The organism is Promicromonospora sp. NPDC019610 (assembly GCF_044389365.1).
Lineage (GTDB): Bacteria > Actinomycetota > Actinomycetes > Actinomycetales > Cellulomonadaceae > Promicromonospora.
In genome coordinates this window covers 1590025-1645415 of record NZ_JBIRXX010000002.1, presented here as the reverse complement: position 1 = coordinate 1645415, position 55391 = coordinate 1590025, and the positions used below count along the sequence as shown (strand labels likewise).

The 55391-nt window shown below is 72.8% G+C and carries 54 protein-coding genes and 7 tRNA genes (2 of these 61 only partly in view); 29 read left to right on the top strand and 32 right to left on the bottom strand.

The genetic code is table 11. The features are described from left to right. The 4 genes from ACH45N_RS19050 to ACH45N_RS19035 all read right to left on the bottom strand — a co-directional run. Positions 1–674, bottom strand: partial view of a thiolase family protein gene (locus ACH45N_RS19050; protein WP_397396659.1) — the 5' portion only. 577 nt of this gene lie to the left of the window's left edge; only the first 674 of its 1251 coding nucleotides appear in the window; its start codon is at positions 672–674; the stop codon falls past the left edge of the window. A 309-nt stretch (positions 675–983) separates the two neighbouring features. Then, positions 984–2036, bottom strand: coding sequence for a lipid II:glycine glycyltransferase FemX (locus tag ACH45N_RS19045; RefSeq protein WP_397396657.1), 1053 nt, complete (start codon positions 2034–2036; stop codon positions 984–986). 33 nt (positions 2037–2069) lie between these two features. Then, positions 2070–3335 carry an HRDC domain-containing protein gene (locus ACH45N_RS19040; RefSeq protein WP_397396655.1) on the bottom strand — a complete coding sequence of 422 codons (1266 nt, stop codon included), beginning with the start codon at positions 3333–3335 and terminating at the stop codon, positions 2070–2072. Continuing rightward, the gene (locus ACH45N_RS19035) at positions 3332–4000 is read right to left on the bottom strand and encodes a DUF3000 domain-containing protein (protein WP_397396653.1); all 669 of its coding nucleotides are present in this window, start codon (positions 3998–4000) and stop codon (positions 3332–3334) included. Before ACH45N_RS19035 ends, ACH45N_RS19040 begins: the two co-directional genes overlap by 4 nt. Positions 4001–4167: 167 nt before the next feature. Between ACH45N_RS19035 and gndA the strand changes: the two genes are divergently transcribed. The 6 genes from gndA to zapE all read left to right on the top strand — a co-directional run bounded on the left by gndA (position 4168) and on the right by zapE (position 9789). Beyond that, positions 4168–5616, top strand: coding sequence for an NADP-dependent phosphogluconate dehydrogenase (gene gndA / locus ACH45N_RS19030; RefSeq protein ID WP_397396651.1), 1449 nt, complete (start codon positions 4168–4170; stop codon positions 5614–5616). Then, on the top strand, positions 5613–6914 hold the full coding sequence (locus ACH45N_RS19025; protein WP_397396649.1) for a carboxylate--amine ligase: 1302 nt from the start codon (positions 5613–5615) through the stop codon (positions 6912–6914). Before gndA ends, ACH45N_RS19025 begins: the two co-directional genes overlap by 4 nt. 197 nt (positions 6915–7111) lie before the next feature. Further along, positions 7112–7567: a DUF805 domain-containing protein gene (locus ACH45N_RS19020; RefSeq protein WP_397396647.1), complete on the top strand. Its 456-nt coding sequence runs from the start codon at positions 7112–7114 to the stop codon at positions 7565–7567. A 5-nt stretch (positions 7568–7572) separates the two neighbouring features. Next, positions 7573–7995: a DUF805 domain-containing protein gene (locus ACH45N_RS19015; RefSeq protein WP_397396645.1), complete on the top strand. Its 423-nt coding sequence runs from the start codon at positions 7573–7575 to the stop codon at positions 7993–7995. Between the two features lie 15 nt (positions 7996–8010). Beyond that, positions 8011–8658 carry a hypothetical protein gene (locus tag ACH45N_RS19010; protein WP_397396643.1) on the top strand — a complete coding sequence of 216 codons (648 nt, stop codon included), beginning with the start codon at positions 8011–8013 and terminating at the stop codon, positions 8656–8658. 78 nt (positions 8659–8736) lie between these two features. Beyond that, entirely contained in the window at positions 8737–9789 is a 1053-nt protein-coding gene (gene zapE / locus ACH45N_RS19005; RefSeq protein WP_397396641.1) for a cell division protein ZapE, read from the top strand. Between the two features lie 85 nt (positions 9790–9874). Here the strand turns inward: zapE and ACH45N_RS19000 are convergent, their stop codons facing one another. The 3 genes from ACH45N_RS19000 to glgX form a co-directional block, all read right to left on the bottom strand. Then, on the bottom strand, positions 9875–10870 hold the full coding sequence (locus ACH45N_RS19000) for a PPK2 family polyphosphate kinase (RefSeq protein ID WP_397396639.1): 996 nt from the start codon (positions 10868–10870) through the stop codon (positions 9875–9877). A gap of 56 nt (positions 10871–10926) precedes the next feature. Further along, the gene (locus ACH45N_RS18995; RefSeq protein WP_397396637.1) at positions 10927–12687 is read right to left on the bottom strand and encodes a hypothetical protein; all 1761 of its coding nucleotides are present in this window, start codon (positions 12685–12687) and stop codon (positions 10927–10929) included. A 70-nt stretch (positions 12688–12757) separates the two neighbouring features. Then, positions 12758–14908 (bottom strand): glycogen debranching protein GlgX, encoded by a 2151-nt coding sequence (glgX, locus tag ACH45N_RS18990; protein WP_397396636.1) that lies wholly within the window; start codon positions 14906–14908, stop codon positions 12758–12760. Between the two features lie 140 nt (positions 14909–15048). Here glgX and ACH45N_RS18985 point away from each other — a divergent pair, with 140 nt between their 5' ends. Then, on the top strand, positions 15049–15294 hold the full coding sequence (locus ACH45N_RS18985) for a hypothetical protein (protein ID WP_397396634.1): 246 nt from the start codon (positions 15049–15051) through the stop codon (positions 15292–15294). A 25-nt stretch (positions 15295–15319) separates the two neighbouring features. Here the strand turns inward: ACH45N_RS18985 and ACH45N_RS18980 are convergent, their stop codons facing one another. From ACH45N_RS18980 to ACH45N_RS18960, 5 genes are all read right to left on the bottom strand, one after another. After that, entirely contained in the window at positions 15320–15577 is a 258-nt protein-coding gene (locus ACH45N_RS18980) for a hypothetical protein (RefSeq protein ID WP_397397520.1), read from the bottom strand. A gap of 123 nt (positions 15578–15700) precedes the next feature. Further along, positions 15701–16864, bottom strand: a complete 1164-nt coding sequence (locus ACH45N_RS18975; protein ID WP_397396632.1) for a cystathionine gamma-synthase — start codon at positions 16862–16864, stop codon at positions 15701–15703. Between the two features lie 36 nt (positions 16865–16900). Beyond that, positions 16901–18268, bottom strand: a complete 1368-nt coding sequence (locus ACH45N_RS18970) for a cystathionine beta-synthase (protein ID WP_397396630.1) — start codon at positions 18266–18268, stop codon at positions 16901–16903. 125 nt (positions 18269–18393) lie between these two features. Beyond that, positions 18394–18717: a DUF2277 domain-containing protein gene (locus tag ACH45N_RS18965; RefSeq protein WP_253837102.1), complete on the bottom strand. Its 324-nt coding sequence runs from the start codon at positions 18715–18717 to the stop codon at positions 18394–18396. A gap of 87 nt (positions 18718–18804) precedes the next feature. Continuing rightward, the gene (locus ACH45N_RS18960; protein WP_397396627.1) at positions 18805–20325 is read right to left on the bottom strand and encodes an MFS transporter; all 1521 of its coding nucleotides are present in this window, start codon (positions 20323–20325) and stop codon (positions 18805–18807) included. Positions 20326–20495: 170 nt separating this feature from the next. Between ACH45N_RS18960 and ACH45N_RS18955 the strand changes: the two genes are divergently transcribed. The 3 genes from ACH45N_RS18955 to ACH45N_RS18945 all read left to right on the top strand — a co-directional run bounded on the left by ACH45N_RS18955 (position 20496) and on the right by ACH45N_RS18945 (position 22531). Beyond that, positions 20496–20963 (top strand): MarR family winged helix-turn-helix transcriptional regulator, encoded by a 468-nt coding sequence (locus tag ACH45N_RS18955; RefSeq protein ID WP_397396625.1) that lies wholly within the window; start codon positions 20496–20498, stop codon positions 20961–20963. A gap of 126 nt (positions 20964–21089) precedes the next feature. Beyond that, the gene (locus ACH45N_RS18950; RefSeq protein WP_397396623.1) at positions 21090–21677 is read left to right on the top strand and encodes a GNAT family N-acetyltransferase; all 588 of its coding nucleotides are present in this window, start codon (positions 21090–21092) and stop codon (positions 21675–21677) included. Further along, on the top strand, positions 21677–22531 hold the full coding sequence (locus ACH45N_RS18945; protein ID WP_397396621.1) for an LLM class flavin-dependent oxidoreductase: 855 nt from the start codon (positions 21677–21679) through the stop codon (positions 22529–22531). Before ACH45N_RS18950 ends, ACH45N_RS18945 begins: the two co-directional genes overlap by 1 nt. A 244-nt stretch (positions 22532–22775) precedes the next feature. Here the strand turns inward: ACH45N_RS18945 and ACH45N_RS18940 are convergent, their stop codons facing one another. From ACH45N_RS18940 to ACH45N_RS18930, 3 genes are all read right to left on the bottom strand, one after another. After that, the gene (locus tag ACH45N_RS18940) at positions 22776–23243 is read right to left on the bottom strand and encodes a VOC family protein (protein ID WP_397396619.1); all 468 of its coding nucleotides are present in this window, start codon (positions 23241–23243) and stop codon (positions 22776–22778) included. Between the two features lie 65 nt (positions 23244–23308). After that, positions 23309–23698, bottom strand: coding sequence for a helix-turn-helix domain-containing protein (locus ACH45N_RS18935; RefSeq protein ID WP_397396617.1), 390 nt, complete (start codon positions 23696–23698; stop codon positions 23309–23311). Continuing rightward, positions 23698–24636 (bottom strand): GntR family transcriptional regulator, encoded by a 939-nt coding sequence (locus ACH45N_RS18930; protein ID WP_397396615.1) that lies wholly within the window; start codon positions 24634–24636, stop codon positions 23698–23700. The genes ACH45N_RS18935 and ACH45N_RS18930 overlap by 1 nt, the downstream gene beginning before the upstream one ends. Before the next feature lie 189 nt (positions 24637–24825). Here ACH45N_RS18930 and ACH45N_RS18925 point away from each other — a divergent pair, with 189 nt between their 5' ends. The 6 genes from ACH45N_RS18925 to ACH45N_RS18900 all read left to right on the top strand — a co-directional run bounded on the left by ACH45N_RS18925 (position 24826) and on the right by ACH45N_RS18900 (position 31038). Continuing rightward, positions 24826–26049: an FAD-dependent monooxygenase gene (locus ACH45N_RS18925; protein WP_397396613.1), complete on the top strand. Its 1224-nt coding sequence runs from the start codon at positions 24826–24828 to the stop codon at positions 26047–26049. Positions 26050–26061: 12 nt separating this feature from the next. Next, complete coding sequence (locus ACH45N_RS18920; protein ID WP_397396611.1) at positions 26062–26751, top strand: FadR/GntR family transcriptional regulator; 690 nt, start codon at positions 26062–26064, stop codon at positions 26749–26751. Continuing rightward, entirely contained in the window at positions 26748–27515 is a 768-nt protein-coding gene (locus tag ACH45N_RS18915; RefSeq protein WP_397396609.1) for a creatininase family protein, read from the top strand. The genes ACH45N_RS18920 and ACH45N_RS18915 overlap by 4 nt, the downstream gene beginning before the upstream one ends. 112 nt (positions 27516–27627) lie before the next feature. Next, entirely contained in the window at positions 27628–28680 is a 1053-nt protein-coding gene (locus ACH45N_RS18910; protein WP_397396607.1) for an alpha/beta hydrolase family esterase, read from the top strand. Next, positions 28677–30242 carry an AbgT family transporter gene (locus ACH45N_RS18905; protein WP_397396605.1) on the top strand — a complete coding sequence of 522 codons (1566 nt, stop codon included), beginning with the start codon at positions 28677–28679 and terminating at the stop codon, positions 30240–30242. The genes ACH45N_RS18910 and ACH45N_RS18905 overlap by 4 nt, the downstream gene beginning before the upstream one ends. 79 nt (positions 30243–30321) lie before the next feature. Further along, on the top strand, positions 30322–31038 hold the full coding sequence (locus ACH45N_RS18900; RefSeq protein ID WP_397396603.1) for a DUF1361 domain-containing protein: 717 nt from the start codon (positions 30322–30324) through the stop codon (positions 31036–31038). A gap of 30 nt (positions 31039–31068) precedes the next feature. Here the strand turns inward: ACH45N_RS18900 and ACH45N_RS18895 are convergent, their stop codons facing one another. Together ACH45N_RS18895 and ACH45N_RS18890 are read right to left on the bottom strand one after the other, a co-directional pair. Continuing rightward, positions 31069–32259, bottom strand: a complete 1191-nt coding sequence (locus ACH45N_RS18895; protein WP_397396601.1) for a sialidase family protein — start codon at positions 32257–32259, stop codon at positions 31069–31071. A 97-nt stretch (positions 32260–32356) separates the two neighbouring features. Then, positions 32357–32812 (bottom strand): GNAT family N-acetyltransferase, encoded by a 456-nt coding sequence (locus ACH45N_RS18890; RefSeq protein ID WP_397396599.1) that lies wholly within the window; start codon positions 32810–32812, stop codon positions 32357–32359. Between the two features lie 252 nt (positions 32813–33064). On the opposite strand from ACH45N_RS18890, the gene ACH45N_RS18885 reads away from it, so the two are divergent. Continuing rightward, the gene (locus ACH45N_RS18885) at positions 33065–34039 is read left to right on the top strand and encodes a GlxA family transcriptional regulator (RefSeq protein WP_397396597.1); all 975 of its coding nucleotides are present in this window, start codon (positions 33065–33067) and stop codon (positions 34037–34039) included. 342 nt (positions 34040–34381) lie between these two features. Here ACH45N_RS18885 and gap read toward each other — a convergent pair whose 3' ends face one another. Together gap and ACH45N_RS18875 are read right to left on the bottom strand one after the other, a co-directional pair. Further along, entirely contained in the window at positions 34382–35380 is a 999-nt protein-coding gene (gene gap, locus ACH45N_RS18880; protein ID WP_397396595.1) for a type I glyceraldehyde-3-phosphate dehydrogenase, read from the bottom strand. Positions 35381–35525: 145 nt separating this feature from the next. Further along, the gene (locus tag ACH45N_RS18875; protein WP_397396593.1) at positions 35526–35984 is read right to left on the bottom strand and encodes a protein-tyrosine phosphatase family protein; all 459 of its coding nucleotides are present in this window, start codon (positions 35982–35984) and stop codon (positions 35526–35528) included. Positions 35985–36067: 83 nt separating this feature from the next. Between ACH45N_RS18875 and ACH45N_RS18870 the strand changes: the two genes are divergently transcribed. Then, positions 36068–36649 (top strand): dihydrofolate reductase family protein, encoded by a 582-nt coding sequence (locus ACH45N_RS18870; protein WP_397396591.1) that lies wholly within the window; start codon positions 36068–36070, stop codon positions 36647–36649. Between the two features lie 78 nt (positions 36650–36727). On the opposite strand, the gene ACH45N_RS18865 is transcribed toward ACH45N_RS18870, so the two are convergent. The 8 genes from ACH45N_RS18865 to ACH45N_RS18830 form a co-directional block, all read right to left on the bottom strand. Further along, positions 36728–38341, bottom strand: coding sequence for a beta-1,3-glucanase family protein (locus ACH45N_RS18865; RefSeq protein WP_397396589.1), 1614 nt, complete (start codon positions 38339–38341; stop codon positions 36728–36730). A 192-nt stretch (positions 38342–38533) separates the two neighbouring features. After that, positions 38534–38791, bottom strand: a complete 258-nt coding sequence (locus ACH45N_RS18860) for a hypothetical protein (protein ID WP_397396587.1) — start codon at positions 38789–38791, stop codon at positions 38534–38536. Between the two features lie 209 nt (positions 38792–39000). Beyond that, positions 39001–39072 (bottom strand) — tRNA-Val (locus ACH45N_RS18855). Positions 39073–39154: 82 nt separating this feature from the next. Further along, positions 39155–40003 (bottom strand): aminotransferase class IV, encoded by an 849-nt coding sequence (locus ACH45N_RS18850; protein WP_397396585.1) that lies wholly within the window; start codon positions 40001–40003, stop codon positions 39155–39157. Positions 40004–40016: 13 nt separating this feature from the next. Continuing rightward, the gene (locus tag ACH45N_RS18845) at positions 40017–40607 is read right to left on the bottom strand and encodes a dihydrofolate reductase family protein (protein WP_397396583.1); all 591 of its coding nucleotides are present in this window, start codon (positions 40605–40607) and stop codon (positions 40017–40019) included. A 64-nt stretch (positions 40608–40671) separates the two neighbouring features. Beyond that, positions 40672–41058 carry a VOC family protein gene (locus ACH45N_RS18840; RefSeq protein ID WP_397396581.1) on the bottom strand — a complete coding sequence of 129 codons (387 nt, stop codon included), beginning with the start codon at positions 41056–41058 and terminating at the stop codon, positions 40672–40674. Continuing rightward, positions 41055–41918 (bottom strand): helix-turn-helix domain-containing protein, encoded by an 864-nt coding sequence (locus ACH45N_RS18835; RefSeq protein ID WP_397396579.1) that lies wholly within the window; start codon positions 41916–41918, stop codon positions 41055–41057. Before ACH45N_RS18835 ends, ACH45N_RS18840 begins: the two co-directional genes overlap by 4 nt. A gap of 96 nt (positions 41919–42014) precedes the next feature. Further along, on the bottom strand, positions 42015–43082 hold the full coding sequence (locus ACH45N_RS18830) for a chorismate-binding protein (protein ID WP_397396577.1): 1068 nt from the start codon (positions 43080–43082) through the stop codon (positions 42015–42017). Positions 43083–43272: 190 nt separating this feature from the next. Here ACH45N_RS18830 and ACH45N_RS18825 point away from each other — a divergent pair. The 3 genes from ACH45N_RS18825 (at position 43273) to ACH45N_RS18815 (ending at position 43562) form a co-directional block, all read left to right on the top strand. Next, positions 43273–43344, top strand: a tRNA-Gly gene (locus ACH45N_RS18825). 64 nt (positions 43345–43408) lie between these two features. Beyond that, a tRNA-Cys gene (locus ACH45N_RS18820) sits at positions 43409–43479 on the top strand. A gap of 11 nt (positions 43480–43490) precedes the next feature. After that, positions 43491–43562, top strand: a tRNA-Val gene (locus tag ACH45N_RS18815). A 64-nt stretch (positions 43563–43626) separates the two neighbouring features. Here the strand turns inward: ACH45N_RS18815 and ACH45N_RS18810 are convergent. Both ACH45N_RS18810 and ACH45N_RS18805 read right to left on the bottom strand, forming a co-directional pair. Further along, positions 43627–44463: an MBL fold metallo-hydrolase gene (locus ACH45N_RS18810; protein ID WP_397396575.1), complete on the bottom strand. Its 837-nt coding sequence runs from the start codon at positions 44461–44463 to the stop codon at positions 43627–43629. Positions 44464–44488: 25 nt separating this feature from the next. After that, positions 44489–45055 (bottom strand): dihydrofolate reductase family protein, encoded by a 567-nt coding sequence (locus ACH45N_RS18805; protein ID WP_397396573.1) that lies wholly within the window; start codon positions 45053–45055, stop codon positions 44489–44491. Positions 45056–45535: 480 nt separating this feature from the next. Between ACH45N_RS18805 and ACH45N_RS18800 the strand changes: the two genes are divergently transcribed. Continuing rightward, a complete protein-coding gene (locus ACH45N_RS18800; RefSeq protein WP_397396571.1) occupies positions 45536–46423 on the top strand; it encodes a S1 family peptidase in 888 nt (295 codons plus the stop codon). A 78-nt stretch (positions 46424–46501) separates the two neighbouring features. Here the strand turns inward: ACH45N_RS18800 and ACH45N_RS18795 are convergent, their stop codons facing one another. After that, positions 46502–46900 (bottom strand): PPOX class F420-dependent oxidoreductase, encoded by a 399-nt coding sequence (locus ACH45N_RS18795; protein WP_397396569.1) that lies wholly within the window; start codon positions 46898–46900, stop codon positions 46502–46504. A 215-nt stretch (positions 46901–47115) separates the two neighbouring features. Here ACH45N_RS18795 and ACH45N_RS18790 point away from each other — a divergent pair, with 215 nt between their 5' ends. From ACH45N_RS18790 to ACH45N_RS18770, 5 genes are all read left to right on the top strand, one after another. Continuing rightward, entirely contained in the window at positions 47116–47994 is an 879-nt protein-coding gene (locus ACH45N_RS18790; protein WP_397396567.1) for a S1 family peptidase, read from the top strand. Positions 47995–48191: 197 nt separating this feature from the next. Further along, positions 48192–48263: transfer RNA gene (locus tag ACH45N_RS18785), tRNA-Gly, on the top strand. Between the two features lie 25 nt (positions 48264–48288). Next, positions 48289–48359 (top strand) — tRNA-Cys (locus tag ACH45N_RS18780). 1 nt (position 48360) lies between these two features. Continuing rightward, a tRNA-Val gene (locus ACH45N_RS18775) sits at positions 48361–48435 on the top strand. A 321-nt stretch (positions 48436–48756) separates the two neighbouring features. Next, complete coding sequence (locus ACH45N_RS18770; protein WP_397396565.1) at positions 48757–52278, top strand: glycosyl hydrolase family 95 catalytic domain-containing protein; 3522 nt, start codon at positions 48757–48759, stop codon at positions 52276–52278. 19 nt (positions 52279–52297) lie between these two features. Here ACH45N_RS18770 and ACH45N_RS18765 read toward each other — a convergent pair whose 3' ends face one another. Together ACH45N_RS18765 and ACH45N_RS18760 are read right to left on the bottom strand one after the other, a co-directional pair. After that, the gene (locus tag ACH45N_RS18765) at positions 52298–53002 is read right to left on the bottom strand and encodes a tyrosine-protein phosphatase (protein ID WP_397396563.1); all 705 of its coding nucleotides are present in this window, start codon (positions 53000–53002) and stop codon (positions 52298–52300) included. A 9-nt stretch (positions 53003–53011) separates the two neighbouring features. Then, entirely contained in the window at positions 53012–54793 is a 1782-nt protein-coding gene (locus ACH45N_RS18760) for a cation:proton antiporter (RefSeq protein WP_397396561.1), read from the bottom strand. Positions 54794–54971: 178 nt separating this feature from the next. On the opposite strand from ACH45N_RS18760, the gene ACH45N_RS18755 reads away from it, so the two are divergent. Further along, entirely contained in the window at positions 54972–55157 is a 186-nt protein-coding gene (locus ACH45N_RS18755) for a hypothetical protein (protein ID WP_397396559.1), read from the top strand. A gap of 129 nt (positions 55158–55286) precedes the next feature. Next, positions 55287–55391 carry the start of a threonine--tRNA ligase gene (gene thrS, locus ACH45N_RS18750; protein WP_397396557.1) on the top strand. It continues 1938 nt past the right edge of the window, so the window shows 105 of its 2043 coding nt (coding positions 1–105); its start codon is at positions 55287–55289; its stop codon lies off the right edge, out of view.

The window sequence follows — 55391 nt, the reverse complement described above, 5'->3', positions numbered from 1 at the left end:
TCGTCGGCGGTGGCCAGGCCCCACCCCAGCTCCGCCGAGCGGACGGCGACGGGGACCAGGTCCGGCTCGATGTTCCCGTTGGCCAGCGCCTTGGCGTACTTGGCCTGCGACTCGACGGCGAACCGGTCGGCGCGCTCCTTGGTGAGCTGCGGGAACTTGTCGTGCAGGTTCTCCGCGGTGACGCCCATGTTCAGGGACTGGGGGTCCACGAGCTTCTCGGCCACGAACCGGGGGTTGACGTCGGCGTCGAAGCCCATCGGGTGGCGGCCCATGTGCTCCACGCCGCCCGCGATCACGACGTCGGCGGCGCCCATGGCGATGCCCGCGGCCGTGGTCGTGGCGGCCGTCATGGCGCCGGCGCACATGCGGTCGATGGCGTAGCCCGGCACGGACTGGGGGAGGCCGGCGAGCATGCCCACGGTGCGGCCGAGAGTGAGCCCCTGGTCGCCCTGCTGCGTGGTGGCGGCGATCGCGACCTCGTCGATGCGCTCCGGCGGGAGCTCGGGGTGCCGCCGCAGCAGCTCGCGCACCACCTTGACGATCAGGTCGTCGGCACGCGTCTGCGCGTACATGCCGTCGGGCTTGGCCTTGCCGAACGGCGTCCGGGCGCCGTCGACGAAGACGACGTCGCGTACGGCGCGGCGGGCACGCGGTGTTTCCGGGGCTGCGGTCATCAGCAGAACTCCTGGGGTTTTCGGGACGGCGGCGTCCATGAGCGACGCCGCTGGATCGAGATACACGCTACCGCGAGTACCGGTAAAAAGCACGCACGATCTGAGACGGCGTCCCGCGCCGTCCTGAAACCCAGTCTCGGACGCACGAAAGTGCGCTTCTACCCCGTCATCGGGCCCGAAATCACGCTGGTTCCGGGCCCGATGACGGGGTACAAGCGCACTTGTGCGTCGCTCGGTGAGCCGAGCGCGGGGGCGCGCTCCGGCGGGGCGGCGCTCCGGCGGGCGGCGTCCCGGCGGGTGGCGCGGCGGCTAGTTGCCGCGGAGCTTGCGGACCACCTTCTTGGCCGTGGGCAGCGCGCTGTTCCAGGTGGTGTACCAGCGCGAGAAGGACACGTCGATCGACCCGACGAGCTCGTCGGTGTGCTTCGCGAAGCTCTTCTTGAAGTCGCTGATGCCGTCGTTGAGCAGGCCGTTCATGTCGTACCGCACGAGGCCCTGCTCGCGGGCGATCTCGATGGTGCGCCAGTAGGTGGGCGCGGTGGCCGTGGCCTTGCGGCCGGCGTCGTTGCCGCCGCCGTACAGCAGGAACGAGGTGCTGGCCGAGTTGACGCACCACGCGAAGCACGCCGGCACGTCGTCGATGTAGGTGGCCACCAGCACCGACTTGTCGCCGAGCTGCCGGTTGATGTCGAGGTAGTACTCGTCGGCGTGGATGGCGAACCCGGCGCGCTGCGCGGTCTCCTTGTAGACGTCGAGCACCCGCAGCACCTCGGCGTCCTCGGTGACCCGGCGGATGTCCAGCCCGGCGCGCGAGCCCTTGCGGATCTCGTACCGCGTGGACTTGCGCATGTCCGCCAGCAGCTCGTCGGCCGGGCGGGTCAGGTCCAGGATCAGCGTGCTCGGGATGAGGATCTGGTTGGGGGCGTACCGCCGTCCGGCCAGGTCGAGCTGCGTGCCCGCGGGCCAGTCCGGCTCGATGGTGATGCCGACGCCGCCCACGTTCTCGCGCGCCCACTCCACCACCGTGTTGGTCACGGCGTTGCGGGTCGCGGTGTCGCCCACGCCGAAGACCGCCTGGGCGGTCTCGCCGTCGTGGTGCGCGACGACGGGGCCGCGCGGCACGTAGGACAGCGCCCGGAACTGGGCCGGCAGCGGCCGCACGAGCAGCTGCGCGAGGCCGACGGTCGAGCCGTCCTCGGTGACGCGCAGCCGGTGCGCGCGCCAGCTCCCGGCCGCCTTGACCTCGCCCCAGCCCCACAGCTGGAGCGGGTGCCCGCCGAGGGCGAGCACCTCGCGGTCCCAGGTCGAAGGATCGGTGACGACGTCGACGGCGAGCGTGATGGGCTCCGACAGGGCTGGCATGGGGACGACTCTACTGGGGTCGGCGCGGGGCTTTCACACCGGTTCCTGCGCGGCCTGCGCGAACGCCCGCTCCAGACCCTCGGCCAGGAGCCCGACCTGCCACTCGCGGGCACCACGCCCGCGCAGGAACTCGGCGATCGCGGCGACGTCCGCGGGCGACGGCGGGGTCCAGCACAGCCGGCGCAGCGCGTCGGGCTGCAGCAGGTTCTCCACCGGGACGCTCAGCTCCTCGGACAGCGCGGTCACCAGCTCCCGGGCGAGGGTGAGGCGGCGCGCGGCGACGGCGTCGCGGTCGCCCCAGGTGCGCGGCGGCGGCGGGCCGTCGGAGCGCGGGCCGCGCACGGACGGCAGCTCGGCGTCGGGCAGGGCCCGCGCGTCGTCGATCGCCTTCTGCCAGTAGGCGGCCCGGCGCTTGGTGCCCTTGCCCGCGAACTCGGGCAGCAGCACGAGCTGCCCGGCCGTCCGCGGCATGGCCTTGGCCGCCGCCACGATGGCACGGTCGGGCAGCACCCGGCCCGGCGAGATGTCGCGCGCCTGGGCGCTCGCGTCCCGCGCGACCCACAGCGCCCGCACGGCGGCGACCTGGCGCGGGTTGCGCAGCACGTGCATGCCGGAGGTGCGGCGCCACGGGTCGACGCGCGGCGCCGGCGGGGCGGCGGTGCGCACCGCCTCGAACTCCTGCTCGGCCCACTGCGTCTTGCCGGCCGCCTCCAGGCGCTCGGCGAGGCGGTCGCGCAGCTCGACGAGCACCTCGACGTCGAGGGCGGCGTACCGCAGCCAGTCCTCCGGCAGCGGGCGCGTGGACCAGTCGACGGCGGAGTGCTCCTTCGCCAGCCCCAGCCCGAGCACCTCGGCGACGACGGCGGCCAGGCCCACGCGCTCCATGCCGAGCAGCCGCGCCGCGAGCTCGGTGTCGAAGACACGGGCCGGGTGCAGGCCGTGCGCGGCGAGGCCCGGCAGGTCCTGGGAGGCGGCGTGCAGCACGAACTCGGCGTCGCCCACGGCCTCGCCCAGCGCGCTCAGGTCGGGCACGCCGACGGGGTCGATCAGTGCCGTGCCCGCACCGGCGCGCCGTACCTGGACCAGGTACGTCGCCTGCCCGTAGCGGTACCCGGAGGCGCGCTCGGCGTCGGCCGCCACGGGACCCGAGCCGGCGGCGAACGCCTCGACGACGCGTGCGAACGCGCCCGGCGTCGCCACGACATCGGGCAGCCCGTCGGCGGGCTCGGTCAGGGGGGTGACGGGTGGCGGCACGGGCGTCGATGTCTCCGCAGGGACTCCTCGCTCCGTGGTGGTCATGGGCCTACCGTATGGCGTTGCCTGGATCGGTCGGTAAAACGCCTGGTGAGAGCCGCGACGCCCTCGGGCAGCGGCGGCACTCCCGCGGCCATGGTGAGCAGCGCGGCCCACGCGCGCAGGTGCGTCCCGAGCCGCGTGTCGACGGGTGTCCACGACGCGCGGATCTCCAGGTCGACCGCGTCCGGCGTGCCGTCCAGGGCGCCGTAGCTCTGCGACAGCACGCGGGTGACCGTGCCGCCGTCGGCCAGCGTGTCGGTGCCCGGGGCCAGCCCCGCGGACTCGAGGCACTCGCCCACCCAGGACCAGGCGACGTCGGCCAGCATCGGGTCGGCCGCCATCTCGGGCTCCAGCGTGGCCCGCACCAGGGTCACCACGCGGAACGTGCCGTGCCAGGCCTCCTGCCCCGCGGGGTCGTGCAGCACGACGAAGCGGCCGGTGGCGAGCGGGTCGGTGTCGTGGTCGTGCTCGTCGGACCGGTCCGGCTCGCGCCGGCCCGGCGGCGCGCCCGGCAGGACGTCGCCCGAGAGCGCCACGCTGAACGGCGCCACCCGGCGCGGCGCGGGGATCTCGGTGAGGCGTACCTCGGCGCGCAGGGCCGCGCCGCGCAGGTCAGCCAGCGCTGCTGCGAAGTCGACGGGAACACCGGTGGGCGGGCCGCTGGTCACCACTTCACCGTACGTCCGTGGTGCCGCCGCCACGGGGAGGCGCGCGGCTGACGCCGGATCGTGACCTGCGCGGTGGCGAACCGAGCCTGGGCACTAGGCTGGCAAGCGGGTCGCGGCGCGCGCACCGCGGGCGCCGGCCCGTCTTCCACTGCAGAAGGAGCAAGAACGTGTCAGGCACAGCACAGATCGGCGTCACCGGGCTGGCGGTGATGGGTCGCAACCTCGCGCGGAACTTCGCACGTCACGGATACACGGTGGCGGTCCACAACCGCTCGTACGCGAAGACCGAGTCGCTGGTCACGGAGCACGGTGACGACGGCAAGTTCGTCCCGAGCGAGTCCATGGCGGACTTCGTCGCGTCGCTGGAGCGGCCGCGCAAGGTGGTCATCATGGTCAAGGCCGGCGGTCCCACGGACGCCGTCATCGACGAGCTGGTGCCCCTCCTCGAGGAGGGCGACATCGTGGTCGACGCCGGCAACGCCCACTTCCCGGACACGATCCGGCGCGAGGCGGCCCTCAAGGAGCACGGCCTGCACTTCGTCGGCACCGGCGTCTCCGGCGGCGAGGAGGGCGCGCTGAACGGCCCGTCCATCATGCCGGGCGGAACGCGCGAGTCGTACACGTCGCTCGGGCCCATCCTGGAGGACATCTCCGCGAAGGTGGACGGCTCCCCGTGCTGCACCTACGTGGGCTCCGACGGCGCCGGGCACTTCGTCAAGATGGTGCACAACGGCATCGAGTACGCCGACATGCAGCTCATCGCGGAGGCCTACGACCTGCTGCGCCAGGGGCTGGGTGCCTCGGCCGCGGAGATCGGGCAGATCTTCGCGCAGTGGAACACGGGCGACCTGGAGTCGTTCCTCATCGAGATCACCGCGGACGTGCTCCAGCACGTCGACGCGGAGACCGGCAAGGCGTTCGTCGACATCGTGCTCGACCAGGCGGAGCAGAAGGGCACCGGCCGCTGGACGGTGCAGAACGGCCTGGACCTGGGCGTGCCGATCACCGGCATCGCGGAGGCCACCTTCGCCCGCGCCCTCTCCGGCTCGGTGCCGCAGCGCGCGGCAGCCCGCGCCGCGCTGCCGGCGCACGCGGCCGAGTGGGAGGCACCCAAGGACGACGCCTCCCGTGCTGCATTCGTTGAGGACGTCCGCCAGGCCCTCTACGCCTCCAAGGTCGTCGCCTACTCGCAGGGCTTCGACCAGATCGCCGCGGCCGCCGCGGAGTTCGGCTGGGACATCGACCGGGGCGCGATGGCCCGGATCTGGCGCGGCGGCTGCATCATCCGCGCCCGGTTCCTCAACCGGATCACCGAGGCCTACGAGCGCGACGCCGACCTGCCGCTGCTGCTCGCCGACCCGTACTTCACCGACGCCGTCGCGAGCGGCCTGCCCGCCTGGCGCCGCGTCGTGGCCGGTGCGGCACAGAACGGCGTGCCCACGCCGGCGTTCTCGTCCTCGCTCGCGTACTACGACGGCGTCCGCGCCGAGCGGCTCCCGGCCGCCCTGGTGCAGGCGCAGCGCGACTTCTTCGGCGCCCACACCTACAAGCGGGTCGACCGCGAGGGCACCTTCCACACGGAGTGGTCCGGCGACCGCACGGAGGCCGAGGCGTGAGGGGTTTCCCCGCTGAGCAGGGACCGGTAGGCGGCGGGGAGCAGACGGCTCCCGAGATGCTGGTGGTGGGGATCGGCGGCGACGTCGGGATGTACGCCCTGGTGCGTGCGTTCCACGAGCAGTACCGCACGCACGCCGTCGTGCTGTCCAAGGTGGCCACGCGCGCGATGCAGGACTCGGCGATCGCCGAGAACGTGGTGGTGCCCGGGCTGGACGACGTCGACGTGTTCCTCTCGACGCTGGAGGGCATCGCCCAGCAGCACCGGGACAAGACGCTCGTGCTGCTGACGAACGCCGACTGGCACGTGCGCACCGTCATCCTGAACCGGGAGCGGCTGGAGGCGGCCGGCTACGTGCTGCCGTACCCGTCGCTGCCGGTCCTGGAGCAGGTCAGCAGCAAGGAGGGCTTCGCGCAGGTCTGCGACCAGCTCGGCATCCCGACGCCGCGCACGGTGCCGGTCGACGTCGCCAAGCTGGTGGCCGAGGGCGGCCGCGCCGCGGTGCCGGCGCTCACGGTGGACCTGCAGTACCCGGTGGTCGGCAAGCCGTCCAACAGCGCCGAGTGGTACTACGTGGACTTCCCCGGCAAGGCGAAGATCCACCACATCGACTCCCGCGAGGAGCTCGACGTGATCCTGGGTCACCTGGCGGACGCCAACTACCCGGGCACGTTCCTGGTGCAGGAGTTCATCCCGGGCGACGAGACGCAGATGCGGTCCCTGACCGCGTACCGCGACACGTCGGGCGAGGTCACGCTCCTGGCCACGGGCCGGGTGCTGCTGGAGGAGCACACGCCGGGCACGCTCGGCATCCCGGCCGCGATCCTGGTCGAGGCGTACGACGACGCCATGGACGCGGCCACCCGGTTCCTCGACCTGACCGGCTACGTGGGTTTCGCCAACTTCGACTACAAGCTGGACCCGCGCACGGGCAAGCACGTGTACTTCGAGGTGAACCCCCGCATCGGCCGGAACAACTACTACGTGACGGCGGGCGGGGCCAACGTGGCCCGCGTGCTGGTCGAGGACTGGGTGCTGCACCGGCCGATCCGCCCCGTGCGGGCGGTCCGCGAGGTGCTGTACACGGTGGTGCCCTTCGGCCTGCTGTCCAAGTACGTGCTGGACCCGGAGCTGAAGCACCGGCTCAAGGCGCTCAAGGCGAGCGGCGACGTGGTCAACCCGCTGAAGTACGACGGCGACTCCGGCCTCAAGCGCCGGCTCATCGTCGAGGCGATCACGCAGAACTACCGCCGCAAGTACGCGCAGTACTACCCGGAGCCCACCGCGACGGGCTACTGACCCCGGCGGTTCCGCCCGGACGTGTCAGACGCTCAGGCCCCTGGAGGGACCTGAGCGTCTGACATGTTCGGGGGCCTTTCTCACCCATGGGTACTTCTGCCCAGATTTAAACCTTGCGCACTTATTGACGGATCGGGACACTGTGTGCGCACTTGCTGGAGATTTCCGGTAAGAACCGTGAGAGAGGCTTTTTCCTGATGTCGTTCATCGAGTCCATCCGGACCGTGCTGTCGAAGTACGCCACGTTCAGCGGCCGTGCCCGGCGCTCCGAGTTCTGGTGGTACTACCTTGCCGTGACGATCCTCGAGAGCGTGCTCTACTTCGCGCTCATCGTGCCGGGCCTGACGGCCTACACGACGGCCATGCTTGAGGCCGCCAACGCCGGCAGCACCACGGTGCCCGCCATGCCCGGCTCCCTGACGACTGGCTACCTCGTCGTCTCGCTGGTCGCGCTCGCGCTCCTCCTGCCGACGCTCGCCGTGATCGTCCGCCGCCTGCACGACACCGGCAAGTCGGGCGCCCTGGCGTTCCTCCTTCTGATCCCGTTCGTCAACTTCATCCTGCTGATCGTGTGGGGCGCCTCCGCCGGCACCCCGGGCCCGAACCAGTTCGGCCCCGACCCGAAGGCCGTCGACCAGGCCGCCGCGGTCTGACCTACGTGTCGATCGTCGACTCCGTCCGGACCTGCCTGCGCAGGTACGGCGACTTCACCGGGCGCGCCCGGGCCTCCGAGTACTGGTTCTTCTACCTCGCGCTCGCGATCGTGAACGCCGTGATCTTCGTGGCGCTCCTGATCCCGGCCCTGGTCACGATGGACCCGGTCACGCAGGAGCCCGGGGTGCTCGGGTCGATCGGCTCGGCCCTCGTGGGGATCGTCGCGCTCGGTGCGTTCGTGCCGCTCCTCGCGGCGGGCGTGCGGCGCCTGCACGACACCGGGAAGTCCGGCTGGTTCTACCTGCTGTGCCTCGTCCCGGTCGTCGGCGGGATCATCATCGTCGTGCTGCTCGCCCTGCCGGGCGAGCCCGGACCCAACCGGTTCGGGCCCGACCCGAGGGCCGTGCCGCAGCCGGCCGCGCTCTGACCTAGTCTGAGCCGCATGACCGGTCCCCGCCCCGTCCTCGTGGTCGGGGCCAGCGGCTACGTCGGCAGCCGGGTCGCCCGCGGCCTGGCTGCCGACGGGCGCGCGGTGCTCGCCGCGGCCCGCGGCCCGCTGCCCGACGCCGGCGGCGTGCGCCCCGTCCGGTACGAGACCCTCGCCGACCTGCCCGACGCCGTCCGCAGCGCCTGCGGACGGGCCGGCGCCCCGCTGCCCGGGGCCGTCGTGGCGTCGATCGGCGGCTGGCACAAGGGCGCCGCCCTGCTGGACGACGACCCGGACCGGTGGGCCGCGACGCTGGCCTCCCACCTCACCGCGCACCTCGACGCCGCCCGCGCGCTCGTCCCGCTGCTGCGGCCCGGAGACCCGTACGTCGTGATCAACGGATCGGCCTCGCGCGAGGCCATGGCCGGCTCCGGCGTGATCAGCGTGACCGGGGCCGGGCTCGCGATGCTGGTCCAGGTGCTGCGCCTGGAGGAGGAGCAGCGGCCGTCCGGGGTGCGGTTCCACGAGCTCGTCATCGACCACGCCGTCGCGGGCGACGACCGCAACGTGGACCCGGCCCAGACGCGGACCGCCGCCCAGGTGGTCCACGCCCTCGGCGAGGTGCTCGACCGGCCCGGCGCACCCGCCGTCGTCCATGTGTGACTCCACGGGGGACCGCAGCGTGTGACGTTGCTCTCGTGGCACGCCCCGTGACCTCGGCCGCCGGTAATCTTCTGCTTCGTGACAGCCCCCGCCACCGAGACCCAGACCGTCCGGACCACCCAGGCCCTCAGCGCCGTCCGGCCGCAGGTTCCCGTCGACCGGCTCGTCACCGACCTCGTACCGCCGCGGCACTTCGCCGCCGCGCGGTTCGCGACGTACCGCGCCAACCCGGCGCACCCCAGCCAGGGCCGCGCCCTGGCCCGCCTGACGGAGATCGCGCAGGAGATCACGGCCCCGCGGCGCGGCCTGTTCGCGCGCCGCCGCCCGGCCCCCGCGGTGTACCTCGACGGCGGCTTCGGCGTCGGCAAGACGCACCTGCTCACCTCGTTGGCCCACGCCGTGGGCGAGGCCCTCGGATCGGGTGCTGTCGCGTACGGCACGTTCGTCGAGTACACCAACCTCGTGGGGGCCCTCGGGTTCCTCCCGACGGTCGAGGCGCTGGCGGCGAAGAAGCTGGTCTGCATCGACGAGTTCGAGCTGGACGACGCCGGCGACACGACCCTCATGTCGCGCCTCATGCGGGAGCTGGCCGACCGCGGCGTCGCGCTGGCCGCGACGTCCAACACGCTGCCCGGCGCGCTGGGCGAGGGCCGGTTCGCCGCCCAGGACTTCGCGCGGGAGATCAAGGCGCTGTCCGACCGCTTCGAGACGCTGCGGGTCGACGGCGAGGACTACCGCCACCGCGACGTCGTGACGGATCCCGAGCCGCTGACCGTCGAGGCGGTCACGGCGGCCGCCGCCCGTCCGGGCGCCACGCTCGACGCGTTCGACGACCTGCTGGAGCACCTCGCCACGGTGCACCCGAGCCGCTACGGCGCGCTGCTCGACGGCGTCTCCGTCGTCGCCCTCACGGGTGTGCACCCGGTGACGGCGCAGGCCGTCGCGCTGCGCCTGGTGGTGCTCGTGGACCGGCTGTACGACCGCGACGTGCCCGTGCTGCTGGCCGGCGCGGGAGACACGCGCGGCCTGTTCACCGACGAGATGCTCGCCGGCGGGTACCGCAAGAAGTACTACCGGGCCCTGTCCCGGCTGGGTGCGCTGGCCGAGGCGGGCCGCAAGCTCGTCGGCTGAGCCGGAGCGGAACCACAGACTGAGCCGACAGAAGAGCAGAGCGCCAGCCAGAACTGACGGTCTCGACAGGCTCGACCAGCGCGGCTCACGTCGCCGCGAGCCGCGCCTTCTCCGCCGCCACGTCGAAGTCGGCGGGCGGCCAGCCCAGGTCCAGCGACCGCAGGGCGTCCGTCAGCAGCTCGGTGACGGCCAGGCGGGCGTACCACTTCCGGTCGGCCGGCACCACGTACCAGGGCGCCTCCTTGGTGGAGGTGCGGTCCAGCATCTCCTGGTAGGCCGCCAGGTACTCGGGAAGCTTGAGCCGCACGTCGATGTCGCTCGGGTTGTACTTCCAGTGCTTGTCCGGCCGCTCCAGACGCTTGGCCAGGCGCTTCTTCTGCTCGTCGGGCGACACGACGAGCGTCACCTTCACGATCACGGTGCCCGACGCCGCCACCTCGGCCTCGAACGCGTTCAGCTCGGCGAAGTGCTTGCGCCAGACCCGGACCGGCTCCAGCCGGTCCACCCGGACCACCAGGACCTGCTCGTGGTGCGACCGGTCGAAGACCCCGAGGTAGCCGGGCCGGGGCAGGGCGTTGCGGATGCGCCAGAGGTAGTCGTGCTGCTGCTCCTCCGGCGTCGGCACGCCGAACCCGCGGTGCATCACGCCCTGCGGGTCCACCATGCCCACCACGTGCCGCACGATGCCGCCCTTGCCCGAGGTGTCCAGGCCCTGCAGCACGAGCAGCACGGACCGGTCACCGCCGGTGCGGCCGTGCGCGAAGAGGCGCTCCTGCAGGTCGGCGAGCTCCTCGCCGCGGGCGGCCATGAGCTTCTCGCCGTCGGCCCGGTCGCCCGCCCAGCCGGGCGTGCCGGCCTGGTCCAGGGCGCTCAGGTCGGTGCCGCGCACCCACCGCAGGACGTCGGCCGCCGGCGTCTCCCACCGGTCGGCCGGACCCGGCGGTGGCGCGGACTTCCTCGCGCTGTTCACCGCGGTCTTGCCGTCGTTCTTCACCGCGGCCTTGCCGCCGTTCTTTCCCGCGGCCTTGCCCGCGCTCTTCCCCGCGTGCTTCCCGGTCGACCTGCCCGGCTTCTTCGCCATCGGACGCCTCCTTCGCGGGACCGGTCGGTGCCGTTCCCCGCACCCAGGTTCCCAGGTCAGGTGTCCGCGCGCAGCACGGCCGTCATCCGGGGCGGGACCGTGAGGGTGTCGCCGACCAGGCGGGTCGCCCCCGGTTCCCACGCGGCGGCCAGCCGGAACGCCCCGGGCAGCGGGGCCCGGGTGGCGCCCTCGGCGGGCCGTAGGAGGCTCCCGAGCCGCAGCGCGGCCAGGCCGTGCCCCGTGTTGAGCACGAACGCCAGGCTGCCGCGCAGCACCGCGATGACCGAGCGGTCGGCGGTGGACCGGATCTCCAGGGGGAGGTCCAGCTCGTCGGTGATGGCGAGCCGGATCGCGATCAGGTCGTGCGCCCAGCTCGCGAGCCGCTGCTCGTTGACGTTGCGCGGGACCACGGGCACGTGCACCGTGTCGAGCACCAGCGGGTTGCCCGCGAGGATGACGGTGGCGAGCACGCTGGCCCGGATGTCGACGTCGTCCACGCCGAGCAGCGCCGTGGCGGGGCTCTCCTCGCCGGCCCACGGCACCGTGAGCTGCGCCGCGGGCAGGCGGGTGATGTCCTCCACCACGCTGGCGCCGGACCGCACGCGGCTGCGCCGCCCGCCGTTCTGCCGGGTGGCGCGGCGCACCGACGGGTGCACCAGGTCGGCCAGCATCTGCAGGGCCTGGATGTCCTCGGTCTTGCCCGGCCCGGACAGGATGCGCAGCAGGATGGTGGTGAGCCGGTCGCTCCGGCCCGGCCCGTCCACGAGCAGGCTGAACCGGCGCTCGAGCTGCTCGCCCAGGCCGACGACGTAGTCGGCCAGCTCGCCGAGGAACGGCGTGGGGGAGCGGTCCACGAGCGCGTCGACGTCGAGCACCAGGCCGTCCACGTGGTACTCGCGCAGCCAGTGCCGCGCGTCGTCCACGAGGAAGTCCCGGGGCCCGCGGCTGCCGCTGCCGTCGAGGTTGATGCGGTCGCCCACGTAGTCGGTCCGCACGGTCGGCGACGACGGCACCTTGCCGGCCCGCGTGCCGATCGTGGGCACCTGGCCGGTGCGGAGCTGGATGGGGCCGGTCCGCGGCCGGTCCAGGGGCACCTGGCCCGTCCGGGGGCGCATGGCCTGCAGGGCGTACTCGCCCGCGTCGCCCATCTCGGTCCGGGCCGCGCGCGGGCGGCCGCCGCCGCCCGTCAGGTAGGGGCCGTAGGCCTCCAGGCCGAGCTCGTCGGCCACGGCCCAGCGGTAGGGGATGTCCAGGACGACGGCGAGCCCCGCGGCGTGGGCGGCGTCGACGAACCGCTGGAGCGCCCGCGGGCCGCCGTACGGCTCGTGCACCGAGTACAGGCGCACGCCGCGGGCGGGGCCGAGCGCCGGGTCGAACGCCGCGACGGGCGCGAGCTCGACGCCGTGCACCCCGAGGCCGGCGATCGTGGGCAGCAGCTCGGCGGCGGCGTCCAGCGTGCCCGCGGGCGTGAAGGTCTCGATGTCGACGTGCATGAGCACGCTCGTGGAGAGGTCCGGCGGGGACCACGTGCCGTCGGTCCACTCGAAGGCCGGGTCGAAGACGCGCGTGGGCCCGTGGATGCCCTGCGGCAGCCACACGCTGCGCGGGTCGGGCAGCAGGGGGCCGCCGTCCACGGAGTAGCCGTAGTCGGTGCCGTGGCCGAGCACGCTGTCGGCGCCCCAGTACCCGGGCTCGCCGGCACCCACGAGGCGCAGCGGCATGTGCTCGGGCTCCTCGTACGGGTCGTACGGCACGAGCACCTCGATGATGCGGGCGCGCGGGGCCCACACCACCGGTCTGGGCCCGGGAACGGGCATGTCAGGGCCCGGGCGGGGCGGTGGGGTGCTGCCTCCGGTTCCACTCCTCGGTCCGGTCACGGCCGACAGCCTAGCCCGGTGTTCCGGATGGGCGAGTCAGTACGACCACGCTGCGGCCCGTCACGGACAGACCGGTGCCTGCCTGGAGCGTCGTCCCCGGCTCGGCGCTGCCGTCGGTGTCCAGGACCACGGTCCACGACTCCCCGTAGCCGGCGGGCGGCAGCGTGAAGTCCAGCGCCTCGAAATGGGCGTTGAGCAGCAGCAGGAAGGAGTCGTCGACCACCGCCTCGCCGCGGCGCCCCGTCTCCGTGATCGCGTCGCCGTTGAGGAAGACGGCGACGGTCCGGGCGTAGGCCTGGTGCCAGTCGGTGTCGTCCATCCGGGCGCCGGTGAGGTCGAGCCACTCGATGTCCGCCGGCCCGCCGGCGGCGTTCGGCGAGACCTTCCCGTCGAAGAACCGGCGGCGGTGCAGGATCGGGTGGTCGCGGCGCAGCCGCACGGCCTGCCGGGCGAACTCCAGCAGGGCGGCGCTCTCGGCGTCCAGCCCGTCCGGGCCGCCCCAGTCCACCCACGTGAGCTCGTTGTCCTGGCAGTAGGCGTTGTTGTTGCCCTGCTGGGTGCGGCCGAGCTCGTCGCCGTGGGCGATCATCGGCACGCCCTGGCTCAGCATCAGCGTCACGAGCAGGTTGCGGCGCTGGCGGGCGCGCAGCTCTCTGATCCCGGGGTCGTCCGTGGGCCCCTCGGCGCCGCAGTTCCAGGACCGGTTGTGGTTCTCGCCGTCCTGGTTGTCCTCGCCGTTCGCCTCGTTGTGCTTCTCGTTGTATGCCGTCAGGTCGGCGAGCGTGAAGCCGTCGTGCGCGGTGACGAAGTTGATGGACGCGCTCGGCAGCCGGCCGCTGTGCTCGTACAGGTCGCTGGACCCGGTCAGGCGCGAGGCGAACTCCGGCAGGGTGGCCGGCTCGCCGCGCCAGAAGTCGCGCACCGTGTCGCGGTAGCGACCGTTCCACTCGGTCCACAGCGGCGGGAACCCGCCCACCTGGTAACCGCCGTCGCCCAGGTCCCACGGCTCGGCGATCAGCTTGACCTGGGAGATGACGGGGTCCTGGTGCACGATGTCGAAGAACGCGCTCAGCCGGTCGACCTCGTGGAACTGGCGGGCGAGCGTGGCCGCCAGGTCGAACCGGAACCCGTCGACGTGCATCTCCTCGACCCAGTACCGCAGCGAGTCCATGATGAGCTGGAGCACGGCGGGGGAGCGCATGAGGAGCGAGTTGCCGGTGCCGGTCGTGTCGAAGTAGTGCGCGTCGTCGCCGTCGACCAGCCGGTAGTAGGCAGCGTTGTCGATGCCGCGGAAGCCCAGGGTGGGGCCCAGGTGGTTGCCCTCGGCGGTGTGGTTGTAGACGACGTCGAGCAGCACCTCGATGCCCGCCTCGTGCATCGCCTTGACCATGGCCTTGAACTCCATGACCTGCTGGCCGCGGCTGCCGTAGCCGGCGTAGCCGTTGTGCGGGGCGAAGAACCCGATCGTGTTGTAGCCCCAGTAGTTCGTCAGGCCCTTGGCGGCCAGCGACGGGTCGGTGACGAACTGGTGCACGGGCATGAGCTCGATGGCCGTGACGCCCAGGCCGCGCAGGTGCTCGATCACCGCGGGGTGGGCCAGCCCGGCGTAGGTGCCGCGCAGCTCGTCGGGGACGTCGGGGTGGCGCATCGTCAGGCCCTTGACGTGCGCCTCGTAGATCACCGTCTCGTGGTACGGCGTGGCCGGCGGGCGGTCGTGGCCCCAGTCGAAGAACGGGTTGACCACCACGGAGACCATGGTGTGGCCCCGGGAGTCGGCGGGGTCCGGCGTCGTGCCCGTCGTGGCCTGCTCCACGTCCGTGAAGGGGTACGAGAACAGGGACGGGTCGCCGTCGAGGTCGCCGTCCACGGCCTTCGCGTACGGGTCCAGCAGCAGCTTGGCGGGGTTGCAGCGGTGGCCCGACGCCGGGTCGTACGGCCCGTGCACCCGGTACCCGTAGCGCGTCCCCGGCCCGACGCCGGGCAGGTACACGTGCCACACATGCGCGTCCGTCTCGGTGACCTCGACGCGCGTCTCGGTGTCGTCGTCCGCCAGGAGGCACAGCTCCACCCGTTGTGCGACCGAGGAGTAGAGCGCGAAGTTCGTCCCCGTACCGTCGAAGGTCGCCCCGAGGGGGTAGGGGCGGCCGGGCCACGTCTGCATCGGACGATCATCACACCCCGCGGGGGGACGTGGGGGGAGATCCCGTGGTGGGCGTGCCGTGGTCGTGGAGGCTTGGCGTGGATTCGAAATACTGTGCCAAGCGGATGCGGTGAACCCCCAGTTCCTGCGAGAATGGGTCCATGATCACGGGGGAACCCCAGCCCACCAGTGACTCGGCCGAATCGGTCCCGACCGATCTCGTCGACGAGTCGAACGCCTCCTACGCCCACATCGCGCCGCCGGTCGCCCGCCGCGTCGCCACCCGTCGCGGCCTGCTCGGCGGCGGTGACGTCTCCAAGGCCCCACGCAACCTCGCCGGCTGCGAGCTCGACCCGATCTCGGGCTCGTCGAGCGGCGTGTCCTGGGACGACCCCGACGAGCTCTGACGGCCCCTGTCGAGGGGCCGCCCCGTCAACGGGGCAACCGCGCCGGATCCACCGGGATGAGCCGCGGCATGCCCGCGGGCGCCACCTCGCTCAGGGCCAGGTAGCGCGCCTCGGCGCGGTGCAGCCGGATGTGCTCGTCGAGGGACCAGTGCGGCCCGTTGGTCAGCGTCATGCCGCAGGCGCAGTCGATCTCCTCACGGTCGCCCGGCAGGTGCCGCACCTGTCCCACGGTGGTGTGGGAGGCGCGGGCGTCCGCCTTGGCGCGATGCATCGCGGCGCTCACGGGAGCATGTTCGGTCACGCCCTCACCCTAAGCGCCCCTCGAACGTTGTTGAGTGCTGGCTATTTGCGGCCCGGAAGGCCTCCGGACCGCAGATAGCCAGCACTCAACGAAGGAGGGGGTGGGTCAGATGCGGTCCAGGGCCTGCAGGACGTCGTCCAGCAGGTCCGTCACGTCCTCCAGGCCCACCGACAGGCGGACGATCGACGGCGAGACCTCGGCCTCCGTGCCACGCACCGACGCGTGGGTCATCTCGCTCGGGTAGTTGACCAGCGACTCGACGCCGCCGAGCGACTCGGCCAGCAGGAACACCTCGGTCGACTCGGCGAACGTGCGCGCGGCCGCCTCGCCGCCGGCGAGGTCCAGCGAGATCATGCCGCCGAACCGCGTCATCTGGTGCGCGGCGATCTTGTGGCCGGGGTGGTCGGGCAGGCCCGGGTACAGCACGCGCGCGACGGCGGGGTGGTGCACGAGGCGCTCGGCGAGTGTCTGCGCCGTCTCGGAGTGGCGCTGCATGCGCACCGACAGCGTCTTGATGCCGCGGGTGGTCAGGAACGCGTCGAACGGCCCGGAGACGGCGCCCGCGGCGAACTGCACGTAGCGCACCTGCTCGGCGAGCTCGTCGGCGCCCTCCTTGACGACGACGGCGCCGCCGACGACGTCGGAGTGCCCGCCGAGGTACTTGGTCGTGGAGTGCACCACGACGTCGGCGCCGAGGTCGAGCGGGCGCTGCAGCGCGGGGGAGGCGAACGTGTTGTCGACCACCAGCAGCAGGCCGTGCTCGTGGGCCAGCTCGGCCAGCGCGGGGATGTCGCTGATCTTCATCAGCGGGTTCGACGGCGTCTCCACCCACAGCACCTTGGACTCGGGGCGCACGGCGGCGCGCACGGCGTCGAGGTCGGCGGTGTCCACGGTCGTGTGCGCCACGCCCGCCTTGCCGTGCACGGTGCGGATCAGGCGGTGCGTGCCGCCGTAGACGTCGTTCGGCACGAGCACGTGGTCCCCGGGGGCTACCACGGCGCGCAGCAGCGCGTCCTCGGCGGCCAGGCCGGAGGCGAACGAGATGCCGTGCGCGCCGCCCTCGATGGCCGCGAGCTGCTCCTCCAGGGCCGTGCGGGTGGGGTTGCCGCCGCGCGAGTACTCGTACCCGCCGCGCAGCCCGCCGATGCCGTCCTGGGCATAGGTGGAGGTGACGTGGATCGCGGGGATCGCGTCGCCGGTGGTCGGGTCGGTGCGCTGTCCCGCGTGGATGGCGAGCGTGTCGAAACGGCTCGGTCGGGCGTCGGTCATGGGAGGTCAGGTCTCTCTTCGAAGGGTGCGTGCGGGTCAGACCGCGAGGTAGTCGAGCAGGTCGGAGCGGGAGACCACGCCGAGGGCCTTGCCGCCGTCGGTCACGAGCAGTGCGGTCTCGTCGGCCAGGGCCGCGCGCAGCGTCCCGACCGGCTCGTTGACGCCGATGAGCTGCAGGGGCCGGCCGATCAGGCCACCGACTTCGTCCGACAGGTTCGCCTTGCCGGCGAACACCCCGTCGAGCAGCTCGTCCTCGTGCACGGCGCCGGCGATCTCGCCGAGCACCACGGGCGGTTCCGCGGTGAGCACGAGCAGCTGGGAGACGCCGGACCGGGTCATCCGGTCGATCGCCTCCCGCACCGTGTCGGTCTGGTGCACGTAGAGCAGGGGCGGGGTGCGGTCGGCCTTGGCGGCCAGCACGTCCGCGACGGTGTGGTCCTCGATGGCCGGCGCGAAGCCGTAGGACCGCATCCAGGTGTCGTTGAAGATCTTGCCGAGGTACCCGCGGCCGCCGTCGGGCAGCAGGACCACGACGACGTCGTCGGCGCTCAGGTCGCGCGCGGCCCGCAGGGCCGCGACCACGGCCATGCCGCTGGAGCCGCCCACGAGGATGCCCTCCTCGCGGGCGAGGCGCCGGGTCATCGCGAACGACTCCGCGTCGCTCACCGCGATGATCTCGTGCGGCACGCTCGGGTCGTAGGCGGCGGGCCAGAAGTCCTCGCCCACGCCCTCGACCAGGTAGGGGCGGCCGGTGCCGCCCGAGTAGACCGACCCCTCGGGGTCGGCGCCGACGATGCGGACCGTGTCGCCGGAGACCTCGCGGAGGTAGCGGCCGGTCCCGGTGATGGTGCCGCCCGTGCCGACGCCGGCGACGAAGTGCGTGACGCGGCCGTCGGTGTCCCGCCAGATCTCCGGGCCGGTGGTCTCGTAGTGCGACCGCGGGCCGTTCGGGTTGGAGTACTGGTCGGGCTTGAAGGCGCCCGGGATCTCGCGCACGAGCCGGTCGCTCACCGAGTAGTACGACTCGGGGCTGTCGGGCGCCACCGCCGTCGGCGTGACGACGACCTCGGCGCCGTAGGCGGTCAGCACGTTGCGCTTGTCCTCGCCCACCTTGTCGGGCAGCACGAAGACGCAGCGGTAGCCGCGCTGCTGCGCCACCAGGGCGAGGCCCACCCCGGTGTTGCCCGACGTGGGCTCCACGATGGTGCCGCCCGGCAGCAGCTTGCCCTCGCGCTCGGCCGCGTCGATGATGCGGCCCGCGATGCGATCCTTCGAGGAGCCACCGGGGTTGAGGTACTCGAGCTTGACGAGCACGGTCGCGCTGGTCACGCCCTCGGTCACGTGGCTGAGCCGGACCAGGGGGGTGTTGCCGACAAGGTCAACGACAGAATTGGCGTACTGCACCTGTTTCTCTTCCTGTTCTGCGCGTGCGACGGCGCGCGCGGGGGACTGACGGACCGGGGTGGGGTGTCAGTGACAGCAACAGGAGAGGTGTGCGAGCACGTCGCAACTGTAGCGGGGCGGGCCGCTCAGTGCGAGTGCGCGATGCCCAGCTCGTGCATCCGCTCATGCTCCTCACGGTCCTTGATGCGCTGCGCGATGCGCGCCTGGACCTCCGCGCGGCGCAGCGGCGGCACGGTCTTGGGCGGCTGACGGCGTTCGGGCAGCTCGTCGAGCAGGCGGGTCACGATGTCCGCGATCTCCGCCGTGGCGCGCTCCACCGGGTCGCGGGTGGCGTCGCTCACCTTGGTCACACCCGTGACCTTGCGCACGAACTGCAGCGCGGCGGCGGTGATCTCCTCGTCGGTGGCGGCCGGTTCGAGGCCGCGCAGCGTGGTGATGTTTCGGCACATGCTCCGACCGTACGCCGGACGGCGCCGACGGGGGAGGGGGCGCCGTCCGGCGTCGTCCGGCGGAAGGCCCGAGCGTGACCTGCGGGGTCAGTGCCCGCCCGCCACCTCGCGCAGCCCCTTGACGGGGATGGTCGCCGCGATGGCCGAGGCCACCACGGCCATGCCGCAGCCGAGCAGCAGGGCGACGCGGAACCCGCTCTCGGTGGGCAGGGTGTGCTCGCCGAAGGTGGTGCTCATCCGCGCCAGGACGACGCCGATGACGGCGGCCGACGCCGAGGTGCCGATGGAGCGCATGAGCGCGTTGAAGCCGTTCGCGGCGGCCTTCTCGGAGGCGGGGACCGAGCCCAGGATGATCGCGGGCAGCGCGCCGTAGGCGAAGCCGACGCCGGCCGACGCCACGAAGGCGGTGACCGCGAGACCCACGAGCGTGTCCATGAACAGCGTGGACAGGCCGTAGCCGAGCGCCATGACGAGGCCGCCCAGGACGAGCGTCGTCTTGGGCCCGCGGGCCCCGGTGATGCGCGCGCCCACCGGCGACATGAGGGTCATCGCGATGCCCGACGGCGCCATCCACAGACCCATCTGCAGCATCGACTGGCCCAGGCCGAACCCGGTGGCGGCCGGGGCCTGCATGAGCTGCGGCAGGATCAGCGACTGCGCGTACATGGCGAACCCGATCAGGATCGACGCCAGGTTGGTGAGCAGCACGGCGGGGCGGGCGGTGGTCCGCAGGTCGACCAGCGCGGCGGGCGTGCGCAGCTCCCACCAGCCCCAGGCGAGGAGCACCACGACGGAGCCGCCGAACAGGCCCAGCACGAGCGGGCTGGCCCAGCCCCACTCGGCGCCCTGGGAGACCGCGAGGAGCAGGGCGACGAGGCCGGCGGCCAGGCCGAGCACACCGACGTGGTCGAACCGGGTCCGTGCCCGGGGTCCGGCCGCGGCCCGGTCGGTGGCCCGGTCGGTGGCCCGGTCGGTGGCCCGGTCCGTGGCTCGGTCCGTGGTGGGGCCGGGGATCGCCCGCCAGATGACGACGCCGATGACGACGGCGCAGACGGTGATGAGCCAGAACAGGATGCGCCAGCTCGCGAACTCGGCGACGGCGGCCGCGAACGGCAGGCCGAGCGCGCCGCCGATGCCGAGCGACGAGCTCATCAGGGAGATGGCGCCGGCGGTGCGCTCCTTGGGCAGCAGGTCGTGCAGCATGCTGATGCCGAGCGGGATGAACCCGGTGGCCAGGCCCTGCAGGCCGCGCCCGGTGACCATGACGGGCACGGTCGTGGCCACGGCACAGATCGCCGACCCGAGGGCCAGCGGGACGAGCGAGACGAGGATCATCCGCTTCTTGCCGTACAGGTCGCCCAGCCGCCCGGAGACCGGGGTGCAGATGGCGCCGATGAGCAGGGTGACCGTGATGATCCAGGACGTCCGGGACGCCGGGGCGTCGAAGATGGTGGGGAGCGACGCGACGATCGGGACCACGAGGGTCTGGGTCATCGCGACGACGATGCCGCCGATCGCGAGGACCGCGACGACGCGGTTCGGGTGGATCGCCGGGGCGGTGGTCACGGCTTCGGGCGGTGGTGCGGGGCGGGACGCGGTGGTCGTCACGAGTCTCCTCGAAAGATTGCTGTGCATCATGCACATTGGGGTTCGCGCTCAGGATGCCATATCTTGTGCATGATGCATAGAAGCGCTTCGGTGCGAGACTCCGGGTGCGCGCGTACGGGACCGTCCGTACGGGACCGGCTGTGCGAGACCGGCTGTGCCAGACCGGAGGTATGACGACGATGACGTCCGCGATCGACGAGATCGAGTACGAGGGCATGCTGTTCGGCCGGCACCTGGCCGCGCTGCCCGCGGGCCGCACGCGCCGCAAGGGCGGGCTGCTCGACCAGAGCGCGTACACGCTGCTCAGCCTGCTCGACGCCGGCGGCCCCGCCAGCCTCGCCGAGCTCGCGGCCGCCACCGGCCTCGACGTCTCGACCCTGAACCGGCAGACGGCGGCGCTGCGCCGCTCGGGGCTGGCCGAGCGCTTCGACGACCCGGACGGCGGGCAGGCGCGCAAGCTGCGGCTCTCCGCAGAGGGCGCCCGGCTGCTCGGCGAGGAGCGCGCGGCCAGCCGAGCGCTGCTGGCCGAGCTGCTGCACGACTGGTCGGAGGCGGACCGGGCCCGGTTCGGCGAGCTGCTGGGCCGCTACAACCGCGTCATCGAGGACCGCTCGAAGCGTCACTGGCCGCGGCCCTGACGCCCGTCCGGATCGGTTGAGCACAGCACCCGCTGCCACGCGAGCCGGCCTCCTGGCAGCAGCTGCTGTGGTCGACCCCCGTTTTGTCGTGGCGACGCCCGGCGGTCGTGCGGCAGGGTGGGCCGCATGAGCGCACCCAGCGACGCCGCGTCCGGCTCCCGTCCTGCCGCCCCCGCCGTCGACCCCCGGCCCGTGACCAGCGTGCGCGAGGCACGGGCCGAGGACTGGCCCGCGATCTGGCCCATCGTGGAGGAGGTCGTGCGCGCGGCTGACACCTTCGCCTACGACCCCGCCATGGACGAGGCCGACGCCCGCGCCGGGTGGCTGGAGGCCCCCGCTCGCGTGGTGGTCGCGGTGCGCGACGGCGTCGTGGTCGGCACCGCGAACATGTACCCGAACCGCCCGGGCCCGGGCAGCCACATCGCGTCCGGCAGCATCATGGTCGACCGCGCGGTGCGCGGCTCCGGCGCCGGCCGCGCCCTGGTGCAGGACATGATCGCCTGGGCGGCCCGCGAGGGGTACGCCGCCGTGCAGTTCAACGCCGTGGTCGACACCAACGCCGCCGCCGTCCACCTGTACGAGAGCCTCGGCTTCGTCACCCTTGGCATCGCGCCGGGGGCGTTCCGGCACCCCGAGCTGGGCGACGTCGGACTGCGGATCATGTGGCGGGACCTGAGCGACCTGCGCGGCGGTGCCACCGGGAGCGAGGGCTGATGCGCTGCTCCGTCAACGTCCCCAACTTCGGCGACTTCGCCGACGCCCGCGCCGTCGCCACCGTGGCCCGCGCGGCGGAGGACGCCGGCTGGGACGGCCTGTTCGTCTGGGACCACGTGGTGCACCGCAAGGAGGCGCGCCGCGGTCAGCCGTTCGGCGACCCGTGGATGCTGCTCACCGCGGCGGCGCTCGCGACCTCGACGATCCGGCTCGGCACCCTGGTCACGCCGGTGGCCCGACGCCGGCCCGAGCAGCTCGCACGGCAGGTCGCCACCCTGGACGCCCTCAGCGGCGGCCGCGTGGTCTTCGGCGCGGGGCTGGGCGGGCCCGTCGAGGACGAGTTCGGCAGCTTCGGCGACGAGACCGACCCTGTGGTGCTCGCCCAGAAGCTCGACGAGGGCCTCGGCCTCCTGGCCCGGTACTGGTCGGGGGAGCGCGTCGACCACGACGGGCGGCACTACGTCGTGCGCGACGTCGAGATCCTCCCTGCCACGGTGCAGCGGCCCCGGCCGCCGGTCTGGGTGGGCGGCTTCTGGCCCGCGCGCCGGCCGTTCCGCCGCGCGGCGCGGTGGGACGGCGTCGTGCCGCTGTTCGCCTCCGGGCACGGCGAGCCGCCGACGCCGGACGAGGTGCGCGAGGTCACGGAGTACGTCACGGAGCACCGTGACGCGAGCGGCCCGTACGACGTCGTCGTCGGCGGGCTGACCGCGCCGGAGACCGCGGCCGACGTCGTCGGCCCGCTCGTCGAGGCCGGGGCGACCTGGTGGGACGAACGCGGTCTGTACGAGTCGCCGGACCTGTACTCCCTGCCTGCGGTCCTGCGCCGCGTCGAGGCGGGTCCGCCGCGGCTGTGATGCTGGTTGGCGAGTTCGGCAGTTCCGCCTGACGTCGGCAGTCTGCATCGAGGTCGGCACAGGGCTGTGCCGACCTCGGTGCCAACTGCCGACTTTGTGCGACAAACTGCCGACTCTGCGGCGCAAACTGCCGACCTGGACGTGATCGGCTGATCTCTGGGGTGCCGGCTGCCGCCTCAGCCCGGCTGCCGCCTCAGCCCGGCTGCCGCCTCAGCCCGGCTGCCGCCTCAGCCCGGCTGCCGCCTCAGCCCGGCTGCTCCGCGTTCCAGCGGGCGATGTCCTCGTCGGTCACCTCGACCGGGCCGGTGGCCGGCTGCGTGATGCGGATGTGGTTGCCGAACGGGTCGCGCAGGGCGCAGTCGATCCCGTAGGGCTGCTCGACCGGCTCCTCGGTGAACTCAACGCCCTTCGCGCTGAGCTCGGCGTAGGTGCGGCGGCAGTCGTCGGTGGTCAGGATGCACGCGACCCCGAGCGCCCCCTTGGTCAGCAGGTCGCGGACCTGGGCCGCGACCTCCTCGCTGAGGGACGGCGGGCCCGGCACCTCCAGCAGCAGGTGGCGGTCCGGGTCGGCGGGCAGGGAGACGGTCAGCCAGCGCATGAAGCCCATGTCGACGTCGTTGCTGACCTCGAACCCGAGCTTGCCCACGTAGAAGTCGAGGGCCTCGTCCTGGTCGAGCACGGTCACGGCGGTGATGGAGATGTTCTTGAACATGTCCACCACGCTAGGACCGCACCGGCCCGGCGTGCTTCTCCGAATCTGCTCGGCCGCGGAGCCGCTCAGCCCGCGGGGCGCAGCCAGCTCTTGACGAAGCAGACGGGCGCGGCCACGGGGCGCGTCCGGCGCCGGTACTCGGTCGGCGAGACGCCGACGACGTCGCGGAACGTGCGGCTGAACGTGCCCAGGCTGTTGGAGCCCACCTGCAGCGCGATCTCCGTCACCGGCGTCGCGGTATTGCGCAGCAGCGCCATCGCGCGCTCCAGCCGGCGCCGCTGCAGGTAACGGTGCGGCGTCTCGCCGAAGGCCGCCCGGAAGCTGCGGCTGAAGTGGGACGGCGAGACGTGCGCGATGCGGGCCAGGGTCGGCACGTCGAGCGGCCGGGCGTAGTCGCGGTCGATGGCGTCCCGGGCGCGCAGCAGCAGCCGGTTGTCGCGCTCGTGCGGGGACATCAGCGCTCCTCCCCGAGGAACACCGCGTACCCGTCCAGGAGACGGGCCAGGCCGAACTCGAAGAGCGTGTCGAGGGTCAGGTCCACCTCGGCCGACGTCGCCGCCACCAGGTGCGGGTGGCGGCGCGGGTCGACGGCTGCCTGGAGGTCGGGCAGGGTGCGGTCCATCCACTCCTCGTCGGTCAGCCCGTCGTCCTTGCGGGCCTGCGCCGCCGGCTCGATGCCCACCCCCAGCCCGCGCACGAGCTGGAAGACGGACACGGTCAGGTGCATGCGGGTGTCGAGGTCCAGCCGGCGGCCGGGCAGCTCGCCGAACGCGGACAGCAGCGCCTCGGTGTGCGCGACGCCGTGCGGCAGCACCTGCGGCCGCGTCATCGACATGACGTGCGCGGCCCACGGGTGCCGCTGGAACGCGGCCCACATCGTGCGGGCGCAGACCTCGGCGCGGGCCCGCCAGCCGTCCGGCAGGGGGTCCGGGAGCGGCGAGGTGGCGTACACGGTGTCGAGCATCCGGGCCAGCAGCTCCTCGCGGCCCCGGACGTAGCGGTACAGCGACATCGTGGGGATGCCCAGGTCGGTCGCGATCCGCCGCATCGACAGCCCGCCCAGCCCTTCGGCGTCGGCCGTCGCCATGGCCAGGCGCACGACGTCGTCCACCGTGGGGGCGCTCGCGGCGGACGCCAAGGTGCCCGGGCGGGCCGCGCCGGAGCGGGCCGGGCCGCCGGCCGCACCCACGGCCACCACGGTGCCGACGCCGCGCCGCACCTCCACGAGGCCGTCGCGGCGCAGCGCGTCGAGCACCCGGCTCGCGGTGGCCATGGCCACGCCGTGCTCCGCGACGATGCGGCGGGTGGACGGGACCGGCGCCCCCGGGGCGAGCTCGCCCGACCGGATGCGGCCCCGGATCTCGTCGGCGATGCGCTCGGACGGTGTGGTCATCTTCGGCTCCCTGTACTAGTGCGGTCGGGGGTCCGTCTGGCCCGCTGCGGCCCCGTGGCCTGCGTGTTCGTGGGGTGCACTACCTGGTGTACCACCCCGCCCTTTACCCCAGCATAGGGCGCTTCGTACGGTGTACGAAGCGCCTCGCCGAGACACCTCGGCGAGGAACCTTCGAACCAGGGAGCAGTCATGACTCACGTCCTCGTCTCCGGCGCCAGCGTCGCCGGGCCGGCCCTCGCCTTCTGGCTCCGCCGCCACGGCTTCGACGTCACGGTGGTCGAGCGGTCGGCCGGGCCACGCCCGGGCGGCCAGGGCATCGACGTGCGCGGCGCCGCGCGGACCGTGCTCGACCGGATGGGCCTCACCGAGCAGGTCCGCGCCGCCCACACGGGCGTGCGCGGCATCGCCTACCTCGACGACGCGGGGCGGCGCACCATGGAGCTGCCGGCCGAGATGTTCGGCCACTCGGGTGGCGTCATCGCCGACATCGAGATCCTGCGCGGCGACCTCATGCGGATCATCATGGACGCCGCCGACGGTGTCGAGTACCTGTACGACGACAGCATCACGGCGCTCGACCAGCGCGCCGACGGCGTCGACGTCACCTTCGAGCGCTCCGCCCCGCGCCGGTTCGACGTCGTGGTGGGCGCGGACGGCGTCTTCTCCACCACGCGGCGCCTGGCCTTCGACGGCGCCTGGCGGGCCGTGGACTCCGGCTACCACCGCGCCGTCTTCACGGCCGAGCCGGCCGGCGCCGGCGACACCTGGGGCCTCGACGGCTGGGAGCTGCTGTACTCGATGCCGGCCGGCAACGGCGTCGGCGGGCGCAACGTGCTGCTGTACCCGGCGCACGGCGGTGCCCGCGGCATGGTGCACTTCGCCGGGGACCCGGTCGAGTACGACCGGCGCGACATCGCCGGGCAGAAGCGCCTGGTCGCCGGCGTGCTGGCGGGGGAGGGCTGGGAGGTTCCGCGCCTGCTGGACGCGATGGAGCGCGCGGACGACTTCTACTTCGACCGGCACGTGAAGATCGAGATGCCGTCGTGGCACCGCGGTCGCGTCGCGCTCCTGGGTGACGCCTGCACGGCCGGGTCGGTCGGGATGGGCACCTCGCTGGCGCTCGTGGGCGCCTACGTCCTGGCGGGCGAGCTCGCGCGGGCGGACGGCGACCCCGCCGTCGCGTTCCCCGCCTACGAGGCGACCGTGCGGCCCTACGCGGCGGTCAACATGAAGCAGCTCCCGGGCGGCGCGCGCGGGTTCCTGCCGCCCTCGCGGTTCGAGATCAAGGCGCGCACGGCCGTGATGGGGGCGCTGCTGAGGACGCCGCTGGCGAGCAAGATGATGGGCGGCATCGACAAGGCGGTCGACCAGATCGACCTGCCGGGCTATCTTGACGGGCGGGTGCTCAAGTGATTTAGTCACTTTATGACTCAAGGTAGAGCCTCGTTCTCGGAACAGCTGGCGGACGACATCGTCGAGCTGATCCGCTCCGAGAGCCTCGGACCCGGCGACGTGCTGGAGTCCTCCCGCGACCTGGCCAAGCGGTTCGCCGTCACCACCCCCACCGTCCGCGAGGCCCTGCGGCGGCTGGAGGCCACCGGCGTGGTCGAGCTGCGGCACGGCTCCGGCACGTACATCGGCCCCGGCATCGAACGGTCGGTGCTGGCCAACCCGCACCGGCCGCACATCACGCGCTCCTCGGTGATCGAGCTGGTCCAGGCTCGTCTCGTCATCGAGCCCGGCATCGCGGCGCTCGCCGCGAGCGCCCGCGACGCCGCCGCCCTGCAGCGCCTGGAGGCTGCGACGGCGACGGCGCTGCAGCCGCCGGTGCACGGGTTCCGGCCGGCGCTGAACTTCCACGTGGAGCTGGCGGCGGCGTCGGGCAACGGGCTGCTGCGCGAGACGGTGGAGGCGCTGCTGCACGTGCGGGCGTCGGAGCAGACGGAGATCCGGTTCCGGTACGACGACCGGCAGCGGGACCACGCGGAGCACCTGGAGATCCTGGGTGCGGTCCGCGACGGTGACGGCGCGGCGGCCGAGCGGCTGACGCGGGCGCACCTGACCACGATCCGGGCGTCGCTGGAGGCGGCGGACTTCGGGGAGGCGGCACCGTGAGCGCGCCGTTCCGCCTCGCGGAGATGACGACGGCGGAGGCGGCGGACGCCGTCGCGCGCGGCACCGTGGTGCTGATCCCGGCCGGAGCGCTGGAGCAGCACGGCCCGGGCATGGCGCTCGGGACCGACCTGGTGCGGGCCGAGGGTGTGGTGGCGCAGGTCGCCGCGAACCTGGCGGGCCGGGTGGTCGTGGGGCCGTCGATCCCCGTGGGCGTCTCGCCGCACCACATGGCGTTCGCCGGAACGGTGACGCTGACGACCACGACGTTCGCGGCCGTGGTGCGGGAGTACGTCACCAGCCTGCACCGGCACGGCTGGACGAGGTTCCTGGTGGTCACCGGGCACGGCGGCAACAACGCGACGCTGACGACGGTGGCGCAGGACCTCCTGGTGTCCCACCCGGGGGTCCAGCTCGCCTGGTCGCCCCTGACGCCGCTCGCGGGCGACGCCGTGGCCGCGATGGAGCCCAGCGCCGTGCACGGGCACTCCGGCGAGGCCGAGACCGCGCAGATGCTGCACCTCGCGCCGCACCTGGTGCACACCGACCGGCTCCGGCCGGGCACCACCACGCCCGACCAGCTCGACGACGTCTCCCGCACGGCACGCCGGCACGCGCAGCCCACCCTGACCCTGCCGTACGACCGGCTCAGCCCCAACGGCGTGCTCGGCGACCCGCGCCGGGCCACCGCCGAGGACGGCGCCGCGATCGTCAAGGCGATCGTGGCCCGCATCACGACCTTCCTTCAGGAGTGGCCGCCCGCGTAGCGCCCGGCACACCTCCGACAGCACCCACAGCACCTCCCCCGCACGCGCCTGGCCCGCCAGGTGTCCGCCCCGCCGTGCCCGCAGACGGGCACGGCGCCCAGAAAGGACTCGCATGTCAACGACGACAGCATCACCTCGCCCCGCACCACCGGGCCGACGGCGGCCGGGCCGGCGCGCGGCACTCCTCGCAGCCCTGGCGCTCGCGGTCTCCGGCCTGGCCGGGCCGGTCGGCGCCACGACGGCGTCCGCCACGACGGCGTCGACCGCCTCCGGCCTGCGCTCCGCGGGCTGCGGCACCGACCCGGGCCAGGAGCCGGGCAGCAGTGTGCTGCGCACCCTGACCAGCGACGGTCGCGGGCGCACCGTGCAGCTCCACCTGCCGGACGGTTACCGCAGCGACCGGGCGTGGCCCGTGGTGCTGGTGTTCCACGGCCGCGGCAACACGGGGGCGGGCACGGAGGCGTTCTCCGGGCTGGACGCGCTGCCCGCGATCGTCGCGTACGGCAACGGCGTGGTCGGCACCGGGGACGGCGACCGGCAGGCCTGGGAGGGCGCGCCGTACGCGGCCCCCGGCGTCGACGACGTGGCGTACACGAACGACCTGCTGGACACGCTGGAGCGGGACCTGTGCGTGGACCCGCGGCGCGTGTACGCGACGGGCAAGTCCAACGGCGCGGGGTTCACGGGGATCCTGGCGTGCGAGCTGTCCGACCGGATCGCGGCGATCGCCCCGGTGGCCGCCGCGTTCTACGGCACGGGCCACCCCGACTGCGAGCCGGCGCGGCCGGTGCCGGTGATCGACTTCCACGGCACGGACGACGTGACCATCCCGTACGCGGGCGACGCGGACCGCGGCCTGCCCGCGATCCAGGACTGGGTCGGCGGCTGGGTGGCGCGCAACGGCTGCGCCACGGGTCCGGACGTCGAGCGGACGGCGTTCGACGTCACGACGTCCCGGTGGACGGGCTGCGACCGGGGCGCCGAGGTGACGCACGTGGCGGTGCTCGGCGGCGGCCACACCTGGCCGGGGGAGGACAGCTACTCGGGCGGCGGGTACGCGACGCACAGCATCGAGGCCCACGAGGTGCTGTGGGAGTTCCTGCGGGACGAGCGGCTGCCGGTGCGTTTCCTCAGGAGCCACGGCACGGAAGGGGCGGCGTCATGACCGCGACGTCGAAGCAGGTCGCACCCGGGACCGAGCCCGACCGGCTGCCGCGCGTGCTGCGCGCGCTGGCCGTCGTCGAGCGCCTCGGCAACGCCCTGCCGCACCCGTTCTGGCTGTTCTGGATCCTGGCGGCGATCCTCGGCGTGACGAGCGCCGGGCTGGCGGCGGCGGGCGTGTCCGTGGTCTCGCCCGCCGACGGCGAGACCGTGGTGGTGCAGAGCCTGCTCAGCGGCGAGGGACTGGCCATGGCCGTGTCCACCGCCGTCGACAACTTCGCGACGTTCGGCCCGATGGGCACCATCGTCGTGGTCATCATGGGTGTCGCCATCGCGGAGCGCACCGGCTTCCTGTCGGCGGCGATGAAGGTCTCCGTCTCCCGGGTACCCGTCTCCTGGGTCGTCTTCGCCGTCGCGTTCGCGGGCACCGTCTCGCACGTCGCGAGCGCCGCCGCGTACATCATCCTGGTGCCGCTGGGCGGGCTGGCGTTCCGGGCGGTGGGCAAGTCGCCGATCCTCGGCGTCGTCGTGGCGTACACGTCCATCGCCTCGGGGTACGACGCGAGCCCCGTGCCGACGCCGAACGACGCGATCTTCGCGGGCATCACCACGGAGGCGGCGCGGATCATCGACCCGAACGCGTACGTCTCGCCGGTGAGCAACTGGTTCTTCAACATCGCCTCGTCGCTGCTCCTGGCGATCGTGATCACCCTGGTCACCAACCTGGTGCTGGCCAAGCGGCCGGACCTGGGTGCGGACCCCGACACTGTGCGCGACGAGGCCCTGGACGACGTCGCGGGCCTGGAGCTCTCGCCGCGGGACCGCAAGGCGCTGCGGGCCGCGCTGCTGTCCGGCCTCGCCGCGATCGTGCTGATCACCGTGGTGGTGTTGCTGCCGTCGTCCCCGCTGCGGGGCGAGGGCGGCAGCCTGACGGAGTCGCCGTTCCTGGACGGCATCGCGGCGATCGTGGCCGTGCTGTTCGCGCTGGTCGGCATCGTGTACGGGTGGCGGTCCGGGGGGATCACGACGGCGGGGGACGTGCCGAGGCTGATGGCCGAGGGCGTGCGCCAGATGGCGCCGGTGCTGGTGCTGTTCTTCGCCATCGCGCAGTTCCTGGCGTACTTCGACTGGACGCACATCGGCGACGTCATCGCCGTGAACTCGGCGGAGGCGCTGGAGACCAGCGGCGTGCCGATCTGGGTGGTGTTCCTGGCGATCCTCGCGCTGCTGTCCGTGGTGAACGTGCTCGTGACCAGCGGTTCGGCGATGTGGGCCATCGCGGCGCCCGTCGTCGTGCCCATGCTGATGCTGCTGGACGTGCCCGCCGAGACCACGCAGGCGCTGTTCCGCATCGCCGACTCCGGGTCCACGGCGATCACACCGATGAGCCCGTACTTCATCATGGCGCTCGGGTTCCTGCAGCGGTACCGCAAGGACGCCGGCATCGGCACCCTGGCCTCGTACACGCTGCCGCTCGCGGTCTGCATGACGCTGGCGTGGACCGCGCTGTTCTTCGCCTGGTGGGCGCTCGGCATCCCGCTCGGGCCGGGCGCGCCGGTGCGCTGACGCATCCCTGCCCCGCCGTGGCCCCGCTGCCGCCCCGTCACCGGGCGCGACGGCGGGGCCACGGTGATGATGTGCGGTGATGAACGCGATCCTCCTGCTGCCCGCCGGCATCGTCCTGCTCAACGTCTTCGCCCTGGCCCTCGTGCTGCTGCGGGCCCCGTCGTTCCGGCTGCCGGTGTACTGGCCGATGGTGCTGAACATCGGGCTGTCCGTCGCGCCCGCCGTCGTGCTCGGGATCGGGCTGCTGCTGGTGCTGGGCGTCATCACGTTCGTGCCCGACCAGGCGCTCATGCTCACCGTGATCGCGGTCGTGCTCCTCGTGTGGGTGCTGCTGCTGCCCAACTCGGCCTACCTGGTCACGGAGCTGAACTTCTCCCACCGGCGGCCCACGAACGACCCCGCACCGCTCTGGTACGACATCGTGATGGTGCTGTCCCTGGCACTGTCCGGCGTGCTGAACATGCTGATGAACGTGCTGCTCGTGCAGTTCGCGTACGTGCTGATCGTGCGGCCCAACGACGACGACCCCTACCGGCAGCCCGACTCGTGGGTGCTGGTAGGGGTCACCCTCGTGCTGGTCAGCGTGGGCATCTACCTGGGGCGCTACGTGCGGTTCAACTCCTGGGACCTGCTGCACCCGTCCTCGTTCGTGCGCAAGCTCGCCGCGCACTTCCGGGTGGGCGCGCACTGGCGGACGCTCACGGGCTTCGTCGTCGTGCACACGCTCTTCTTCGGGCTGATGTACCTGCTGGTGGTCGCGCCCGTGGTGCTGATGGTGGCCGCCGTGAGCCGGTAGGGCGCACGGCGGCCGGCCGTCTCCAGGGGCTCAGTCCGGCAGGGCTCCCACCGCGAAGTACGTGGTGCAGGCGCCGCCCTCGGACTCGTACCCGGTGGACAGCTCCAGCAGCTCGTCCCGCTCGGGCAGGGCCAGCAGCGTGGGGCTGTAGTTGGGGCAGTAGTTGTTCCACGGGTCGAGGATGCTCACGGGCGCGTCGGCCGTGCTCCAGGCGGCCTCCGGCACACCCTCGTTGGTCATGATCGTGGACCCGCTCCCGGGCAGGACGGCGCCGTCGGCCCCGTAGAGCATCTGCCCGACGCCGAGCAGCCGCCCGTCGCGCGTGCCGTCGTCGTACCAGGAGATGTTCGGGGTGTGCCGGAAGTGCGTGCCGTCCGCCGTCGCGACCGGGCTGCCGATCTCGGTGACGGGCTGCCACGCGATCCCGTCGGCCGAGCGGCGCGTGTAGTGCCGGCAGTCCTGCACCGGGCCGCACACCTCGTAGCTCATCAGGTAGTCGCCGTCCGGCAGCGTCCGCACCACCGGCATGCCCGGGCGCAGACCGGGGTCCGCCAGCGCGATGACGTCCGTCAGCGGCGACCAGGTCACGCCGTCGGGCGACGTGGCCTGCACGATCACCTGGCTGTGCGCCGGCTGCTGGTTCTCGTCGGAGACGTACAGCACCAGCTCGCCGCGGGGGGAGACGGCGAACTCCGGCTCCCACAGTCCCTTGCCGCCCGCCGCCGTCGCCGCGGTCGAGACGTGCTCCCACGTGCGGCCCTGGTCCGTGCTGGCCCACACCGGCAGCGTCATCCGGCGGGTGGCCTCGTCCTCCTGCTGGCCCACCGAGGCCGACCACAGCAGGGTGCCCTTCGGCAGGTCGCCCACCTTGCGCGGCAGCTCGAACAGGGTCGAGCAGCACAGCCCCCGCGTGGCCCCCGGGTCCGAGACCGTGCCGACCCGCTCGAAGCTGCGGCCGTCGTCCGTGCTGGTGAAGATCGCGCCGTGACCCGTGGCGCCGTCGAACGTGACCGTGCTGACCACGATCGTGCCGTTCGCCCGGCCGGAGTGCTCCAGCCGGATCGCGCGCGGGTACAGCGAGGTGCCCGCCATCAGCCGGGTGCCGTTCTCCGCCCCGCCCGGTGGCGGTTCGGCGGCCGCGTCCGCCGTCGCCGGGGCGACGGCGGCCGACAGGGTGAGCGCGGCGAGCGCGAGCGCTGCGAACAAGCGTCGCAGGACCATGGTGGGCTCCTCTTCGATCGACTCTGATCTCGGACGGCGACAGGCGACCTTTCTCGACCTGTGACCGCCGTCACCGTAGTGACCGAACGCTCGTGAGTCAACGTTGCATCAGTGTGGTCCGCGCCGAGAAGCCCAGGCGCTCGTAGAACGGCATCACCGAGTCGCGGGAGTCCAGCGTGAGCTTGCGGACGCCCAGGTCGTCGGCCACGGCGCACAGCGACTCGACCAACCGCCGGCCGATGCCGCGCCCCTGCTGCTCCGGCACCACGAAGACGCTCTGCACGTCACCGGACCTGCGGACGAGGTCGCCCGGGTTGGGCACACGCTCGAACACCGCGAGCCACGCCATGCCGACCAGGCCGCCGTCGAGCTCGGCGACCTGGCACACCGACCGCTCGCGCTGCGCGGCCATCCACCCGGCCAGCGCCGCGGCGAACTCGCGGGCCTCGTCCGGGCCGGGCGTGCGGCCCGGCTGGGCCCACCGCCAGCGCAGCGCGGCCAGGGCGGGGGCGTCGGCGAGAGTGGCTTGTCTGATCACGAGGTCTGGTGGCACCGGGCCATGCTGGCACGGAGCGCCGGCACGGAGCGCGCTGGTATCGGAGCGCGCTGGCGGGGGCCGCGACGGCGACGGCGCGGCCCCTGCTGGTACGGACCGCGCTGGCACGGACCTTGCCGGCACGGACCTTGCTGGTACGGACCCTGCTGGTGCGGACCCTGCTGGCACGGAGCGCGACCGCGACGGCGGCGGCGGCGCGGCACCCGCAGGAGACCGCCCCGGCGACCCGCGCCGCCTAGGATTCCTGGCGTGAACGCCGCTCGCCGGAAGAACCACCAGGTCGCCGTCCTCGTGCTGGAGGGCGCCAAGCCGCTCGACGTCGGCATCCCGGCGCAGGTGTTCTCGAACCGGCCGAGCATGCCGTACGAGGTGCGGGTGTGCGGCGCCGCGCCCGGGCTGGTGACCGGCGGCGACGGGCTCTCGTACCACGTGGCCGAGGGCCTGGACGCGCTGGAGCGCGCCGACACCGTCTTCGTCCCCGGGTACCGGACGCCGGCCGCCGCCGACCCGCCGGCCGTCGTCGTCGACGCGCTGAAGGCGGCGCACGCCCGCGGGGCGCGGCTCGCGGCCATCTCGACCGGCGCGTTCGCACTGGCCGCGACCGGACTGCTCGACGGCAGGCGCGCCACGACGCACTGGCACTACACGCGGGCGCTGCGCGAGCGGCACCCGCTCGTGCAGGTCGACGAGAACGTGCTGTTCGTCGACGAGGGCGGCGTGCTCACCTCGGCGGGCGCGGCGTCCGGCATCGACCTGTGCCTGCACCTCGTGCGGCGCGACCACGGCGTCGGCCTGTCCAACCACGTGGCCCGGCGGCTGGTCGCCGCGCCGTACCGCAGCGGGGGACAGGCGCAGTACGTGCCGCGCAGCGTGCCCGAGCCGCTCGGCGACCTGTTCGCCGACACGCGCGAGTGGGCCCTGGAGCACCTCGCCGAACAGCTCACCCTGGAGGCGCTCGCGCGCAACGCGCGGGTCTCGGCGCGTACGTTCTCGCGGCGGTTCGTCCAGGACACCGGCTACACGCCGATGCAGTGGGTGCTGCGGGCGCGCGTGGACCTGGCGCGTGAGCTGCTGGAACGCAGCGACCTCAGCGTCGAGCAGATCGCGCACCGGGTCGGGCTCGGCACCGCGGCGAACCTGCGCCTGCACTTCCACCGGATCCTCGGGACGTCGCCCACGGAGTACCGGCACACGTTCTCGTCGGGCCCTGGCGGCGACCTGTAGGCCGGCTGCTCGGCTGGCCGGCTGGTCGCACTGTGGACAAGAGATCAGGTGGTCGACAAGCGGTGGTCGGCCGGTCGCACGGTCGCACGGTCGCACGGTCGGCAAATGGTCAGGTGGTCGGCAAAAGGTCGGGTGGTCGGCAGGATGTCAGGTGGTCGGCAGCTCGGACTGCCGATCACCTGACATTTTGCCGACCACCCGAATCCCGGGCGTCAGCCCGGGCAAGCCTCAGCCCCACGCGAGCCTCAGCCCGCCCGAGCATCAGCCCGCCCGAGACGCAGCTCACCCGAGCCTCAGCCCGCCTGAGCCTCAGCCCTGGGCGAGCCTCAGCCCACCCGAAGCTCAGCCCTGGGCGAGCAGCTCCAGCGTGTCGATCACGCGGTTCGAGAAGCCCCACTCGTTGTCGTACCAGGCGACGACCTTGACGTGCTTGCCGTCGACCCGGACCAGGGCGGAGTCGAAGATCGCCGAGGCCGCCTCTCCGGTGATGTCGCTGGAGACCAGCGGCTCCTCGGAGTAGTCGAGGATGCCCTTCAGTGCCCCGTCGGCCGCGGTGCGGTACGCCGCCAGGACCTCCTCGCGGGTGACCTCGCGCTCGACCGTGGTGTTCAGCTCCACGACGGAGCCCACCGGCACCGGTACGCGGATCGAGTCGCCCGACAGCTTGCCGTTCAGGTTGGGCAGCACCAGGCCGATCGCCTTGGCGGCGCCCGTCGTGGTCGGCACGATGTTGACGCCGGCGGCGCGGGCCCGGCGCGGGTCGCGGTGCGGCCCGTCCTGCAGGTTCTGTTCCTGGGTGTAGGCATGCACGGTGGTCATGAACCCGTGCTCGATGCCGGCCAGGTCGTCCAGCACGGAGGCGAGCGGCGCCAGCGCGTTCGTGGTGCACGACGCGTTGGAGACGATCACGTGCTCCGCGGGGTCGTACGCGTCGGTGTTCACGCCGTAGGCGAGCGTCACGTCCGCGCCGGCCGAGGGGGCGCTGACCAGCACCTTCCGGGCGCCGGCGTCGAGGTGCGCGCGGGCGGCGTCGGCGGAGGTGAAGCGGCCGGTGGACTCCAGCACGAGGTCCACGCCGAGCTCCGCCCACGGCAGCTTGCCGGGCTCGCGCTCGGCGAGCACCTTGATGCGGTGGCCGTCGACGACGAGCTCGTCGCCGTCGACCTCGACCGGACGGCCCAGTCGGCCGAGCGCGCTGTCGAACTTGAGCAGCTGGGCGAGGGTGTCCGGGGCGGTGAGGTCGTTGATCGCGACCACCTCGAGCTTGCTGTCGCGCTCGAGCAGCGCGCGCAGGGTGTTGCGTCCGATCCGGCCGAAGCCGTTGATGGCGATGCGGGTCATCGGTTTCCTTTCGTCACCGACCATGCTGCGCGCCGTGGCATCGGGCCGAAAGCGGCTGGAAGGCCACTGTCCGCAAGGATCCCGCCCGAGGTTTAGCCACTGGTCGCAAGGATCTCGCCACCCCTCTGAGCCGGCCTGCAACCGATCACCCCGCCGGGTGGTGCCCCCTCCCGAGGGACGTTGCCGCGACCTCCGCGATCCAGCGCCGCTGTCCCGGTGTCTCCACCGCACGCGGGTGGTAGCGCGCGCGGACCCACGCCACGGCGTCGTCGGGAGCCACGCCGCTCATGATCGCGAGGACCGCCATGGCTGTGCCCGTCCTGCCGATCCCGCCGCCGCAGGCGATCTCCACCCGCTCCGTGGCCGACCGCGCATGCGCCTCGCGCAGCGCCTCCAGCGCCTGTTCCGTCGAGTCGGGCCGGCGGAAGTCGCGCCAGCGCACCCAGCGGTACTCCCGGTCGGCGAACTGCGGGTCCCGGCCCCGCAGGTAGACCGCGAGGTCCGGGAGGGGAACCTCGCCGCGCGGCCGGCGCAGCCCCGTGCCGCGCACCCGCCGCCCGTCGGGCAGCTCCACCACGCCGTCAGCCAACTCCCAGTGATCCATCGCTCCAGCCTAGGGAGGCGGCCGCCGATGAGTAATGGGGCTTTCCGCAGTCGGACGGTGATGGAAACCGGAGGGAGTCCGCGATGAGCAAGGTGATCACGCACATGACGATGTCCCTGGACGGCTTCATCGCCGACCCGGACGACCGCATCGACGACCTCTTCGACTGGTACGCGGTCGGGCCGGTCAGCGTACCCAGCGCCAACGAGGGCGTCTCCCTGCTGGTCGACGAGGCCAGCGCGGGGATGCTGCGTGACCTCACCGAGGGCACGGGCGCGCTCGTGTCCGGCCGCCGCCTGTTCGACATCACCGACGGCTGGGGCGACAGCCATCCCGTGGGCGCCCCCGTCGTCGTGGTCACGCATCACGTCCCCGAGGACGCGGAGCGGTGGCCGCGCACCACGTTCGTCGGCGACGTCACCGAGGCCGTCGCCCGCGCCCGCGAGATCGCCGGTGACAAGGACGTCACGATCGCGAGCGCGAACGTGGCCCAGCAGGCGCTCGCGCTCGGCCTGGTGGACGACGTGTGCGTCAGCCTCGCCCCGGTGCTGCTCGGCAAGGGCATCCCGTACTTCGCGGACCTGGGCAAGCACCTCCTGCTGGACGACCCGGAGGTGGTCCAGGGCCACCGCGCGCTGCACCTGCGGTACGCGGTGCGCCGCTGACTTCGGTCCGTTGCCTTGAGATCGGTCGACCGACCGACCGATCTCAAGACAACTGACCGAAGTCGCTTCGGCAGGCGGTCAGAAGGTCCAGCGCTGCTCGGCGGCGCCGGAGCAGGTGCGGATCTCCAGCCGCTGGCCGTCGTGCAGGGGCGTGCCCCCGACCGCCGTCAGGCACTTGCCCGACTGCGGGTTCACGAGCGCCTGGCTGCCGGACTGGTAGGTCCAGCTCTGCGCGCCCGTGCCGTTGCACTCCCAGAGCTGCACGACGGCGCCGTCCGCCGAGCTGCCGGACGCCACGTCCATGCACCGGCCCAGCGCGCTGAGGGTCGAGCCGGACCGGGTCCAGGTCTGGGCGGTGTTGCCGGTGCAGTTCACGATCTGCAGAGGGTTGCCGTTGAACGAGTCGGCCCAGGGGACGTCCACGCACATGCCGTTGGACGCGTGCACCGCGCCCGTGCCGGACGGGAGCGGACCGCTGCCGCCGTCGCCCCCGCCGCCGTCCGACCCCGCGATGGGCGTCGCGGTGCCGGAGAAGGGATCGAGCTGGATGTAGGCGGCCGACGGGTTGCCGTCGTGCACCAGGGACTCCTGGGCGAGGACGTCGTCGAACGCGAAGCCGTACGCCTTGCCGTTGGCCATCTGCTGGTGGATGAACTTGGAGTAGTAGTCGGTCACGGAGGCCTCGTAGAACCCCGTGGTGCTGGTGCCGGGCTGGGTGGTGCGGGTCAGCAGGGTGGAGCGGTGGAAGCCGGCGCACAGGGTGCGGGCGATGGCGCCGATGTCGTTGTTCGGGGCGGCCAGGTCGTTGTAGCAGCCGAAGACCGAGTCGCTCGACGGCTTGCGGAACTCGGTCACGTAGGCGCCCGAGGCGTTGGTGAACCGCATGACGCCGTTCTGCACCCGGCCGGTGAACACCGCGGCGGGGTCGTACGAGTAGGGCGCCACGGTGAGGTTCTCGTTCGTGTACTTGGCCCACACCTGGTCCACGTACGACGAGAGGATGTTCGCGTCGATCTGCCCCGTCCCGATCGCGTGCCCGGGCGCGAGGACGCGCAGCAGCGACCCGTCCGGGGCGCGTTGGGCGAGGTTGCCCCAGCCGGGGGTGGCGGCCAGGGCGTTGACGACGTTCTGGTAGCCGTTCGGCTTGAGCATGCCGGTGCTGATCACCGAGCCGTCGGCCTTGCGCAGACCCGTCTGGTACGGGGCCGAGAGGAAGTCGACCTGGGTGCTGTTGATCCACAGGCCGGAGTCGTTGAGCGTGAACTCCGTCCAGCTGAACAGCTTGTTGCGGTTGGGGTCGCTGGGGTTCTGCACCGCGGGCTGGACCAGGCGGCCGTCGTTGACGACCTTGAAGCTGAGCTTGCTGCCGTACGAGAAGTAGACCCGGCCCGACATCTTGGGCAGCTGGATCGTCTTCGACTGCCCGTCGGCCGGGCCGGCGATCGAGGCGTCGGGCGCGTCGACGGGGGTGCCGCCCACGGTGGGCCAGGCGTGGAACGCGCCGGACGCGTCGGCCCAGCCGAGCCGGCCGGTGCCGGGGTCGCCCAGGACGTAGACGAACACCTGGTCGCCGCGCCCGGAGTCGTTGGTGATGGTCAGGGGGATCGTGGCGGGGACGGCCGCCGCCGGGGTGGGTTGCGCGACGACGAGTGTCGCCGCCGTGACCGCGAGCGCGCCGAACACGGCGAGCACGCTGCGGAGCGGGTGGAGTCTGAGCCTTCGTGCACGTGACGGGGTTCGTGACATGGGGAGATCTCCTCGTGTATCCGGGTAGCACGTCGTTGTACTTACTGGACTGTCAGGGAATCGGATATTAGTGAGGATCCCTGCCAATGTCACTAGTCGGGCGAAACATTCTCCTGCGAAAGATGGTCGGGAAGGCGGTCAGGGGCGCCGGTCCAGGATCGCCTGGGTGGCGTTGTCGAGGTTCTCGACGAGCTTGTGCACGCCGTCCAGCAGCGCGGCGACGCCGATGAGAAGGGCCGCGACGCCGACGATCACGGCGACGGTTCCCACGGCGCCGGCGCCGAGGGTGAGGAGGATCGGCCCGATGAGCAGCCCGGCCAGTCCCAGGGTGATCGTGCCGGCGGAGCGGTTGGCCGTGGTGGGGGAGTTGCGCACGTGCTCGTTCGCATCAGTCATGCGGCACATCGTGCTGCCCGGAAGGGCCGGTGACCAGGGAAGTGGATGATTCGGCGAGGGGCGATCGGCGTGCGAACAGGCGCCGGGCGACCGTATCCGTGCGCGATGCGCCTCGATCTGACCTGGTGAATGCGAGTCAGTAGCAACGGGGGCAAGCGAAAGGCCCTCCCGCTCAGCGTTTCCGCTGGCTGGAGGGCCTTTCTGCACGGTGGGCGATACTGGGATCGAACCAGTGACCTCTTCGGTGTGAACGAAGCGCGCTACCCCTGCGCCAATCGCCCGTGCTGCCTGCCCGGTAGGGCGTGCGTGGACGATATTAGCCTGGTTCGAGCGCGGATGCGAAATCCGAATCGCCGGGCCGCGTCAGGGGTCGGTGCGCTCGCGCATGTTCCGCTCGAACAGGTCGCGTGCGGCCGCCGACAGCTCGCCGATCTGCAGGTCGACGCCGTCGAGCCAGACCGTCGGCTGCACGTTGCGCACCGAGCCCGTCAGCAGCATCGTGGCCTCGCCGGAGGACACCCGGTCGAGCGCCGAGAACGGCAGCTCGCCGTCCTTGGCCTCGCGCACGGGCAGCCCGGCCTCGGCGCCCCACTCGAGCAACAGCTCGCGCGTGATGCCGGCCAGGCAACCCACGCTGAGCGGGGGCGTGACCAGCTCGCCGTCGAGCTCCAGGAACACGTTCGAGCCGGTGCCCTCGCACAGGTCGCCCGCGGTGTTCGCGAAGACCGACTCGTCGGCGCCCTTGCCGATCGCGTCGGCCAGCGCCACGACGTTCTCGGCGTACGACGTGGTCTTGAGGCCCGCTACGGCGCTGTTCTCGTTGCGGGTCCAGGGGGAGCGGGCCGCGCGCCCGGTGGGCACGACGACGGCCTCGGTCGCCGCGACCACGACCGTCTGCGGGGTGTCCGACCGGCCGGAGCCCAGCGGCCCGATGCCGTCGGTCACCGTGATCCGAAGCCGGCCGGCGTCGGGCGAGGCGGCGAGGACCGCGTCCACGCCGTCCCGCACCTTGCGCAGGTCCAGCGGCGCCATGCCCATGCCGGACGCCGACCGCTCCAGCCGCGCCAGGTGGCGCGTCAGCGCGAACGCCTGCCCGTTCAGGACGGCGCAGGTCTCGAAGACGCCGTCGCCGACCGTGATGCCGTGGTCCACCGCGCTGAGCGCGGCCTCGCCGGGCGCGACCATGCGCCCCTCTGTCCAGATGACCGTCATGCCGCCCAGTCTGTCACCGGCGCAGCGTCACGTGGGTCACCTCCGGTGTGTGCCGCACGCTCGTGGAGGAGAACTCGATGGGCGGCACGCCGTCGAACACGCGCGTGCCCGAGCCGAGGGTGAACGGCACCACGTGCAGGCGCAGCTCGTCGACGTGCCCCGCGGCGAGGTACTCGTTGAGCGTGGTGGCGCCGCCCGCGATCGAGATGTCGCGGTCCCCGGCGGCCTCCCGGGCCTGGGCGAGCGCGCTCTCGATGCCGTCCGTGACGAAGTGGAACGTGGTGCCGCCCTCCATCTTCACCGACTCGCGCGGGTGGTGGGTGAGCACGTAGACCGGCCCGTGGTACGGCGGGTCCTCGCCCCACCAGCCCGTCCAGTCGAGGTCCCACTCACCCCGGCCGGCCGTGAACATGTTGCGGCCCATGATGTACGCGCCCGCGCCGACGATGGCGTCCACCTCGGCCTGGTGCGCGTCGCCGTGCTCGAACATCCAGGTGTGCAGGCGCTCGCCCGCCAGCGGGCCGAACGGGTGCTCCAGGCTCTGGTCGTGGCCCGCGGAGTACCCGTCGAGCGAGACTGCCAGGTCTGCTTTCACGATTCCCATGCCCGTCCGACGACGGCGGCCGTCGGAACTCATCGGTGGCCGCCCCTCGTCGACGGAGGGCGGCTCAGTCCTCGCCGCGGTAGCTCCCGAAGCTCCACAGGTTGCCCTCCGGGTCGCGCACCACGCAGGACCGGCCACCGTAGTCCTGGTCGGCAGGCTCACGGAGGCCGGAACCCCCGGCGGCGAGCGCCGCGGCGTAGGTGCCGTCGACGTCGTCGGTCACCGCGTAGGCCGAGCCCGTCCCGGCCTGGTCGGGCCAGTTGGGGCGCGGCCGGTGCGTGCCGAGCATCACGCCGCCGCCCTCCGGCCAGGCCAGCTCGGCGTGCTGGACGACGGCGGCGTCGGCGTCGTCCCGGTAGACGGCGCGCTCGGTGAAGCCGACGGCCTTCAGCCAGGCCAGGCCTGCGTCGGCGTCGCGGTAGGACAGCGTCAACCACAGTCCGGTGCTCATCGTGATCCTCCTCGTTCGGGTGTCTCCCACGATGCCCGGGGCGGGTCGGCGACGTCTTGAACGAACGGGAACTCCTCGCGCAGCCAGGTGGTCGGGGTGCAGCCGCCCAGGGCCACCCACTCGCGCGTCAGGTGGGCGTGGTCGGCGTACCCGGTCGACGCGGCGACGTCGGCCAGACCCACGCGCCCCGACCGGGCGGCGACGACGAGCGCGCGGCGCGAGCGGGCGAGGCGGGCCACGCGCCGCAGGTCGCGGGGAGTGAGCCCGCACTCGGCGCGGACGAGGTCCTGCAGGCGACGGCGGCTCCAGCCCTGCTCGGCCGCGACGTCGCGGACCTGGCCGCCGCGCGCGATGCCGGCCAGCGCCCGCCCGACGTCGGCCCGCGGGCCTGGCTCCCCGGCCTGCGCGAGGCGCTCGACGAGGACGCGCACGACGGCCGCGCCGTCCGGCGCCGTACCGTCGGAGGACGTGGCGAGCAGCTCGGGCAGGTGCGCGAGGTGGGGCGCGACCTCGGACAGGTCCGTCAGCTCGCCGGCGAGCTCGCCCGCGGGCACGCCGAGCAGCGCCCGCGTTCCCCGCAGCGTGAGGGAGATGCTCAGGCCGCGCTGCCGGCCGTCGTGGTGGATGGCGGCGGGCCGGGTGTGCAGGCCGGACACGCACGACCAGGCCTGCCGCCGCGAGCCGTCGGACCCGGCCCACGAGACGTCGAGCGGATCGTCCAGCGGCAGCTCGAACGTCACGCCCGTGCCGGGCATGCCCCGGTGCACGCCGGGGGCTCCCAGGTCGAGGTCGTACGGGACGACGGCGGAGACGTAGGGAGCGAGGACCTCCGGGACCCCGGAGCCGGGGACGTGCGCCACGCCTCCACGGTAGACCGGGCCTCCGACAGCCGGCCGGCGGTGGCCAGCCGGACGACGGCGACCGGGAGCCCCTGTCGTCCGGCGGACGCCGAGCAGCTACGAGGACGCCAGCGCGACCAGCCGCTCCGCCTTCAGTTCGGTCTCGTGCCACTCCGCCGTCGGGTCCGAGCCCCAGGTGATCCCGGCGCCCGTGCCGAACCGCAGCACGCCGTCGGCCCACCAGAAGGTGCGGATGCCGACGGCAAGGGAGGCCCGGCCGCCGTCGACCCAGCCCACGGCCCCGCAGTACGGGCCGCGCGGGGCGGTCTCCAGCTCCCGGATGATCCGCAGCGCGCTGGACTTCGGGGCGCCCGAGACCGAGCCGGGCGGGAAGGTGCCGACCAGCAGCCGGCGCCACAGCGTGCCGGGGCGGACGACGTCGTCGGCCAGGACGCCGCGCACCCGCGAGACCAGGTGCACCAGGCCCGGGTGCTCCTCGACGGCGAGCAGCGAGGTGACCTCGACCGTGCCCGGGCGGCAGACCGTCTGCAGGTCGTTGCGCACCAGGTCGGTGATCATCACGTTCTCGGCGCGGTCCTTGTCCGTGAGGCCCTCGGGGGTGCGGGCGGTGCCCTTGATCGGGCCGGACTCCACGACGGGCCCGTCCGGGCCGTCGGCCAGCGACAGGTACAGCTCGGGCGACGCGCTCACGACCCACACCGGGTCCAGCCCGCTCGCGGCGGGGACGTGGACGGCGGCCGCGTGCGGGGCCGGGTTGCCCGCCGCGAGGCGGGCGGCGAGCGCCCGCGCGTCGGGCTCGGCGCGCGTAGTGCCGCCGCCGTCCTGAGCGGGGAGGGGCGCGGACAGCACCCGGCAGATGTTGGCCTGGTAGACCTCGCCCTCCCGCACGTACTCGCGCACCCGGGCGACCGCAGCCTCGTAGGCGGCCTGGTCCATCGAGGTGGTCCACGTGTCGGACGCCGGTCCGTGCCACGCGCCGGCGGGCTCCGTGCCGGCGTCGCGCACCTGGGCGAAGCGCCACGCGCGTGCCCGGCCCTCGAAGTCGGCGACGACGAACCAGGTGCCGGTCTCCAGTCGTTCCGGGTGTTCGTGCACGTCCACGCACTCGACGGCGCCTGTGGCGACGCGTCCGGCGAAGCTCGCCCAGCCGGTGGCCCCCGTCACGTCGGCCAGGGCCGCCGGGGCGCCTGGGCGGGACGGAACCGGTGGGATCGTGCGGTTTGCGGGCGAATGGGCGGGGCGCGGTGACACGGGACAACCGTACGGCGGCGCGCGCGATTGGACGGTTCGCCCTCCGTTCGATTAATGTTCAGAACGCCGGAACACCGGGGGAAACCCCAGGATGCCCGGCTTCGCGGATGTAGCTCAGTGGTAGAGCATCACCTTGCCAAGGTGAGGGTCGCGGGTTCAAGTCCCGTCATCCGCTCGGAAAGTCGCTCTCGTGATTCTTCGGCTGAAGAGAGCAGCCGTCGGCTGCGGTCTGGCCGAGCGGTGGGTTGGCCGAGAGGCGAGGCAGCGGCCTGCAAAGCCGTACACACGGGTTCGAATCCCGTACCCACCTCGCAGCACGACGGGCGATTGGCGCAGCGGTAGCGCGCTTCCCTGACACGGAAGAGGTCACTGGTTCGATCCCAGTATCGCCCACGCGTAGAAGAGGCCCCCGTGGCCGGCGGTGACGCCGCCCGGGGGCCTCTCGCATGTGCGGGTCCTAGCCGGCGCCACCCCGCCGCCCCCTCCACCGCGCGAAGCCCGCGGCCTGTCCCTCGTGGATGGCGCCCACCCACTCCCAGCCGGGCTCGATCCCGCCGATGCGCGGGTCGTCCGGCGTGCGGCCGTCCCGCAGGGCGTGCAGGTAGGCGCGGTCCAGGTCGATCCGCGCGTGCACCTGGTCGGCCCCCGCGACGGCGGACCCGTGGCCCGGGACCAGCACCTCGACGTCGTCCGCGACGCCCTCCAGCGCCCGCAGGCCGGCGAGGTACTCCTCGACCGGGTCGCTCGTGTCGGTGAAGTCGCCGAGCATCGGCACGAACACGTCGGACAGCATGTCGCCGGCGGCCAGGACGCCGGACTCCTCGACGAGCAGCGCCGCATGGCCGGGGGAGTGCGCCGGGTGCTCGATGACCCGGACCGCGGGACCGTCCCACGGGATCTGCGCGGTGCCGGCGGGCAGCCCGGTGACGAGGCCGAAGAGGTCCAGCGGGACGTCGTCGGCGATCTCCGGCGGGAGGCCCTCGGTGACACGCGCCCGCCAGTCCGCGGCCGACCGGAGTGCCTGCAGGTCGGCCGCGCAGCGGGCCGTGCCGTAGCGCGGGGCCTCGCCGAGCTCCGGGTGCCAGAGCACGTGGTCCCAGTCGGGGTGCGTCGAGAAGCCCGCGGCCACCGGCAGAGCGAGCGAGTTCAGGTCGTTCGCGAGGCAGGCCATCTCAGCCCCCGTGATCCCGGCGTCGACCACCAGCACGCCGTCCCGGCCCCGCACGACCACGGAGTTGTTCCGGAGCAGCTCGCTCCGGTGGACCAGGACGCCGTCCGCCACTTCCGTCAGCATGTCTTGTCCACTTCCGCGTCCGGCCTCAGCTGCCGGTCCCGGGCGGCCCGTCGAGCACGGTGGGCACGTAGTCCAGCAGCTGCAGGCGGCCGTCGAACGTGCGGTGCTCGACCAGCTCCATCGCCACGTCCGGGTACCCGTCGAAGATCCGTTCCTTCCCGCTGGCGCCCGTGACCACCGGGAACACGACCACCCGGTAGCGGTCCACCAGGCCGGCGAGCAGCAGCGACCGGCACAGGCTGAGGCTGCCGAGCGTGCGCAGGGGGCGGTCGGAGGTCTCCTTGAGCTTGCGCACCGCCTCGACGGCGTCGCCGGTGACGAGCTCGGTGTTGGCCCAGGTCAGCGGCGTCGCCAGGGTCGAGGAGAACACCACCTTGGGCATGTCGGCGAGCGGGTCCTCGGGGACGTCCGCCATCAGCGTGGTCATCACGCGGTACGTCGTCGCGCCCATCAGGGTGGTGTGCTGGTTCTCGGCGTCCTCCCCGAGGAAGGCGAGGTACTCCGGGCCCTCCAGGCCCCAGAACCCCGGCCAGCCCTCCGCGGCCGCGTAACCGTCGAGCGAGATGATGAAGTCCACCATGAGGCTCTGCATCGGTCTCTCCTTCGCGTTCGATGTCGTGTCCTGACGACCCGACACGGGGGAGAAACTCATCGACGGACCGCGGCGCGGTGACCGCTGGCGTCGCGAAGACGCCCCGAGAGGGTTAAATTTGCCGGGAAGTGATACGCAGTATCTTGGTGGGTCGGCGCTCGATGCCCACCACCAGGATGACGCGGTCGGCCCTCTCCCGCGGTGCCTGTGGTGGGAGGAAGCGCTGTACCGCAGACACAAGTGCACGGAGAGCTCGCCGGCGGGATCGGGGACCACCCCGACCGGCCCCGCGGACCTCGACGTACTCGGCGGCATTCTCACGGGTGAGGATCGCGAGGCTCATCGGCGGATCGCGCTGCGGATACCTGCAGCGCCTCGCTGGTGGTCGGTGCGGCTCATGGCCGGTGTGGCGGACGGGTCGGCACCCGTCCCCGGGGGTGGGCTCGCCGCTCACCGGCCTCCACACACCGAGAGGTCGTCATGAACTTACATCCCCCAGCATCTCGCCCTGTTGCCGCGGCGCGGGTCCCGCTCACCGTCCTGGCCGCGGCGGTCGGGCTCCTGACCTCGGTCACGGTCGGACCCGCCAGCGCGACGGGTTCCGACGAGCCGACCGACACCGAGCTGGCCGAGGTGAACGAGGCTGTCGAGGAGAGCGGCGTCGACGGCATCGCCTGGCATACCGACGGGGTCAACGACGAGGTGGTCGTCACCGCCGACTCCACGGTCTCCCTCGCCGAGCAGAACCGGATCCGCTGGGCCGCCCGCGAGGACCTGGACGCACTGAAGATCGAGCGGGTGAGCGGAGCCTTCGAACCCTTGCGGGCGATGTACCCCGGTGACGCGGTCTACGGTCGCGGGGTGCGCTGCACCATGGGCTTCAACGTCCGCAAGGGCGGCAAGTACTACTTCCTCACCGCGGGGCACTGCGGCAAGCTGGTGCCGGTCTGGCACGCGAGGTCGTCCCAGGGCAAGGTGATCGGTCGGACCGTCATCTCGCCGTACCCGAACAAGGACTACGCACTCGTCAGGTATGACAGCAGATGGCGGGACCGGCCCGGCGGCTACCGCTGGGCGAAGCCCCGGGTCGGGGAGGCGGTCACCCGGGACGGTTCCACGACCGGTACCCATTCCGGCCGGATCACCGCGCTCGGCGTCACCGTCCGTTACGTGGGTGGGACCACCGTGCGGGGTCTGGTTCAGGCCGACATCTGTGCGGAGCCCGGCGATTCGGGCGGCCCGCTCTACCGGGGTTCCAAGGCGTTCGGTCTCACGTCCGGCGGAGCGGGCGCCTGCCCCGCCCGGGGCATCACCTTCTACCAGCCCGTCGGCAAGATCCTCCGGGCCCACGGGCTCAGTCTCTACTGACGTCCCGTCCCGTGCCGGGACGCGAGGCCCCGGACGCGACGTCCGGGGCCTCGCGTGCTGCTCGACCCGCGGCTCGGGCTACTGCGTCGTGTAGTGCTCGATGCTCATCACCAGGATCACGCGGTCGGCGCTGTCCGCGGGCGGCTGCTGCGCGGCGTTGCCGTAGCGCTTGCCCAGGTGCACGTAGAACTCGCCGGTCGGGTCGGGGACCACCTCGACGAGCTTGCCGCGCACCTCGATGTAGTTGAAGGCGTTCTCGTCGTTGAGGATCGCGAGGCTCATCGACGGGTTGTGCTGCAGGTTGCGGTACTTGGCGCGGTACGTGGTGTGCGTGAAGCGCAGCGTCTCGCCGTCGAAGTCGAACCACATCGGGTTCACCTGGACGGTGTCGTCGGGGCGGATCGTGCCGAGGAACGCGTAGTTCGGCTCCTCGAGCAGGTGCATCAGGTGGGCGGGGATGATGTCGGAAGCACTCATGCCGCCGAACATAGCCCGCCCGCGCAAGCGCTGCCGCGGGTGAAACCACCTCGAAAGAGGTGGTTTTCGTTTCCTGCCGGTTACATCTGCTTTGAGGTCTTGTGGGCGAAATGTGCCACACGTCACACTCGGGGTCAGTGAGACGGCGCGGGCGGCGATCCGTCCTCGCCGAGCAGGGCCCGCCGCCAGCGGGTCCATCACCCCAGGAGGATGCAATGACGTTCATTCGCACCGCTCTCCGCCCCGGTCCCGCTCGGCGGGCCCGACTGATCGCACTCACCGCCGGGCTCGGCCTCGCGGTGTCCGGCCTGGCCGGACCGGCGGCCTCGGCCGCACCCGACAAGCCCACGGCCGCCGAGCTCGCGACGGTGAACGCCGCCGTCGGGACGGCGGACGTGGACGGCGTCGCCTGGTACACGGACGCGACCACCGGGAAGGTCGTGGTCACCGCGGACTCGACGGTCACCGCGGCCGAGCTGAGCACGCTCCGCAAGGCGGCCGGTTCCGAGGCGGACGCCCTGACCATCAAGCGCGCGCCCGGCACCTTCAAACCGCTGCTGGGCTCGGGGGACGCCATCTACGGCTCGGGGTACCGCTGCTCGGTGGGCTTCAACGTCCGCAGCGGCAGCCAGTACTACCTGATCACCGCCGGGCACTGCGGCAACGCGGTCCCCACCTGGTACACCAACTCGGCGCAGACCACCCTGGTGGGCGCCACCGTCGGCTCCAGCTTCCCCGGCAACGACTACGCGATCGTGCGGTACGACAACACGTCGCTGAGCCACCCCGGCGGCTACACGGCGGGCAACGCCTTCGTGGGCCAGAGCGTCACGCGCGACGGTTCCACGACCGGTGTGCACTCCGGCACGGTCACCGCGCTGAACGTGTCGGTCCGGTACGCGGAGGGTGTCGTGCGGGGCATGATCCAGACCACCGTCTGCGCCGAGCCCGGCGACTCCGGCGGCGCGCTGTACAGCGGGTCCACCGCACTGGGCATCACGTCCGGTGGCAGCGGCAACTGCTCCACGGGCGGCACCACGTTCTTCCAGCCCGTCACCGAGGCACTCAGCGCGTACGGGGTGTCCATCTACTGACGGGTGCCCCTGACCTGCTCGGGCGGCGTCGCCGGACCATTCCGGCGGCGCCGCACGGGCGCCATCCGTGCGCCGTTCGGCGGCGCGGGACCCCGCGCAGGTGGCGCGGGGATTTCGATTGGACCGGCACGCCGTTTGTGAACTACTCTTCCGGAGCGTCACCACGCCGGGACCGAAGGGTCCAGGATGGTCATAGCGCGGATGTAGCTCAGTGGTAGAGCATCACCTTGCCAAGGTGAGGGTCGCGGGTTCAAGTCCCGTCATCCGCTCGATACCCGCTTTGGTGGGGAGCACGGTGGGTTGGCCGAGAGGCGAGGCAGCGGCCTGCAAAGCCGTACACACGGGTTCGAATCCCGTACCCACCTCGGGCGATTGGCGCAGCGGTAGCGCGCTTCCCTGACACGGAAGAGGTCACTGGTTCGATCCCAGTATCGCCCACCAGCACGACGAGGCCCCCTGGCCTGCGGAGACGCAGACCAGGGGGCCTTTCGCGCGTCCAGTGCCGGGGAACTGGCGCCATACATCGGATCTCTCGGCGCGGGCAGTGTCTGAATCGCCCCGTCTGCTCGACATCCCGGGCGAGCGCGGTGAGGAAACATCAGGTGTTTGGTTGACACCGCTCGGGCACGTTGCTTGAATGCTCGCGAGCACCGCCCGGCGTCCACGATGGCGCAGGGGACGACGACGACGTCGATGTTCCGGAGGCCGATGATGACCTGCCGCTCGATCCCACTGCTGATGCGCCGCCCCGCTCGACCCGCCATGGCGGCCGCACTGGCGCTGCTGCTCGCCGCCCCGATGTCCGCGGCCGCAGCGGAGGCCGCCCCGAGGAACACGACCGCCCCCGCGGCCACGACAGCACCGGAGGACACGACAGCACCGGAGGACACGACCGCCCCCGCGGACACGACAGCACCGGAGGACACGACCGTGCGGGACGACCGACCGCGCCTCGACGGGGCGCCCGACACGATCTGGTTCGACGAGCCGCTGTCGACCGCCGGCGACCACCAGCGCAACTGGGAGCAGCGCGCGCTGCCGATCGGCAACGGTGCCCTGGGCGCCGTCGTCTACGGGGGCGTCACCGACGAGAAGCTCCAGCTCAACGAGAAGAGCCTCTGGACCGGGGGGCCCGGCGCGCAGGGCGGCTACGACCACGGCAACTGGACCGACGGCCGCGGGCCCGGGACGATCGACGAGGCCCGGCAGCTCATCGCGCAGTCGCCGACCGGCGGCGTCGCCCCCGAGACGATGGCGGACCTGCTGGGCAAGCCGAAGCTCAACTTCGGCTCGTACCAGACCTTCGGTGACCTCGACCTCACCATGACGGGTATCGGGGAGGCGAGCGACTACCGCCGGCAGCTCGACATCGGCGACTCGGTGGTGACCACGTCGTTCACCGCCGATGGCGTCGGCTACACCCGCGAGTACTTCGCCTCCGCGGCCGACGACGTCGTCGTCGTGCGGCTGACGGCGGACCAGCGCGGCCGGATCGGGTTCGACGCGCGGCTCGACCTCCCGTCCGGGCGGACGGCGGTGACACAGACGGCCGAGGGCGGGCGGCTCACGACGGCGGGGCGGCTGGCGAACAACGGGCTGCGCTTCGAGTCGCAGCTGCAGGTGCTGAACAGCGGCGGGTCGGTGACCGCCGGCGACGGGACCATCGGCGTCCGGGGCGCGACCTCCGTCACGCTCGTGCTCGGCGCCGCCACCGACTTCGCGATGGACCACGCGGCCGGCTACCGCAGCGGCGTCGACCCCCACGGGCAGGTCACCCGGGCGGTGGACGCGGCGTCCGGCCGCGGGTTCAAGGCGCTCCTGAAGCGTCACCAGAGCGACTACCGCGGCCTCTTCGACCGGGTGGAGCTCGACCTGGGCGCCCGGCTCCCCGACATCCCCACCGACGAGCTGCTGGCGGAGTACCGGTCGACCATCGACGCCGAGAGCGCCCGCGCGCTCGAGGAGCTGTACTTCCAGTACGGCCGCTACCTGCTGGTCTCGTCCTCGCGCGGCGGCTCGCTGCCCGCCAACCTGCAGGGCGTCTGGAACCGGGTGAACAACCCGCCGTGGGACGCCGACTACCACGTGAACATCAACCTGCAGATGAACTACTGGCCGGCCGAGACCACCAACCTCTCCGAGACCACGCAGCCGTTCTTCGACTACGTGGACTCGATGGTCGCCCCGGGAACGGTGACGGCGAGCCAGATGTACGGGGCGCGCGGCTGGGTCGTGGGGAACGAGACGAACCCCTACGGGTTCACCGGGTTCCACCAGTACCCGCAGTCGTTCTGGCAGCCGGACGCCGCGGCGTGGCTGGCGCAGCACTACTGGCAGCACTACCTCTTCACCGGGGACGAGCAGTTCCTGCGGGAGCGCGCCTACCCGATGCTCAAGGCGGTCTCGGAGTTCTGGATCGACTTCCTCGTGCGCGACACGGACGGCACCTACGTGGTCACGCCGAGCTACTCGCCCGAGCAGGGCGACTTCACGGTCGGGGCGTCGATCTCGCAGCAGATCGTCACCGAGCTCCTGACCTCGGCCGCGGCCGCCGCCGAGCTCACCGGCGAGGACGACGCCGCCTACCTCGCCGACCTCGACGAGAAGCTGCGGGGCATCTACCCGGGCCTCGCGATCGGGTCGTGGGGGCAGCTCAAGGAGTGGAAGGTCGAGCAGGCGCTCGACAACCCGTCGAACCAGCACCGGCACGTCTCCCACCTCTACGCGCTCTTCCCCGGGACGGCCGTCTCACCCGCCGCGACGCCGGAGCTCGCAGAGGCCGCCCGCACCACGCTGGAGGGGCGCGGCGACGGCGGGACCGGGTGGTCGAAGGCGTGGAAGATCAACTTCTGGGCGCGCCTGCTCGACGGCGACCGCGCGCACAAGCTGCTCTCCGAGCAGCTCAAGGGCTCGACGCTCGACAACCTGTGGGACGACCACCCGCCGTTCCAGATCGACGGCAACTTCGGCGCGACGTCCGGCGTCGCGGAGATGCTGCTGCAGAGCCAGGCCGGACGGATCGACGTGCTGCCCGCGCTGCCGACGGCCTGGCCGGACGGCTCGTACTCGGGGCTGAAGGCCCGGGGCGACGTCGAGGTCGGCGCGACGTGGGCGGAGGGATCGGTCCGGCGGATCGAGGTCCGCCCCGCGAACGACGGCGAGCTGCGGATCGGGAACCAGATCTTCCAGCCGGGCCTGTTCACGCTGACCGACCACAGGGGGCGGCCCGTCGCGTCGACGGTCGAGGACGGCGTCGTGGTCTTCCAGGCGCAGGCCGGGAAGCGGTACGTGGCGAAGGCCACGGCGGCGCTGTCGGTCACGGCGCCCGCGACGGCGACGTCGGGCGACGAGATCCCGGTCACCGTGCGCGCCGAGGCGATCGGTGCCGAGCCGGTCGAGGACGCGGTCGTGCGGGTCACCGTCCCGGACGACACGGCGCCCGGCTACCCGCAGTGGTCGGCCGAGCCGGCGGAGCTGACGTTCGGCACGATCCGGCCCGGCGAGAGCGTCGAGCGGACCGTCACCGTCACCGTCGGCGCGGGCAGCGCCGCGGGGCAGTCGCCGGTCACCGCGACGCTGACCGCGGGCGACGTCACGCTCCGCCGCACGGCGGTGGTGGGCGTGCGCCCACCGACGCCGTGCCCGGTACCCGACCGGGACGGCGCGCTCGTCGCCTGGGACCTCGGCGGTGACGCCGGCGGCGACGCGTCCGGCAACGGCCGCGACTGGCGTGTCGAGGGCACGCTCGGCGTGCTCGCCGACGGGCCGACCGCCGCCGCCCAGCAGCTTGCGACGACGGGCTACGTCACGAGCGTCGACCCCTTCCCGCTCGGGTACCTCGAGGAGTCGACCTTCGCCGGCGAGTTCAGGATCGACAGCGGTCAGTCGGGCCATCGCCGCCTGTTCGACCACCGGTCGGCGAGCAGCGACTCCGACGGCATCATGATCGACACGACGCCGTCGAACAACGTCCGCGTCATCACGGCGGGCACGGGGACGACGACGAACGCCGTGGTCCCGACGGACCGCTGGTTCGAGCTGGTCGTGACCGTCTCGACCACCGGCCTGATCACGGTGTACGTCGACGGCACGCAGGCGGCCACCGCCACGATCGGCGGCTACGAGGCGGCGAACGCGTGCACGTCGCGCACCCTGCACGTCGGCGCGAACCGGGACGGCGGCGAGCGGCAGTCCGGCGGCGCCGACCGGCTGGCGATCTTCGGCCGGGCGCTGACGGCGGACGAGGCGGGCCGGTGGCAGGAGCTGGCCTTCCCCGGGAGCTAGGGGGAGCCCGGCCGGGGAGCTACGCCCGCACCAGCCGGGTGCGCAGCGCCCGCACGTGGCCCGGGGTGAGCCCGCCCCGGGCCAGGTACGCCTCGACGCCGCCGTGCGCCGTGGTCAGGTGCTCCAGCGCGCCGAGGATGACGTCCCGGGCGGGCGGGACCCGGCGCTCGGCGGGCCGGTCGTAACCAGGCTCGGCCTCCCGCTCGACGTACCGGGACGCGAGCCGCTCGTTGGTGACCTCGTAGTCGGCGGCGAGGGCGTCGACGTCCGCCCCGGCGAGCGTGAGCGCGAGCGCGACGACCAGGCCCGTGCGGTCCTTGCCCGCGGCGCAGTGGACCAGCACGGGCCCCTCGGGTGCGTCCGCGATCGCCGCGACGGCGCGCGCGAACAGCTCCGGACGCCGGTCCAGCATGCCCTGGTACAGGTGCACCCACGGCCCCTCCTCGGGGTCGCCGGGGCCCTGCACGGGAAGGTGCAGGGTGGCCCGGCCGGCCAGCCGGCTCGGCCACTGCTCGAGCTCCTCCGGCCGGCGCAGGTCGATGACCCGCGCCAGCCCGTAGGCCGTGGCGGCGGTGACGCCGACGTCGGTCAGGTAGCTGGGGCACTCGGAGCGCACCAGCGCGCGCTCGCGGATCGTGCCGCCGCCCGTGAGCGGAAGCCCGCCCAGGTCACGGACGTTCAGGCAGCCCGGCCAGTCCAGGTGGAGCGGTGTGTAGTCCGTCACGCCCGGAGGCTAGCGCTCCGGGTCCTCCTCGCGCAGTGAAAACCTGCCCTTGCGCATCTCGACGGCGATCTGCTCGGCGTCCAGCAGGTCCAGGGCGGTGCCGAGCTGGGCCGAGTCGTAGGTGCCGGCGGAGCGCGCGGCGAGCAGCTCCTCGCGCTGGGCCGCGATCGTCGCGAGCCGCAGCTCCCGGTACTGGATGAAGCGGTCCTTGGTGAGCACGGCGTCCTCGTCCTGCGACTCGTGCTCCCGGTAGGTGTCCTTGCGCACGCGGGCGACCACGCCGGCGTCGTACGGCGTGCCGTCCGGGCGCTGAGGGTCCGCCAGGAAGTCGCGTGCCGCCTGCTCCGTCTCGCGCCGCAGGGCGGGCAGGTCGCTCGCCGTGTCCTGCCCGACCAGGCCGAGCCGCCGCGCCAGCCAGGGCAGGGTGCTGCCCTGCACCAGGAGCGTGCCGAACGCGACGCCGAAGGCGACCAGGATGAGGAACGACCGGTGCGGGGTGCCGTCAGGCCCGCCGGGCAGCGTCTGCGCAGCCGCGAGCGTCACCACGCCGCGCATGCCCGCCCAGACGAGCAGCGTGCCCTCGCGCCAGCCGAGCGGCCGGGCGAGGTCGTAGTCGATGTCGGCGGTCCTCCGCCGCAGCGTGCCCTGGATCCGCTCCAGACGCTCGGCGGTCGAGCGGCGGCCCTTGCGCCGCCCCGTGGCCTGGTCCGGTTCGGTGGGGGTGGGCGGGGTCGCGGCCGCGCGCTGGTCGATCCGGTCCTGGAACGCGGTGAGGGTCTCGCGCACGGCCTCGCCGCGCCGCGCCCGGCGTGCCTGGATGCCGATCAGCGGCGTGACGAACGCGGCGCGCACCACGAGGATCGCGACGGCGGCGATCGCGGCGACCCCGAAGGCCTGCCAGACGGACCCGGTGCCGGCCTCGACGTCCTCGATGAGCGCGAACAGCTCGATGCCCATGATGAGGAACACGGCGCCCTCGAGCAGCAGCTCGACGGTGTGCCAGTTGGAGCGTTCCGCGATCCGGTCCTGCGGGCGCAGGTAGCGCGGCGAGCCGTTGCCGGTCACGAGGCCCGCCGCGACGACGGCCACCAGGCCGGACGCGCCGAGCTCCTCGGCCGGGATGTAGGCGACGAACGGGACCACGAACGACATGGCGGTGCTCAGGGCGGCGTGGCCGAGCCGGCGGCGTACCCGCAGGCCGAGCCAGCCGACGGGCACGCCGATCGCCACGGCCACCAGGGCGGCGTAGGCGAAGTCGCCCACGACGCCCCACAGGCTGACCGAGGCCGCGGTGGCCGCGATCGCGGACCGCAGCAGCACGAGGGCGGACGCGTCGTTGAGCAGGGACTCGCCCTCCAGCATGGTGACGCTGCGCGGGGACGCCCCGAGCCGTTTCACGATCGACGTCGCCACGGCGTCGGTCGGGCTCACGATCGCGCCCAGCGCGATGGCCGTGGCGAGGTCGATACCGGGGATCAGCCAGCGGAAGAGCAGGCCGAGCAGCACGGAGCTGATCACCACGAGCGTGACGGACAGGCCGCCGATGGCCGTGAAGTCCCGCCGGAAGTCCATCGACGGCAGCCCGACCGCCGCCGAGTAGAGCAGCGGGGGCAGCACGCCGCCGAGGATCACCTCGGGGGGAATCTCGACCGCCGGCACCCACGGCAGCAGGCTGACGCCCGCGCCCAGCACCACCAGGACCAGCGGGGCCGCGACGCCCGCCCTGGGCGCGAGCGAGGTGACGGCGATGATCAGGATGGCGGCGACGACTGCGACGATCAGGTACTCCACAGGCTGACGTTACGAGACGGCGGCGTCCCACGCCGACTTTTTCGGCCCTGCGAGATACCAGGTGAGGCCGTGTTACCGCGCGCGCGAGGCCCGCTGCGACTAGGTTCGGGGTGCCGGCGGGACCCCGTCGTGCGCAGGGGGCGCACCTGGTGTGCCAGTGTCGAAGAGGAGTCGAACCATGGGGCTTTTTGACAAGGCCAAGGAGTTCGTGACCGACCCGGACAACGTCGCCAAGGCGAAGGAGCAGCTCACCGACGAGAACGTCGACGCCGCCACCGACAAGCTCAAGGAGATCGCGCCCGACAAGGCCGACGGCGCGATCGACTCGCTGGGTGAGAAGGCCAAGGACTTCCGCGACAGCTGATCCGCCGTCCCGCTCGCGGTGAGCCCGCGGGCACGGGACCGGCACTGTATCGGTACGATCGAGGGGCACCGTCCGTGCGGGCGGCGCCCCTCGATCCATTTCGTCTTCCGTTCCCCAAGGAGCACTCCTGTGTCCGACGTCGCATCGCCGCCCAGCCCCACCGACCTCGCCGCCGGCGAGACCCCGGCGCAGAACTCCACGGAGGCGACGACGACCACGGCCACGACCACCGGC

Excerpts from the sequence above, each read along its gene's own strand:
- ACH45N_RS19045 (WP_397396657.1), bottom strand. The coding sequence starts at position 2,036 with ATGCCAGCCCTGTCGGAGCCCATCACGCTCGCCGTCGACGTCGTCACC.
- ACH45N_RS19040 (WP_397396655.1), bottom strand. The coding sequence starts at position 3,335 with ATGACCACCACGGAGCGAGGAGTCCCTGCGGAGACATCGACGCCCGTG.
- ACH45N_RS19020 (WP_397396647.1), top strand. The coding sequence starts at position 7,112 with ATGTCGTTCATCGAGTCCATCCGGACCGTGCTGTCGAAGTACGCCACG.
- ACH45N_RS19010 (WP_397396643.1), top strand. The coding sequence starts at position 8,011 with ATGACCGGTCCCCGCCCCGTCCTCGTGGTCGGGGCCAGCGGCTACGTC.
- ACH45N_RS19000 (WP_397396639.1), bottom strand. The coding sequence starts at position 10,870 with ATGGCGAAGAAGCCGGGCAGGTCGACCGGGAAGCACGCGGGGAAGAGC.
- ACH45N_RS18995 (WP_397396637.1), bottom strand. The coding sequence starts at position 12,687 with ATGCCCGTTCCCGGGCCCAGACCGGTGGTGTGGGCCCCGCGCGCCCGC.
- glgX (WP_397396636.1), bottom strand. The coding sequence starts at position 14,908 with ATGCAGACGTGGCCCGGCCGCCCCTACCCCCTCGGGGCGACCTTCGAC.
- ACH45N_RS18985 (WP_397396634.1), top strand. The coding sequence starts at position 15,049 with ATGATCACGGGGGAACCCCAGCCCACCAGTGACTCGGCCGAATCGGTC.
- ACH45N_RS18975 (WP_397396632.1), bottom strand. The coding sequence starts at position 16,864 with ATGACCGACGCCCGACCGAGCCGTTTCGACACGCTCGCCATCCACGCG.
- ACH45N_RS18965 (WP_253837102.1), bottom strand. The coding sequence starts at position 18,717 with ATGTGCCGAAACATCACCACGCTGCGCGGCCTCGAACCGGCCGCCACC.
- ACH45N_RS18955 (WP_397396625.1), top strand. The coding sequence starts at position 20,496 with ATGACGACGATGACGTCCGCGATCGACGAGATCGAGTACGAGGGCATG.
- ACH45N_RS18950 (WP_397396623.1), top strand. The coding sequence starts at position 21,090 with ATGAGCGCACCCAGCGACGCCGCGTCCGGCTCCCGTCCTGCCGCCCCC.
- ACH45N_RS18945 (WP_397396621.1), top strand. The coding sequence starts at position 21,677 with ATGCGCTGCTCCGTCAACGTCCCCAACTTCGGCGACTTCGCCGACGCC.
- ACH45N_RS18940 (WP_397396619.1), bottom strand. The coding sequence starts at position 23,243 with ATGTTCAAGAACATCTCCATCACCGCCGTGACCGTGCTCGACCAGGAC.
- ACH45N_RS18935 (WP_397396617.1), bottom strand. The coding sequence starts at position 23,698 with ATGTCCCCGCACGAGCGCGACAACCGGCTGCTGCTGCGCGCCCGGGAC.
- ACH45N_RS18930 (WP_397396615.1), bottom strand. The coding sequence starts at position 24,636 with ATGACCACACCGTCCGAGCGCATCGCCGACGAGATCCGGGGCCGCATC.
- ACH45N_RS18925 (WP_397396613.1), top strand. The coding sequence starts at position 24,826 with ATGACTCACGTCCTCGTCTCCGGCGCCAGCGTCGCCGGGCCGGCCCTC.
- ACH45N_RS18920 (WP_397396611.1), top strand. The coding sequence starts at position 26,062 with ATGACTCAAGGTAGAGCCTCGTTCTCGGAACAGCTGGCGGACGACATC.
- ACH45N_RS18910 (WP_397396607.1), top strand. The coding sequence starts at position 27,628 with ATGTCAACGACGACAGCATCACCTCGCCCCGCACCACCGGGCCGACGG.
- ACH45N_RS18905 (WP_397396605.1), top strand. The coding sequence starts at position 28,677 with ATGACCGCGACGTCGAAGCAGGTCGCACCCGGGACCGAGCCCGACCGG.
- ACH45N_RS18900 (WP_397396603.1), top strand. The coding sequence starts at position 30,322 with ATGAACGCGATCCTCCTGCTGCCCGCCGGCATCGTCCTGCTCAACGTC.
- ACH45N_RS18895 (WP_397396601.1), bottom strand. The coding sequence starts at position 32,259 with ATGGTCCTGCGACGCTTGTTCGCAGCGCTCGCGCTCGCCGCGCTCACC.
- gap (WP_397396595.1), bottom strand. The coding sequence starts at position 35,380 with ATGACCCGCATCGCCATCAACGGCTTCGGCCGGATCGGACGCAACACC.
- ACH45N_RS18875 (WP_397396593.1), bottom strand. The coding sequence starts at position 35,984 with ATGGATCACTGGGAGTTGGCTGACGGCGTGGTGGAGCTGCCCGACGGG.
- ACH45N_RS18870 (WP_397396591.1), top strand. The coding sequence starts at position 36,068 with ATGAGCAAGGTGATCACGCACATGACGATGTCCCTGGACGGCTTCATC.
- ACH45N_RS18860 (WP_397396587.1), bottom strand. The coding sequence starts at position 38,791 with ATGACTGATGCGAACGAGCACGTGCGCAACTCCCCCACCACGGCCAAC.
- ACH45N_RS18850 (WP_397396585.1), bottom strand. The coding sequence starts at position 40,003 with ATGACGGTCATCTGGACAGAGGGGCGCATGGTCGCGCCCGGCGAGGCC.
- ACH45N_RS18845 (WP_397396583.1), bottom strand. The coding sequence starts at position 40,607 with ATGGGAATCGTGAAAGCAGACCTGGCAGTCTCGCTCGACGGGTACTCC.
- ACH45N_RS18840 (WP_397396581.1), bottom strand. The coding sequence starts at position 41,058 with ATGAGCACCGGACTGTGGTTGACGCTGTCCTACCGCGACGCCGACGCA.
- ACH45N_RS18810 (WP_397396575.1), bottom strand. The coding sequence starts at position 44,463 with ATGCTGACGGAAGTGGCGGACGGCGTCCTGGTCCACCGGAGCGAGCTG.
- ACH45N_RS18805 (WP_397396573.1), bottom strand. The coding sequence starts at position 45,055 with ATGCAGAGCCTCATGGTGGACTTCATCATCTCGCTCGACGGTTACGCG.
- ACH45N_RS18800 (WP_397396571.1), top strand. The coding sequence starts at position 45,536 with ATGAACTTACATCCCCCAGCATCTCGCCCTGTTGCCGCGGCGCGGGTC.
- ACH45N_RS18795 (WP_397396569.1), bottom strand. The coding sequence starts at position 46,900 with ATGAGTGCTTCCGACATCATCCCCGCCCACCTGATGCACCTGCTCGAG.
- ACH45N_RS18790 (WP_397396567.1), top strand. The coding sequence starts at position 47,116 with ATGACGTTCATTCGCACCGCTCTCCGCCCCGGTCCCGCTCGGCGGGCC.
- ACH45N_RS18770 (WP_397396565.1), top strand. The coding sequence starts at position 48,757 with ATGGCGGCCGCACTGGCGCTGCTGCTCGCCGCCCCGATGTCCGCGGCC.
- ACH45N_RS18755 (WP_397396559.1), top strand. The coding sequence starts at position 54,972 with ATGGGGCTTTTTGACAAGGCCAAGGAGTTCGTGACCGACCCGGACAAC.